This is a genomic window from Arthrobacter sp. Soil761, from assembly GCF_001428325.1.
Classification (GTDB): domain Bacteria; phylum Actinomycetota; class Actinomycetes; order Actinomycetales; family Micrococcaceae; genus Arthrobacter.
Window position 1 is genome coordinate 112445 of the sequence record NZ_LMSF01000002.1, and the last position, 54842, is coordinate 167286.

59 protein-coding genes and 1 tRNA gene (2 of these 60 running past the window's edge) are annotated in these 54842 nt (G+C 67.0%); 24 read left to right on the forward strand and 36 right to left on the reverse strand.

Translation table 11 applies throughout. The features are described 5' to 3' along the window. The 7 genes from ureC to ASG79_RS02950 all read right to left on the reverse strand — a co-directional run. Positions 1-261: the beginning of an urease subunit alpha gene (gene ureC, locus ASG79_RS02920; protein ID WP_056388333.1), read on the reverse strand. Its footprint begins 1470 nt before the window's first position; only the first 261 of its 1731 coding nucleotides appear in the window; the start codon lies at positions 259-261; its stop codon lies off the left edge, out of view. Beyond that, on the reverse strand, positions 258-596 hold the full coding sequence (locus tag ASG79_RS02925; RefSeq protein WP_018770907.1) for an urease subunit beta: 339 nt from the start codon (positions 594-596) through the stop codon (positions 258-260). Before ASG79_RS02925 ends, ureC begins: the two co-directional genes overlap by 4 nt. 11 nt (positions 597-607) lie before the next feature. After that, a complete protein-coding gene (locus tag ASG79_RS02930; RefSeq protein ID WP_026266013.1) occupies positions 608-910 on the reverse strand; it encodes an urease subunit gamma in 303 nt (100 codons plus the stop codon). 115 nt (positions 911-1025) lie between these two features. Next, the gene (locus tag ASG79_RS02935; RefSeq protein WP_056388334.1) at positions 1026-1577 is read right to left on the reverse strand and encodes a cysteine hydrolase family protein; all 552 of its coding nucleotides are present in this window, start codon (positions 1575-1577) and stop codon (positions 1026-1028) included. Positions 1578-1655: 78 nt separating this feature from the next. Then, positions 1656-2660, reverse strand: coding sequence for a LacI family DNA-binding transcriptional regulator (locus ASG79_RS02940; RefSeq protein ID WP_018770910.1), 1005 nt, complete (start codon positions 2658-2660; stop codon positions 1656-1658). Next, the gene (locus ASG79_RS02945) at positions 2660-3247 is read right to left on the reverse strand and encodes an HhH-GPD-type base excision DNA repair protein (RefSeq protein WP_056388335.1); all 588 of its coding nucleotides are present in this window, start codon (positions 3245-3247) and stop codon (positions 2660-2662) included. The genes ASG79_RS02940 and ASG79_RS02945 overlap by 1 nt, the downstream gene beginning before the upstream one ends. Before the next feature lie 62 nt (positions 3248-3309). Further along, a complete protein-coding gene (locus ASG79_RS02950; RefSeq protein ID WP_018770912.1) occupies positions 3310-4836 on the reverse strand; it encodes an alpha-N-arabinofuranosidase in 1527 nt (508 codons plus the stop codon). 453 nt (positions 4837-5289) lie between these two features. On the opposite strand from ASG79_RS02950, the gene ASG79_RS02955 reads away from it, so the two are divergent. After that, entirely contained in the window at positions 5290-6090 is an 801-nt protein-coding gene (locus ASG79_RS02955; protein ID WP_018770913.1) for an ANTAR domain-containing protein, read from the forward strand. A gap of 5 nt (positions 6091-6095) precedes the next feature. Here the strand turns inward: ASG79_RS02955 and ASG79_RS02960 are convergent, their stop codons facing one another. The 5 genes from ASG79_RS02960 to ASG79_RS02980 form a co-directional block, all read right to left on the reverse strand. Continuing rightward, positions 6096-6869, reverse strand: a complete 774-nt coding sequence (locus ASG79_RS02960) for an anti-sigma factor (RefSeq protein ID WP_056388337.1) — start codon at positions 6867-6869, stop codon at positions 6096-6098. Further along, positions 6856-7434 carry an RNA polymerase sigma factor gene (locus ASG79_RS02965; protein WP_018770915.1) on the reverse strand — a complete coding sequence of 193 codons (579 nt, stop codon included), beginning with the start codon at positions 7432-7434 and terminating at the stop codon, positions 6856-6858. Before ASG79_RS02965 ends, ASG79_RS02960 begins: the two co-directional genes overlap by 14 nt. A gap of 67 nt (positions 7435-7501) precedes the next feature. Beyond that, positions 7502-8257, reverse strand: a complete 756-nt coding sequence (locus ASG79_RS23970) for a class F sortase (RefSeq protein ID WP_156400151.1) — start codon at positions 8255-8257, stop codon at positions 7502-7504. Between the two features lie 111 nt (positions 8258-8368). After that, positions 8369-9205 (reverse strand): DUF4397 domain-containing protein, encoded by an 837-nt coding sequence (locus tag ASG79_RS02975; protein ID WP_056388339.1) that lies wholly within the window; start codon positions 9203-9205, stop codon positions 8369-8371. A 119-nt stretch (positions 9206-9324) separates the two neighbouring features. Further along, on the reverse strand, positions 9325-10344 hold the full coding sequence (locus ASG79_RS02980) for a LacI family DNA-binding transcriptional regulator (RefSeq protein WP_018770918.1): 1020 nt from the start codon (positions 10342-10344) through the stop codon (positions 9325-9327). A gap of 133 nt (positions 10345-10477) precedes the next feature. On the opposite strand from ASG79_RS02980, the gene ASG79_RS02985 reads away from it, so the two are divergent. From ASG79_RS02985 to ASG79_RS02995, 3 genes are all read left to right on the forward strand, one after another. Continuing rightward, positions 10478-10819 carry a YciI family protein gene (locus ASG79_RS02985; protein WP_056388341.1) on the forward strand — a complete coding sequence of 114 codons (342 nt, stop codon included), beginning with the start codon at positions 10478-10480 and terminating at the stop codon, positions 10817-10819. Between the two features lie 21 nt (positions 10820-10840). Further along, complete coding sequence (locus ASG79_RS02990; RefSeq protein WP_056388343.1) at positions 10841-11458, forward strand: M23 family metallopeptidase; 618 nt, start codon at positions 10841-10843, stop codon at positions 11456-11458. A 129-nt stretch (positions 11459-11587) separates the two neighbouring features. After that, positions 11588-11974, forward strand: a complete 387-nt coding sequence (locus ASG79_RS02995) for a VOC family protein (protein WP_018770921.1) — start codon at positions 11588-11590, stop codon at positions 11972-11974. Between the two features lie 109 nt (positions 11975-12083). Here the strand turns inward: ASG79_RS02995 and ASG79_RS03000 are convergent. Continuing rightward, positions 12084-12156, reverse strand: a tRNA-Lys gene (locus ASG79_RS03000). A gap of 210 nt (positions 12157-12366) precedes the next feature. On the opposite strand from ASG79_RS03000, the gene ASG79_RS03005 reads away from it, so the two are divergent. The 4 genes from ASG79_RS03005 (at position 12367) to ASG79_RS03020 (ending at position 15635) form a co-directional block, all read left to right on the forward strand. Beyond that, on the forward strand, positions 12367-13026 hold the full coding sequence (locus tag ASG79_RS03005; protein ID WP_018770922.1) for a hypothetical protein: 660 nt from the start codon (positions 12367-12369) through the stop codon (positions 13024-13026). A gap of 361 nt (positions 13027-13387) precedes the next feature. Further along, the gene (locus ASG79_RS03010; protein WP_018770923.1) at positions 13388-14005 is read left to right on the forward strand and encodes a DUF47 domain-containing protein; all 618 of its coding nucleotides are present in this window, start codon (positions 13388-13390) and stop codon (positions 14003-14005) included. Between the two features lies 1 nt (position 14006). After that, complete coding sequence (locus ASG79_RS03015) at positions 14007-15017, forward strand: inorganic phosphate transporter (protein ID WP_018770924.1); 1011 nt, start codon at positions 14007-14009, stop codon at positions 15015-15017. A 210-nt stretch (positions 15018-15227) separates the two neighbouring features. Then, positions 15228-15635: a hypothetical protein gene (locus tag ASG79_RS03020; RefSeq protein ID WP_056388345.1), complete on the forward strand. Its 408-nt coding sequence runs from the start codon at positions 15228-15230 to the stop codon at positions 15633-15635. 27 nt (positions 15636-15662) lie between these two features. Here the strand turns inward: ASG79_RS03020 and ASG79_RS03025 are convergent, their stop codons facing one another. The 5 genes from ASG79_RS03025 to pstS all read right to left on the reverse strand — a co-directional run bounded on the left by ASG79_RS03025 (position 15663) and on the right by pstS (position 20297). Continuing rightward, positions 15663-16082, reverse strand: coding sequence for a hypothetical protein (locus ASG79_RS03025; RefSeq protein WP_056388347.1), 420 nt, complete (start codon positions 16080-16082; stop codon positions 15663-15665). Positions 16083-16174: 92 nt separating this feature from the next. Further along, positions 16175-16954, reverse strand: coding sequence for a phosphate ABC transporter ATP-binding protein PstB (gene pstB / locus ASG79_RS03030; RefSeq protein ID WP_018770927.1), 780 nt, complete (start codon positions 16952-16954; stop codon positions 16175-16177). A gap of 72 nt (positions 16955-17026) precedes the next feature. Continuing rightward, positions 17027-18139 carry a phosphate ABC transporter permease PstA gene (gene pstA, locus ASG79_RS03035; RefSeq protein WP_056388348.1) on the reverse strand — a complete coding sequence of 371 codons (1113 nt, stop codon included), beginning with the start codon at positions 18137-18139 and terminating at the stop codon, positions 17027-17029. Next, positions 18140-19072: a phosphate ABC transporter permease subunit PstC gene (gene pstC / locus ASG79_RS03040; protein ID WP_018770929.1), complete on the reverse strand. Its 933-nt coding sequence runs from the start codon at positions 19070-19072 to the stop codon at positions 18140-18142. It lies immediately after the preceding gene. Positions 19073-19175: 103 nt separating this feature from the next. Then, positions 19176-20297 (reverse strand): phosphate ABC transporter substrate-binding protein PstS, encoded by a 1122-nt coding sequence (pstS, locus tag ASG79_RS03045; protein ID WP_018770930.1) that lies wholly within the window; start codon positions 20295-20297, stop codon positions 19176-19178. A gap of 250 nt (positions 20298-20547) precedes the next feature. Between pstS and ASG79_RS03050 the strand changes: the two genes are divergently transcribed. From ASG79_RS03050 to ASG79_RS03060, 3 genes are all read left to right on the forward strand, one after another. Further along, a complete protein-coding gene (locus ASG79_RS03050; protein WP_056388351.1) occupies positions 20548-21675 on the forward strand; it encodes an FUSC family protein in 1128 nt (375 codons plus the stop codon). Between the two features lie 66 nt (positions 21676-21741). Then, positions 21742-23115 carry a DNA repair protein RadA gene (gene radA / locus ASG79_RS03055; protein WP_056388353.1) on the forward strand — a complete coding sequence of 458 codons (1374 nt, stop codon included), beginning with the start codon at positions 21742-21744 and terminating at the stop codon, positions 23113-23115. Positions 23116-23237: 122 nt separating this feature from the next. Next, the gene (locus ASG79_RS03060; RefSeq protein WP_056388355.1) at positions 23238-24926 is read left to right on the forward strand and encodes a sensor histidine kinase; all 1689 of its coding nucleotides are present in this window, start codon (positions 23238-23240) and stop codon (positions 24924-24926) included. Between the two features lie 67 nt (positions 24927-24993). Here the strand turns inward: ASG79_RS03060 and ASG79_RS03065 are convergent, their stop codons facing one another. Beyond that, a complete protein-coding gene (locus tag ASG79_RS03065) occupies positions 24994-25233 on the reverse strand; it encodes a hypothetical protein (protein WP_056388356.1) in 240 nt (79 codons plus the stop codon). A gap of 135 nt (positions 25234-25368) precedes the next feature. On the opposite strand from ASG79_RS03065, the gene ASG79_RS03070 reads away from it, so the two are divergent. Further along, positions 25369-25857, forward strand: coding sequence for an NUDIX domain-containing protein (locus ASG79_RS03070; RefSeq protein WP_018770935.1), 489 nt, complete (start codon positions 25369-25371; stop codon positions 25855-25857). 12 nt (positions 25858-25869) lie between these two features. Here ASG79_RS03070 and ASG79_RS03075 read toward each other — a convergent pair whose 3' ends face one another. Genes ASG79_RS03075 through ASG79_RS03090 form a run of 4 tightly spaced genes read right to left on the reverse strand, consistent with a single transcriptional unit; the run spans position 25870 to position 29413 of the window. Further along, positions 25870-26271 carry a universal stress protein gene (locus ASG79_RS03075; protein ID WP_018770936.1) on the reverse strand — a complete coding sequence of 134 codons (402 nt, stop codon included), beginning with the start codon at positions 26269-26271 and terminating at the stop codon, positions 25870-25872. Continuing rightward, positions 26268-27812: a tripartite tricarboxylate transporter permease gene (locus tag ASG79_RS03080; RefSeq protein WP_018770937.1), complete on the reverse strand. Its 1545-nt coding sequence runs from the start codon at positions 27810-27812 to the stop codon at positions 26268-26270. The genes ASG79_RS03075 and ASG79_RS03080 overlap by 4 nt, the downstream gene beginning before the upstream one ends. Positions 27813-27821: 9 nt before the next feature. After that, the gene (locus tag ASG79_RS03085) at positions 27822-28397 is read right to left on the reverse strand and encodes a tripartite tricarboxylate transporter TctB family protein (protein WP_056388358.1); all 576 of its coding nucleotides are present in this window, start codon (positions 28395-28397) and stop codon (positions 27822-27824) included. Between the two features lie 5 nt (positions 28398-28402). Continuing rightward, the gene (locus tag ASG79_RS03090; RefSeq protein WP_056388360.1) at positions 28403-29413 is read right to left on the reverse strand and encodes a tripartite tricarboxylate transporter substrate binding protein; all 1011 of its coding nucleotides are present in this window, start codon (positions 29411-29413) and stop codon (positions 28403-28405) included. 150 nt (positions 29414-29563) lie between these two features. Between ASG79_RS03090 and ASG79_RS03095 the strand changes: the two genes are divergently transcribed. From ASG79_RS03095 to ASG79_RS03115, 5 genes are all read left to right on the forward strand, one after another. Continuing rightward, complete coding sequence (locus tag ASG79_RS03095; RefSeq protein ID WP_056388362.1) at positions 29564-30448, forward strand: LysR family transcriptional regulator; 885 nt, start codon at positions 29564-29566, stop codon at positions 30446-30448. Positions 30449-30590: 142 nt separating this feature from the next. Beyond that, positions 30591-31505 (forward strand): 5-dehydro-4-deoxyglucarate dehydratase, encoded by a 915-nt coding sequence (kdgD, locus tag ASG79_RS03100; RefSeq protein ID WP_056388364.1) that lies wholly within the window; start codon positions 30591-30593, stop codon positions 31503-31505. Positions 31506-31533: 28 nt separating this feature from the next. After that, positions 31534-33138 (forward strand): aldehyde dehydrogenase (NADP(+)), encoded by a 1605-nt coding sequence (locus ASG79_RS03105; protein ID WP_056388366.1) that lies wholly within the window; start codon positions 31534-31536, stop codon positions 33136-33138. Continuing rightward, a complete protein-coding gene (locus ASG79_RS03110) occupies positions 33135-34463 on the forward strand; it encodes an enolase C-terminal domain-like protein (protein ID WP_056388368.1) in 1329 nt (442 codons plus the stop codon). Before ASG79_RS03105 ends, ASG79_RS03110 begins: the two co-directional genes overlap by 4 nt. Before the next feature lie 104 nt (positions 34464-34567). Further along, positions 34568-35920 carry an MFS transporter gene (locus ASG79_RS03115; protein ID WP_056388370.1) on the forward strand — a complete coding sequence of 451 codons (1353 nt, stop codon included), beginning with the start codon at positions 34568-34570 and terminating at the stop codon, positions 35918-35920. Here the strand turns inward: ASG79_RS03115 and ASG79_RS03120 are convergent. Together ASG79_RS03120 and ASG79_RS03125 are read right to left on the reverse strand one after the other, a co-directional pair. Next, positions 35917-37146, reverse strand: a complete 1230-nt coding sequence (locus tag ASG79_RS03120; protein ID WP_018770945.1) for a beta-ketoacyl-[acyl-carrier-protein] synthase family protein — start codon at positions 37144-37146, stop codon at positions 35917-35919. The genes ASG79_RS03115 and ASG79_RS03120 overlap by 4 nt on opposite strands. 6 nt (positions 37147-37152) lie before the next feature. Then, complete coding sequence (locus ASG79_RS03125) at positions 37153-38766, reverse strand: peptide chain release factor 3 (RefSeq protein ID WP_056388372.1); 1614 nt, start codon at positions 38764-38766, stop codon at positions 37153-37155. 195 nt (positions 38767-38961) lie between these two features. Between ASG79_RS03125 and ASG79_RS03130 the strand changes: the two genes are divergently transcribed. The 3 genes from ASG79_RS03130 to disA all read left to right on the forward strand — a co-directional run bounded on the left by ASG79_RS03130 (position 38962) and on the right by disA (position 41153). Further along, positions 38962-39204 carry a hypothetical protein gene (locus ASG79_RS03130; protein WP_056388374.1) on the forward strand — a complete coding sequence of 81 codons (243 nt, stop codon included), beginning with the start codon at positions 38962-38964 and terminating at the stop codon, positions 39202-39204. A 75-nt stretch (positions 39205-39279) separates the two neighbouring features. Further along, positions 39280-39780, forward strand: coding sequence for a 2'-5' RNA ligase family protein (locus tag ASG79_RS03135; protein WP_018770948.1), 501 nt, complete (start codon positions 39280-39282; stop codon positions 39778-39780). Between the two features lie 296 nt (positions 39781-40076). After that, on the forward strand, positions 40077-41153 hold the full coding sequence (gene disA, locus ASG79_RS03140; RefSeq protein ID WP_018770949.1) for a DNA integrity scanning diadenylate cyclase DisA: 1077 nt from the start codon (positions 40077-40079) through the stop codon (positions 41151-41153). 49 nt (positions 41154-41202) lie between these two features. Here disA and ASG79_RS03145 read toward each other — a convergent pair whose 3' ends face one another. Beyond that, on the reverse strand, positions 41203-41907 hold the full coding sequence (locus ASG79_RS03145) for a hypothetical protein (protein ID WP_056388599.1): 705 nt from the start codon (positions 41905-41907) through the stop codon (positions 41203-41205). A gap of 177 nt (positions 41908-42084) precedes the next feature. Here ASG79_RS03145 and ASG79_RS03150 point away from each other — a divergent pair, with 177 nt between their 5' ends. The 3 genes from ASG79_RS03150 (at position 42085) to ASG79_RS03160 (ending at position 44089) form a co-directional block, all read left to right on the forward strand. Further along, positions 42085-43011, forward strand: a complete 927-nt coding sequence (locus ASG79_RS03150) for an A/G-specific adenine glycosylase (RefSeq protein ID WP_056388601.1) — start codon at positions 42085-42087, stop codon at positions 43009-43011. A 66-nt stretch (positions 43012-43077) separates the two neighbouring features. After that, positions 43078-43509 (forward strand): DUF3592 domain-containing protein, encoded by a 432-nt coding sequence (locus ASG79_RS03155; RefSeq protein ID WP_056388376.1) that lies wholly within the window; start codon positions 43078-43080, stop codon positions 43507-43509. 79 nt (positions 43510-43588) lie between these two features. Continuing rightward, the gene (locus tag ASG79_RS03160) at positions 43589-44089 is read left to right on the forward strand and encodes a hypothetical protein (protein ID WP_056388378.1); all 501 of its coding nucleotides are present in this window, start codon (positions 43589-43591) and stop codon (positions 44087-44089) included. Positions 44090-44109: 20 nt separating this feature from the next. Here the strand turns inward: ASG79_RS03160 and ASG79_RS23790 are convergent, their stop codons facing one another. From ASG79_RS23790 to ASG79_RS03190, 7 genes are all read right to left on the reverse strand, one after another. Next, a complete protein-coding gene (locus ASG79_RS23790) occupies positions 44110-44283 on the reverse strand; it encodes a hypothetical protein (RefSeq protein WP_018770954.1) in 174 nt (57 codons plus the stop codon). Between the two features lie 36 nt (positions 44284-44319). Beyond that, positions 44320-45069 carry an HPr family phosphocarrier protein gene (locus ASG79_RS03165; protein WP_056388380.1) on the reverse strand — a complete coding sequence of 250 codons (750 nt, stop codon included), beginning with the start codon at positions 45067-45069 and terminating at the stop codon, positions 44320-44322. Beyond that, complete coding sequence (gene dhaL, locus ASG79_RS03170; RefSeq protein ID WP_026266016.1) at positions 45066-45698, reverse strand: dihydroxyacetone kinase subunit DhaL; 633 nt, start codon at positions 45696-45698, stop codon at positions 45066-45068. Before dhaL ends, ASG79_RS03165 begins: the two co-directional genes overlap by 4 nt. 2 nt (positions 45699-45700) lie before the next feature. Then, the gene (dhaK, locus tag ASG79_RS03175) at positions 45701-46702 is read right to left on the reverse strand and encodes a dihydroxyacetone kinase subunit DhaK (RefSeq protein ID WP_056388382.1); all 1002 of its coding nucleotides are present in this window, start codon (positions 46700-46702) and stop codon (positions 45701-45703) included. Between the two features lie 270 nt (positions 46703-46972). Then, entirely contained in the window at positions 46973-47482 is a 510-nt protein-coding gene (locus ASG79_RS03180; protein WP_018770958.1) for an amino-acid N-acetyltransferase, read from the reverse strand. 169 nt (positions 47483-47651) lie between these two features. Continuing rightward, the gene (locus ASG79_RS03185) at positions 47652-49775 is read right to left on the reverse strand and encodes a prolyl oligopeptidase family serine peptidase (protein WP_056388384.1); all 2124 of its coding nucleotides are present in this window, start codon (positions 49773-49775) and stop codon (positions 47652-47654) included. Between the two features lie 370 nt (positions 49776-50145). Beyond that, positions 50146-52638, reverse strand: a complete 2493-nt coding sequence (locus tag ASG79_RS03190) for an ATP-dependent Clp protease ATP-binding subunit (protein ID WP_026266017.1) — start codon at positions 52636-52638, stop codon at positions 50146-50148. A gap of 272 nt (positions 52639-52910) precedes the next feature. On the opposite strand from ASG79_RS03190, the gene ASG79_RS03195 reads away from it, so the two are divergent. Next, a complete protein-coding gene (locus ASG79_RS03195; protein ID WP_235509716.1) occupies positions 52911-53603 on the forward strand; it encodes a hypothetical protein in 693 nt (230 codons plus the stop codon). Positions 53604-53620: 17 nt separating this feature from the next. Here the strand turns inward: ASG79_RS03195 and ASG79_RS03200 are convergent, their stop codons facing one another. From ASG79_RS03200 to lysS, 3 genes are all read right to left on the reverse strand, one after another. Beyond that, complete coding sequence (locus ASG79_RS03200; RefSeq protein WP_018770962.1) at positions 53621-53953, reverse strand: histone-like nucleoid-structuring protein Lsr2; 333 nt, start codon at positions 53951-53953, stop codon at positions 53621-53623. Positions 53954-54081: 128 nt separating this feature from the next. Next, positions 54082-54258: a hypothetical protein gene (locus ASG79_RS23795; RefSeq protein ID WP_018770963.1), complete on the reverse strand. Its 177-nt coding sequence runs from the start codon at positions 54256-54258 to the stop codon at positions 54082-54084. Positions 54259-54260: 2 nt separating this feature from the next. Next, positions 54261-54842, reverse strand: the 3' portion of a protein-coding gene (lysS, locus tag ASG79_RS03205; RefSeq protein ID WP_056388386.1) for a lysine--tRNA ligase. Its footprint extends 957 nt past the window's final position; only the last 582 of its 1539 coding nucleotides appear in the window; the start codon falls outside the window, past its right edge — the gene reads right to left on this strand; its stop codon occupies positions 54261-54263.

A 54842-nucleotide genomic window follows, 5' to 3' on the forward strand; every position in this document is an offset into this window, starting at 1 on the left:
CGCTTTGTAGATGCCGGTGTAGTCCAGGACCACCGCGTTGGTGATGACGGTGTCGGGAATGTCCTCGTCGCGGGTGGCCTGGCCGTTCTGGCCCATGCCGTCGCGGATTACCTTGCCGCCACCGAACACTACTTCCTCACCGTAGACGGTGAGGTCCTGTTCGATCTCGAGGAACAGGTCGGTGTCCGCCAGGCGGATCCTGTCACCGGCGGTGGGCCCGTACAGGTCCGCATACTGCCGGCGCGGGATCTCGAAGCTCACTGGACGTCCCCTTCCTGGCGGGTGCCGCCGTCGAGCTTTCCGTTGACCGCGTTGCTGAGCCCGAACACCTCGCGGCGCCCGGCCAGTTCGATCAGCCGCACGCTCCGGGAGTCGCCCGGCTCAAACCGCGCAGCCGTTCCCGCAGGAATGTCCAGGCGCCGGCCGTAGGCGGCGTCCCGGTCGAAGGACAAGGCAGCGTTGGCCTCAGCGAAGTGGAAGTGGGAACCCACCTGGACGGGCCGGTCGCCGGTGTTGGTCACGGCCACCTCGATCGCGTCCCTGCCCGCGTTCGCGGTCACGGGCTCCGGCCGGAGAACGTACTCGCCTGGGATCATTGCGGCTCTCCTTAGCGGATGGGGTTGTGGACGGTGACGAGCTTGGTGCCGTCGGGGAAGGTGGCCTCGATCTGCACGTCGTGGATCATTTCCGGCACGCCCTCCATGACGTCCTCGCGGCTGAGGAGGGTGGTGCCGTAGCTCATGAGATCGGCAACGGTCCTGCCGTCCCTGGCGCCCTCGATCAGTTCATAGCTGATGATGGCCACGGCCTCCGGGTAATTAAGTTTCAGGCCGCGGGACTGCCGGCGCCGGGCCAGGTCCGCGGCCACCACGATCATGAGCTTTTCTTGCTCACGCGGCATCAGATGCATGGATTTCCCTTCGACGGCCAACGGCGTGGGCTCCAGCGTAGACCCGGCACGTTTCCGCCAGGTTTCAGCAGCATCAGGCCGGTCTATCCGGAGCCTGTTTGCTGACCGGTGGGGCCTACTTGCTGAGCCCGGAAAGGATCTCCCCGCTGGACTGGACGGGCTGGCGGTAGGTAGCGGAAAGGATGCGGAGCATGTCGGCGGCGTCCTGGTCGGCTTCGGAGGCCATGGCGTCCCTGGCATACGTCACGCGGATGTTGTGCGCGAATGCATCGGCGGCGGTCTGGGCAATGCAGTTGTGGGTTGAGACGCCCGCGAGCACCACCTGGTCGGCTCCCCAGTTCCGCAGCCGGGCCAGCAGGTTGGTGCCCACGAAGGCGCTGTCGCGGGTCTTGTTCAGCTGGGGCAGGTCTTCGGTGATGAGCCCCGGCACGGACTGGGCCTGTTCACTGCCGCGGAAGATGAACCCCTGGTCGTCGTCGAGCATGCTGAGGGTCCAGGTGGATTTGTCCCGCTCGTGTTCGGTGCCCACCAGCAGCGCCTTGTGGCCGGCGGCCTTGAACCCTTCCAGCAGCCGGTTGCACTTGCTGACCACCCGTTCCCGCTGGGCTGCCAGTTCGGGGGTTTCGAAGAAAGCGTTCTGCATGTCGATGACCAGGAGGGCAATCATGGCGGCACCTTTCCGTCTCTTGAACCGGTGGCATAGGAGTACCCGCTTGCGGAGCAGGCGAAACCTGGCCGCCCGGAACTACGGCGCGGACTCGCGGATCTTTAGTTCGAACCCGGCCTCCACGTGCACGCCCGCCCCGGATGTCTCGCGCCCGGCGATCCGGTCCAGCAGCAGGCCGATGGACCGTTCCGCGATCTCGTCCATGCCCGGCGAGACGGTGGTCAGGGACGGGGACGCGAACCGGGCTTCGTCGATGTCGTCAAAGCCTGCCACGGCCACGTCCTGGGGCACCTTAACCCCGCGGATCAGGAGTTCGTGCAATGCGCCGAGTGCCAGCACGTCGTTCAGCCCGAAGACGGCGTCGAACTCCACGCCGGATGCCAGGAGGCCGGCCACGGCGGCGGCGCCGGTGTCGCGGCGCCACTCCGCAGGCACCACCAGGGCAGGGTCGAACGCGATGCCGGCTGCCTCCAGCGCCTTCCGGTATCCGTTCAGGCGCAGGCCCCCGCTGCCGGAGGTCTCCCCGGCGTTCGCCCCGATCACGGCAATGCGGCGGCGGCCGCCGGCCAGCAGGTGCGCCGTGAGCGCCGCCGCGGCTTCCCCGTTCTTCATCGTGACCAGGTCGAAGCGGGGATCCATGATGTGCTCGCCGAGCATCACCAGCGGCTTGCTGCCGGCACGCGCGGAAATGGCCTCCGCGTCAACCATCAGCGGCGTGAACAGCAGGCCGTCGGTGAGCTGCCGGAACGTCCCCTGCAGGGCGCCCAGTTCAGCGGCCGCTTCCGCGTCGGACTGCTCCACCAGCACCCGGTAACCCCGGCGGGAAGCGGCCTTCATCAGCCTGGACGCCAGCTCGGCGTAGTACGGGGCGGAGAGGTCGGACAGGACCAGCCCCAGCATGGAAGTCTTGCCGGACCGGAGGCTGCGCGCCGTGAGGTTGGCTTCGTAGCCCAGCTCCGCAATGGCATCCTGCACCCGCTGCTTGGTGGCCGGACGGATGAATTCGTAGTCGTTCAGGACGTTGGAAACGGTCTTGAGGGAAACGCCCGCCGCCCGTGCGACGTCGTTCATGGTGACTGCCATTAACGTTCTTTTCCTGCTTTCGCCGCTGCTTTGGCGGCCTGCTTGCTGGCGCGCACTCTTGCCAGGGATTCCGGGTCCACGATGTCTGCCACTGACAGGTAGCTGCCGTCCTCACCATAGTGTCCCGCGGCTTCACGCCATCCCGGCGCATTCAGGCCGCGCTGCTTGCCCAGGAGGGCCAGGAAGATTTTCGCCTTCTGCTCGCCGAATCCGGGCAGGGCCTTGAGGCGGCGCAGCACCTCGGCCCCGTCCGGTGACCCTTTGGTCCAGATGGCCGCGGCGTCCCCGTCCCACTCGCTCTGGACGGCCTCGGCCAACGCCTGCACCCGGGCGGCCATGGAACCGGGGAAGCGGTGTACGGCGGGCCGTTCCTTGAACATCTCCACAAACGCCTGGGGGTCCTGCGCGGCGATGGCCTCCGGCTTAAGCGACCCGATCCGGCTGCGGATCTTCTCGGGCCCGGCAAAGGCCGATTCCATCGTCACCTGCTGGTCCAGCAGCATGCCGGTCAGCAGGGCGAAGTCGTCCTCGCTCAACAACTTGTCCGCGGCGGGATCGCCCGTGATGTGCAGTTCCATGCCGTCCATCCTCCCACCTGCGGCCCGCCGTCGTCATAAGGGCGCCCCTGCCCTCCCGCCCCCGGGGGGGGTCAGCTGTCCACGGACAGCCGGATCATGGACCAGGACACGGCGGGGAGTTCGGCGGTGAGCCTCCCGCCGTCCACCTTCACGGTGCCGTTTTCCGATGGCAGGACGGAGGTGGAATCGTCGGCGCTGGCCTGCCAGTACGGGTCCTTGTTGGCGTAGGTCACCGCCTCCAGCAACCGGACATCGCCCAGCCCGGCCACGGCTGCGTCAAGCGTCAGTGCCTGGCCGGCGGACCGGTTGACGGCGAACACCACGGCTTCGCCCTTGTCCGCGTCATACGTGGCGACGGCGGACAGGGCGGCGACGTCAGTTGTCGTGCCGCCGCTGACCAGTGGGGATTCGACGGCGAGTTGCAGGACGGTGCCGGAGGCGTGCCGTGAGGTCAGGGCGAAGGGGTGGAAGGTGGTCTGCTTCCAGGCGCGGCCGCCCGGCTCGGTCATGATGGGGGCGATGACGTTCACCAGCTGCGCCAGGCTGGCGGAGTGGACGCGGTCCGTGTTGCGGAGCAGCGTGACCAGCAGGTCCCCCACGACGACGGCGTCCGCCACCGTGTAGGTGTCCTCCAGCAGGACGGGGGCCACGGGCCAGTCCTTGCCGGTGGGCACCTTGGACTCGTCGCGGCTCATGTGCCAGACGTTCCACTCGTCGAAGGAGATGTTCACCTGCTTGGAGGATTTCTTGACCGACTTCACATGGTCGATGTGGCTGACGAGGTCGCGGATGAAGGCCTCCATCTTGTGTCCCGCGGCGAGGTGTTCCTGCAGGTCGCCGAAGTCCTCGAAGTACTGGTGCGCCGAGATCAGGTCCACCAGCTCGTAGGTCTCCGTCAAAACCACGCGTTCCCACTCACCGAAAGTCGGCATGGTGGGCCCTGAACTGCCGCAGGCCACCAACTCCACGTCCGGCTGCATCATGCGCATGGCACGGGCAGTGTCGGCGGCCAGGCGGCCGTATTCCAGCGCGTTCTTGTGGCCGATCTGCCAGGGGCCATCCATTTCGTTGCCCAGGCACCACATCCTGATGCCATAGCCGTCCCGGGCACCGTTCGCCTGGCGCTGGCCGGCCAGCGCCGTGCCGGCGTCGATGTTGCAGTACTCCAGGAGGTCCAGCGCCTCCTGGACCCCGCGGGTGCCCAGGTTCACCGCCATCATGGGTTCAACGCCGGCCTTGGCGGACCACGTGGCGAACTCGTCCACGCCCACCGTGTTGGGATCGGTGGAGTGCCAGGCCAGGTCCAGGCGCACGGGCCGCTGGTCAACCGGGCCCACCCCGTCCTCCCAGCGGTAGCCGGACACAAAGTTGCCGCCGGGGTAGCGGACGGTGGATACCCCCAGTTCGCGGGTGAGCGCGAGGACGTCCCTCCGGAACCCGTCGTCGTCGGCATCCGGGTGGTCAGGTTCAAAGATGCCGGTGTAGACGCACCGGCCTAGGTGCTCAACAAAGGCACCGAACGTACGACGGCGGACCGGCCCCACGGTGAACGACGGGTCGACGGTGATTTTTGCTGCGGCGGGTTCTGGCTGGGTCACGAAGGCATCCTCGGCTTAGTTTTTACAACGTTATAGAAACTATTGTTGGGGGGCCCGCCTCGGGAGTCAAGTGCTCCGTTGACCGGGCGGCAGCGCGGCCACACCCCTGGGCCGCCAAGCGACCCGCTTCCCACCTGCGGCAACACGCCTGAGGGGTTCCGCAGGGCGCGCCCAAGTACTCCCTAATCGGAAAAACAGGTACTGGTTACGCATCCACTGGGGGCTGGACGGCCATTAGGTTTTTCACAGAGACAAGACCTGTTCTGCTTTCCGGTACTTGGCTCACTAGGGGGTGTGAGACTGGCAATGCATGCACGACAGGTAAACCCAGGCTTCCCGGTTCATAGGACCCGGGTACTAAGCGGGGCCGGCGACGAGGAGTCCTTTGAGACCAAGGGCTCTCCCCCAGCCGTCGCCGGCCCTCTTTCCGCAGCGAACACCCGCAGGACGCGCGTGCCCCATCCGGAGCCGCGCGGCCGTGAACGCGGTGCACCCCGGAACCCCGCCCTCGTGCTGGACCTGGTCAACGACGCCCAGACCCTCTCCGATTCCCTTAGGCTGCTGGTGGCCGCCTCGGCTGACCATGTGGCCGCCACCGCCGGGATTGACGTGGGCTGCGGCCTGGTGCTGCACCAGGCCAAGCGGACTCCTGCCATAACGGGCACCACCGGTGAAGTAGTGCGGATGCTGGACTGGGAACGGGAAATGGACGAGGGGCCGGTAACTGACGTCATGTCAGGCGGGCACCCCGTCGCGGTGCTCCAGCGGAACGGGGATTTCCGGTGGCAGCACTATTCGTCGCAGTTGCAGTTATCTGGGTTCGGCAGTGCCCTTGCCGTACGGCTCCGCCTGGAAGCGGACCCCGCGGAAGATGACCAAACGATCGGCAGCAGTGGCCCCGGCAGGACCGCCGCCGCACTTGCCTTCTTCGCGCACGACTCGAAGGCTTTCCCGCTGCAGGCCATCGCCGAGGCACGCACCTTTGCCGCCCTGGCAGCCAAGAGCCTGCAGATGGCCATCAACCTGCACTCCGCCCGCTCGCTGGCCACCGACCTCCGTTCGGCCCTGGACAGCCGCACCTCCATCAACGTTGCCTGCGGCGTGATCATGGCCCAGAACAGGTGCTCGTACCAGGAGGCCTTCTCCATCCTTGCCAAGGCTTCCAGCCACCGGAACATCAAGCTGCGCAAGGTGGCGGAGGAACTGCTGGAGCGGTTGCCGGAAGGTGCCCCGCACTCACACTTCGGCGGCTGACCGCGTCAGGATGACAGGGTGCCCCTGGCGATGCTCACGCTGGAGTGCGCAGGATTGCCGTCCATCGGTTCGTCGGAAACATCCACCACCGGGTACTGGGAGAGGTCCAGGCCGGTGGGCACCTGGAACGTTCCGGATGTGGAGTTCATGACGCCCAGGCTGACCAGCCGGGAAAGGTCCGGCGCAATCAGCCACACCTCCTGGTAACCCTTGGCTTCATCCTTGTCCAGGCTGATTTCCAGGTTGCGGGAACCGTCGGGCGCCGTCACCACCTTGGCCGATCCTGCGGCGGAGTGCTGCGCCAGCGGCGCCAGCTGGGCAGAGGCCAGCTGCTGGGGCTGGGGCGGACGGGTCAAGGTCAACACCGCACCAACCACCACCAGGACGGCTGCGGCTGCAGCTGCCACCCACGTACCGGGGCGCTGCCACCAGGCACCTTTGGTCCGCCGGCGGACAGGGATGACGTTCGACGGCGGCGCGTCCGCAGGTGCGGCCGCCGGACCCGCGCTGTTTCCCTTGGCGGCGTCCGCCGCCAGCGGATCCTCCCGCACGGACCCCGAAAGGCCCAGTTCCCGGTGGATTCCAGCCCATACCTGTGGCCCGGGCACGGCCAGGCGACTGGTGTCCGGTGCGGTCTTCACCGCGTCCACCGTGCGGCGCAGGGCGGCAAAATCGGCGGCGCACTCGGGGCAGGCAGCCAGGTGCTCCCGGGCACCCGGGTCCTCCCAGCCGTCGTAAAGTGCCAGGAGGCTCAACTGTTCCGGATCAAGATGCGGCATGGTCTACCTCCAATCTGCTTCGCAGGTGCGACAGGCTCCTGCGGATGTGGCTCTTGACCGTACCAAGGGGAAGGCCCAGTTTGCGTGAAATCTGCTCGTGGGTCAGGTCCTCGTAAAAGGCGAGCTTCATGATGGACCCCTGGGGCTCGCCCAGCCTCTCCAGTTCGCCGTCCAGGAGCAGCCTGTCCGCCAGCATTTCCGCCGCCTCTGTTCCCGTTCCGGCGTCTTCTCCCATACCGGCTCCGGCCGCGGCGAAGGCCTTGCGTGCTTCCCGGGCTGCCGCCGAATGGGCATCGGTGATGGCGTTCCGGGTGATTCCCACGATCCACGCCGGCAGCCTGGCCACTTGCGGGTTGAAGGTACTCCGCGAACGCCAGGCCCGGATGAAGACCTCCTGGGTCACGTCGTCCGCCGCTGCCCTGTCCGGCAGGGAACGCAAGGCAAGGGTGTGCACCAGGGGCGCGAACTCACGGTAGGCCGCTGCCAGGGCGTGCTCATCCCCGGCCAGGAAGGAGTCGGTCAGTGCGTCATCCCATCCGCGGAAAGCGTGCCCGGGAAGCGTCACAGGCAACTCCTTCCCGGCGTCGGCGCACGAGTTACATGGCTGGCCACCGGTGATGCAAAAACCAGGTTCATGCAGGAACTGCGGTGACAATGACATTGTCGCTGTAGTCCATCCGCTCGTCCAGCCATCGGCCGCCGCAGGTGACCAGCTTGAGTTCGTGTGGGCCGGACCGGCGGAACAGGGCGCCGCCGTCGAACTTGTCCTTTGCCATCAGTTCCACTCCCACCACCCGGTAGGCGAGCGGCGCGGCCCCATCCCTGCCCACGCGGATGAGGATTCCCGGCGAGAGGGACTTCAATGCCGAGAACGGTGCCCGGTCGGACGTGGTGTCGATATGGCCGGCGATGACGGCGGTTCCCTCGGCGGCTCCCGGGGCCGGACCGAATTTGTACCAGGCCGCCCGGTCGAAGGCGTCAGGGATTTCCATCGCTCCGCCGCCGGAAACTCCCCCGGGCACCACCGGCATGTCGATGGCAGTGCCCGCCACGGTCAGTGATGTTGGTGCCGGCACCACCGCCGCGGCGGTTGGAGCCGCGGGCCGGACCGGGATGGCCCCGGTGGGAGGTACAGCGGAGCCGGCAGGGGCCGGCGCCCCCGGCGAGGGCGCCGGCTCGTGAGAGCCGGTTGCCGCGGCAACCGTGGAGGGGGCCGCCTGCCCGGCAGAACCGGTGGGACCCGCAGAACCAGTGTGACCGGGGGAACCAGTGGGACGGGCAGGACCGCAGCCGGACAAAACCAACGCGGCAGCCACCATCGCTGCCGCCGCGCCGCCTGCCGGATGGCGACGGCGGTACCCGGGTGCCGGCGTCGTGCCTGCCATCATGCCTGCCGCCTCCCTTCCATGTATGCCGGCCATTGGCGGGGCCGGCGCAGGGGCCCGTCCGTAGCCGGCCGGGCCCCTGCGGTGTGGTCCTTCAGCGGGCGTCTGGCCCGGTTACAGTTCCGCCCGCCGTGCGCGGACCGCGCGGGCTGCGCCCACCGCCCCCGCGAGGAGGGCCAGCGCTGCCAGGCCAAACCCGGCGGTGGCAACGGCAGGGCCCGCTCCACCGGCATCCGCGGACCCGTCAAGGGCACCCGGCACAGAGGCCGGTGCGGAATGCAGGCCCTCGATGGTCTGGACTGCAAGCTTCAGGTTCTGGTCGGCCAGGCTGCCCCAGGCGTAGACGATGGTGTGGGTACCTTCAGCCACCGCCACGTCGGCCGGGCCGATCACCGGGGTGGTGGTGCCTGCGGCAGCCACCGCGGCCGGGACGGTGCCGGGATCCAGGGTCAGGGTCTTTTCGTTCGGGTTGGCCAGGTTGGTGACAACGGCGGTGCCGCCTGCCAGGACATCGACGGCGGGGGCTGCGGCTGCGTGCCGGACCGTCAGTTTGCCCTTCCCGGCGGGAATTTGGGACACGTCGTTGGTGAACAGGCTGGCGGTGGGCTTGCCATCGGCGCCGAGGTGGGCTGCGGCCGTGTAGTTTCCGTTGGCGGCAAGGGTGACGCTCACCGGACCAATGGCCGGCGCGGAGGCGTTGGCGGCATCGGCTGCCGTGATGGCGATTTCGTAGGTGCCGGCCGGAAGGGCCAGTGGCCCTGCAAGGGTTCCGGGGGCAAAGTCATCCAGGGTGCGGTCACCGTTGACCCAAACGTCCACGGTCAGTCCGGGAACGCCATGCAGCACGGACAGCTGGGCATCCCCGTCTGCTGCGTGGGCGGGACCGGCCAGAGCGATTGCGGCTGCAATGGCTGCTGCACCGGCACCTGCGGTGAAGATTTTGTTGCGCATGTCCATCTCCTTGAAGGGCCCGGCTGACGGGCGTTTTTTGCTGACACTCCTACTACCGGCGCAGCCCCGGATTTGGATGCAGAATCATGGAGATTTTTTTGGCACTTGGTGCCGTCCGCCTAGGCGCGCGCTGGAGCGGCGGTGCTGGCACGCAGGACCAGCTCCGGCGGGACCACAGTGGAACTCACCGCGGCACCCGACTCGATTTCCTTCAGCATGATGTCCATGCAGCGGCGTCCCAGCTCCTCGAAGTCCTGGCGGACGGTGGTCAGCGGCGGCGTGAAGTACCCCGCCTCCGGCTGGTCGTCGAAGCCCACCACGGAGACGTCGTCGGGCACCCTGACCCCCGCCTCGGTGAACGCGCGCAGCAGGCCCAGGGCCATCTGGTCGTTTCCAACGAAGATGGCCGTGGCCCTGAGCCCGGAGGCCAGCTTGCGGCCGATCGCGTAACCGCTGCCCGCGCTCCAGTCCCCCTCAACCAGCAGGGAATCGTCCAGGCCGGCATCCCGGAGGGCAGCACGCCACCCCTCAGCGCGCTCAGCGCCGTCCGTCCAGTCAGGCGGGCCGGCGATGTGCCCGATCTGCCGGTGCCCCTCACTGATGAGATGTTCGACGGCGAGCCTGGCGCCTGCACGCTGGTCCACCATCGCACCGCTGACGGAAGCGCTGCCGGCCGAGCCCACTGCCACCACGGGCACGGGAAGATTCATCTGCTCCAGCACTGCGAGGGTGTCCGAGTGCGGCACCAGCACGGCGATCCCGTCCACGGCCTGGTCCATGAAGTGGCCCACGGCGTTGGAGATGGCATCCCGGCTGATTTCCCGCAGGGCCGCGATACTGACAAAGTAACCGGCGTTGCGGGCGGCATGTTCAACCCCCAGCAGGGTGTTGGCCGGGCCGTACTGCGAAAGCTCGCTTGCCAGCACGCCAATGGTCTGCGAGCGCCGGGTGACCAGGCTCCGGGCCGCGGTGTTGCGCCGGTACCCCAGTTCGGCAATGGCGGCCTCCACCTTTTCCCGGGTCGCCTTGCTGACGTTGGGATGGTTGTTCACCACCCGGGAGACGGTCTGGTGGGAGACCCCCGCCACCTTGGCCACGTCTTCCAGGCGCGGCATCCGGCCCTTGCTGGTATTTGCCATGAGCCTATTGTGCCTGTTGCAGCCCCCGCGGCGGCGTCCCCGGGCGCCGGCACAGCGCGCCTGAATCCTTGCGCGGCAGCGGAGCGATGGGAAGGATGAAGCTGATCGACTTGCCAACGAAGGAGCCGTGAGAATGACCAAATACCTGATCTCGTTTCCCAGCGGCGCCATGGACATCCCGGATGGTGGCCTGCAGGCCGTAGCGGACGCCGCGCATGCCGTGGTCCAGGAGGCGAAGGACGCCGGCGTCTGGGTGTTCGGCGGCGGCATCGACGAGAGCGTTCCGCCCGTGATGGTCGACGGCGACGGTACGGTGAGCGAAGGCACCTACCCCCAGACGGCGCAGATCGAAGGCGGCTACACAGTGCTGGAACTGCCCGGCTACGAAGCCGCACTGCACTGGGCCGCGAAGATCGCCGCGGCCTGCCGCTGCGCACAGGAAGTGCGCGCCTTCCAGTACGATCCCGCCAGCTGACCCATCAAGCCCCGCCAAACCATGCCTGCGGCGACCCCTGCGGACCTGGAGTATCCGTTCACCGGTCCCTGGCTGGTGCAGAATTCTCCAGCCAACCGGATCCCCAGCCACGGGACACGGCTTTTCGCCACGAGCCACGCCATCGACTTCACCCCGCTGGACCGGAACGGGCGGTCTGCGCCGGTCACCCTGGCGTCGCTGTTCCGGCCCGAGCCGCCGGAGCAGTTCGTGGGGTTTGGCAGGGCTGTGACAGCCCCAGCCTCCGGTATTGTCCTCGCCGCCCATGACGGGGAGCCGGACCATGCCGCCTTCCGCGGCTTTCCATCCATTCGTTACGCCGCTTCGCAGGCCAGGCGGGTGCGGGAGGGATGGCCGGGCCTTGCAGGCAACCACGTGATCATCGGGAGCGGCGCGGTGTTCATCGCCCTGTGCCACCTGCAGCGCGGGAGCGTCCGCGTCCGGCCCGGCCAGCCGGTTGAGTGCGGGGAGATGGTAGGCCGCTGCGGCAACTCCGGCAACAGCACGGAACCGCATCTGCATGTGCAGGCCATGGATTCCGCCGATCCAGCCCGGGCTTCCGGCGTTCCCCTCTCGTTCCGCGGCGGACTGCCGCGCAACGGGAACATCGTGCATGCCTGAGGCGGGGGTTACCAAGGGCCGGAGCAATGGATGGGACCGGTCAGGGCCCGGCGGTGTGGGATCCCTTGCCCGCACACCTGCTTTCCGAGCAGGATTGACGCATCGAACGGTTGGGAAAAGGCGGGGGTCATGCGCTTGGTTCAGGTCGCTCAACACGCCAGTGATCTGCAGCGGGCAGCGGAGTTTTACAGCGCCTTGCTTTCGGCAAGATACACGGCCGTGTTCGATCCGCCCGGGCTGCTGTTCTTCGACCTTGACGGCGTACGGCTGTTGCTGGAGCAGGGCGCGCCGAGTTCGCTTCTCTATCTTGGCGTTCCCGATGTGAAGCGCACTGTGGAGCAACTCAAGGGCCGGGGAGTGGAAATAGTGGCCGAACCGCGGGTGATCTTCAGCCACGACGACGGCCTGCTGGGGCCCGCCGGCACGGAGGAGTGGATGGCATTCATCCGGGACAGCGAGGGAAACACCCTGGGGCTGGTCAGCCAGATTCCCCCGGCATCGCCATCCCGGCCGTGAGGCACCCAAACGCTTGCAGGCCGGCCCGCGGACGCCCGCGCAATAGTTGGCCACGGCCCTGAAACCACCGGCAGGCCAGAGGCTGGATGCCTCTGGCCTGCGTAAACGGTGGGCCCTGTGGGGCTCGAACCCACGACCCACGGATTAAAAGTCCGATGCTCTACCAACTGAGCTAAAGGCCCCTGCCGGCCAGCCAAACACGCTGTGTCTGCCCATCCGGCCCAATCCATTTCTGGACGTTAATACTCTAACCCATGGTTCCGGCGGCTTCGCACATGGCCCAGGCGCCGTCGTCGGACGCTTTCATCCCCCTTTTGACGCCTCTTCCCGCAGGTGAAGCCGGGCGCCGCAGACGCTCGATTTCCGCCGCGGCACAGGAGTAGCGTGGGGGCATGAGCGAGCAAGCAGGAACCAGTCCTTACGGCGGCAGCAACCGGCACCACAAGCCCAAGCCTTTCGCCCCGATGGATTTCGAGCCCTTCGCCGGCGGGGCCGATCCCGCCCGCGTCTCGGAGGCCGCCCACCTCGCCGCGCAGGCCCTGGTCCGCCACGGCCGGGACAGCGATGATCCGGTGGTCACCGAACGCCTCGTGAAGCTTGCCGACGAACAGGGCCTGGAGGCCATCGCCGAGATGTGGGCCGAGAGCCCGGCCCGCTCCCTTCCCGGCGCCCTATGGCGGCTTTACGCGCTGCGCGCTGCCACGGTCCAGGATCCGGAACGCATCTCGGTGTATTTCCGCGCGGGCCGGGACACCGCGCAGGTCTCCAACGTGGTGGCCGGCGCGGCTGAACCACCCGGCGCGGAGGAAATGCGCACCATGGCCGACGCAATCCTTTCCGGCGCGTTCGACGGCGATTTCGACGTCGCGCTGGAACGGTCCGCCGCCTTCTGCCGGGTAGTGGCGCTGGGCCAGGCCACCCTTGCCGACGGCGCCGAACACGCCAACGAGGCACACGCCAGCAAGCTGACCCGCAACTCCCACCAGTTGGTCAAGACCGCCGAGGACCTGGAGCACGCCGCCAACGCGTGGCGCCTGGGCGAACTGGACTGAGTGGCCGCCGGGACCGGGTAACCGGCCGTACAGGGCTGGTTGCTCGAGCCTGCCCGGCACCCCCCGGCGCTTATTTCCGGGACGAACAAGGGCGCCGCTGTCAAGATTGACTTGGGCCGGGTGAAGTAGAAGACTGAAACCGGTGCCGAGCCGCGAAACCCCCGGGCTTCAACAATTAGCCGCCTAGAGCGGCCTACCGCCGAGAGGCGTATCCGGTTCGGCACCATTTTTCTGCCCTCTTCAGGGTGGACAATTCAGAGGTGCTCTTTCGGGCCGGTAGAGTAGGCGACAGTTGCGCGCCGGAGTCAAGTCACACGGCAGCGACCCCCGCCTTGATAAGTCCCCGGAGACCGGTAAACACGTGAAGCTGCGCCTTTTCCCCCAGGAGCCCGCAGGGCTGAACCTGCTCTCGCAGATGGCACAACAGATCGTGCTGGCCACCGCCACCCTGGCCGAAATCCTTGGCGTACCCGCGGACGAGCACGGCAACCTCGTGGAGGACATGCACAACCTCGAGGCCAAGTCCGCCGAACTGCATTTCGCCCTGCTGACCCACATGCGCACCAGCTTCGTGAACCCGCTCCCCCGCGAGGACATGTACGCCCTCTCCCGGTACCTCAACGAGGCCATGGAGAAAATGGATGCCGCCGCGGAACTGGTGGCGCTGTACAAGCTGGACCGCCTGCCCAAGCGCGCCGCGGACCAGCTGGAGATCATCAGCCGGCAGGCCGAGCTGACGGTCGACGCCATGTGCAGGCTCAACAACCTGGATGACCTTGAGGACTACTGGATCGAGATCCTGCGCCTGGCCAAGCGTGCCGAGCGGACCCACCGGGTTTGGGTGGCGGACATGATCGCGGACATGAAATGGGCGCAGTACTCGCGCAACCGGGACATCGCCAACCAGCTGGTGGAGGTCACCAAGGACATGCGGCGGGTGGCCACCCAGGTAGGCAGCATCATCGTCAAGGAATCCTGAGGTGGCGGCAGTCATCTTCGCGGCGGTGGTCCTGCTGGCGGCGGCGTTTGCCTTTCTCAACGGCTTCCGCGATGCGTCCACCTCAGTGGCCCTTGCCGTCCGGAACCGGGCCCTCACCCCCAGCGTGGGCGTGCTCCTTGCCGCGTTCTTCAACTTTGTCGGCGCCCTGGTGAGCGCCCTGCTTGCCGTCGCCGCCAGCCAGACCTGGATCCATCTTCCCGCCGGGGCCGACGGGCTCACCATCCTGGTGGCCGGCCTGGCCAGCGCCTGCGCCTGGGGGCTGCTGATGTGGCGGCGGGGCATCCCCGCGTCCTCCACCCACGCCCTTGTTGGTGGTCTTGCCGGCGCAGGCCTTGCCAGCCTTGCCATCGGCGGCCCGGGGGTTGCCGGGGTGGACCAGTCGCTGCTGTTCCAAGTGGTGCTGCCCCTGGTGCTGTCCCCGCTTGTGGCCTACAGCGGTTCCTTCCTGCTGGTGTATCCGGCCACGTGGGTGGCCCGGTACACGCAGCCCAATGTGGTGAACCAACGCTTTCGCAGGGGCCAGGCCGTTGCGGCCGGCGCGGTGGCCTTTGGCCACGGCCTGCAGGACGGCCAGCGCGTCAGCGCGGTACTGCTGCTGGCCCTCCTGGCGGCAGGCTATTCCGACGGCGGGATCCCCGTGTGGGTGGCAGGACTCTCCGCGGTAATGATGACCGCCGGGACGCTCTTCGGAGGTTGGCGGATCTCGCACACCATCGGCTACAAACTCACCAGGATCGACCCCCTGCGCGGATCGGTGGCCCAGACCTTCAGCGCACTGATGCTCTTTGTGGGCGCAATCGGGCTCCACTGGCCGCTCTCCACCACCCATACCGTCACCGCCGGGGCCCTGGGCGCCGGGGAGAACCAGAATTTTTCGGTAACGAACCGGAAGCTGGTGATCAGGATCCTGTGGCTCTGGGCCCTGACGCCCCTGGCCACCTGCGCCCTGGCCTTCGTGCTGGCCCTGGCCCTGTCCCCCGTTTCTGCCTAGTCCACCCCTGTCGAATCCACCCCCGGTGGGCCCTGGCAGCGGAGGGTGGAGCTCCCCTGTACAGGGGCACCCCCGTGACGTAGATTCGAAAAAAGCGCCCCGGGCCAAAGGTGCGGGGACCGGCGTCCGGGCCGCGTGCAGGGCCGCGGACGGGCAACCGCTGCAGCAACACGGCGGCTTGGATGCACAAAGCGGAAAAGAGCAGGCGTCATGTCTTCCCCGTATTTCCGGCGCCCCCTGCCACAGCCACGGCAACTTCAGTGCGAGGCCTGCGGAACCGGGCACCAGCTGACCATTCATGCCATCACGTCCATCGGCGCCGCCGGCGGGGACCTTGTCACGGTTTCCTACACCTGCAACGACTGCAACCTGTTCCAGGAACACAGTGCCTTCGCTGCCGACGTGGCGGCCGCCCTGAACCAGGTCCGCTGGATGGCGAAAGTGATCCTCTTCGGGGACGAGTACATCCACTGCGGCTGCCCCATGGAGGAAGCGGAACACGAGGTTGAGCGGCTCTGCTATCGCAGCAGCAACACGGGCAGTGGCCTCAACGCGGTGTCCCTGCCCACCCGGGTCCTGCGCTGCCATTGCGGATTCCAGCTGGAAGTTCCGGAATAAGCCCGCCCGGGCCCGGGCGGGCGCCGGTCAGAGCTGGATGGCGGCCGGGCCATCGGTTTCGGCCATCAGGACGGCCGCGAGCTCCTCGGCGGTCAGGTTCGCCGCGGTGCAGAGTTCGTGGTGTGCCACTCCGGCCGCGGAGGCGTTGCGGACCGCCTGGTGCAGGGACTGCAGGGCGTTGTCCAGTTCCCACTGCATGCTTTCGAGGTGGGAGCTGGTGCGCCACACCTCCGACAGGACATCGCCCTCTTCCTCAAGGCCGGCCGCAGCCAGCCCGAGGTGTGGTTGAAGCTCAGGGGCCAGGGGGCCGGCGGCAAGGGGTCCTGCCAGGTCGGCGGCTGCGGCAAAGCCCTCCACGGGCAGCACGGCATCCCGGGCCGGTGCGCCCGGCCCGGGGACGGACACCGTAAGCTGTGGGCCCAGGGCGTTGCTGGCCGTCTGCGTCATGGCGAAACTCCTTTAGCTGACTTACTACTAGATTCAAAAGTATCTAGATGAGCGTACTAAACCGGCCAGTAGATCGCCAACGCTGGAGTGCCCTATCCGAAGCGGCCGGACACGTAGTCCTCAGTGGCCTTCTGGACGGGGTTGCTGAAGATCGTGTGGGTGTCGCCGTATTCGATCAGCTTGCCCGGCTTGCCGGTGCCCGCGATGTTGAAGAACGCCGTCCGGTCGGAAACCCGCGCGGCCTGCTGCATGTTGTGGGTAACGATCACTACCGTGTACTGGTCCTTGAGCTCATTGATGAGGTCCTCAATGGCCAGCGTGGAAATGGGGTCCAGGGCGGAGCACGGCTCGTCCATAAGGATCACCTGCGGCTCCACGGCGATGGCGCGGGCAATGCAGAGCCGCTGCTGCTGGCCGCCCGAAAGGCCGGAACCGGGCTTCTCCAGCCGGTCCTTGACCTCGTTCCAGAGGTTGGCGCCCTTGAGCGAGCGCTCCACCAGGACGTCGGCCTCACCCTTGGAGATCTTCTTGTTGTTCAGCTTGACGCCGGCCAGCACATTGTCGCGGATGGACATGGTGGGGAACGGGTTGGGGCGCTGGAAGACCATGCCGATCTGGGAACGCACAGTGACGGGGTCCACGCCGGGGCCGTAGAGGTTGTCGCCGTCCAGCAGGACCTCACCCTCGACGCGCGCGCCGGGGATGACCTCGTGCATGCGGTTCAGGGTGCGGAGGAAGGTGGACTTTCCGCAGCCGGAGGGGCCAATGAACGCGGTGACGGACTTGGCCTCGATGTTGATGCTGACGTCCTCCACGGCAAGGAAATCGCCGTAGTACACGTTCAGGTCCTTGACGTCGATGCGCTTAGACATGGAGTTCCTTCACTTACTGGGTATGGATTGAAGTCTAGGATCCGCCGCGGTATGGCGGAAGGGAGGGCCTGGTTACCGGCCGGCTTTGGGGGCGAAGATCCTGGCGATCAGGCGGGCCACCAGGTTCAGGACCATCACCAGGATGATCAGCACCAGCGCCGCGCCCCAGGCCCGCTGCGAGGACGGGTCCGGGTTGGAGGGCGAGGTGGGGTTGAGGATCTGGGTGTAGATGAACGTGGGCAGCGAAGCCATCCAGCCGCCAAAGACGTTCGAGTTGATGCTGGTGGCAAAACCGGCGGTGACCAGGATGGGCGCCGTCTCGCCGATGACCCGGGCAATCGCCAGGGTGACGCCGGACGCGATGCCTGAAATCGCCGTCGGAATAACCACCTTGAGGATGGTGCGCCACTTGCGCACGCCCAGGGCGTAGGCGGCCTCGCGGAGTTCGTTGGGGACGATCTTGAGCATTTCCTCGCTGGAGCGGACCACCACGGGGATCATCAGCACCGACAGCGCGACGGCGGCCACCGCACCGGTCTTGGTGCCCGGGCCCACCACCACGAAGAAGAACGCGGCAGCGAACAGGCCCGCCACGATGGAGGGGATGCCGGTCATGACGTCCACGAAGAACGTGATGGCCCTGGCCAGGCGGCCGTCGTGGCCGTACTCCACCAGGTAGATGGCGGTGAGCAGCCCCACCGGAACGGAAATTACGGTGGCAAGCAAGGTGATCTGCACCGTGCCCAGGAGGGCGTGGTAGATGCCGCCCATCACCGGGCCGCCGCTTTCCACGGCCTTGTTGTCATAGGCGCCCGTGACGCCGTTCATGGAGGTGGTGAGGAACCCGGGGTCCATAAGACCCGGGATGCCGTTCACCAGCACCGTCCAGATCACCGAAACCAGGGGCAGGAGGGCCACCAGGAACGAGCCCACCACCAGGCAGGTGGCCAGCTTGTCCTTGGCCTTGCGGGACCCTTCCACCACTGCGCTCCAGGACACCAGGCCGATGGCGAACAGGATCGCGGAGACCAGTCCCCAGCCGAACGCATTGAAGCCGACCAGGGCCAGGATGGCGGCGCCAACAATCAGGGCCGCAGCCAGGACGGCGTAGGGGGCATACTTGGGCAGCTGGCCCTTGGTGAGCGCCGACCGCTTGCTGCGGACGGGGGTAAGCGTGGAGGTCATTTAGTTGGCTCCCGAGAATTCTTTGTGCCGGGTGATGACCCAGCGGGCGATCATGTTCACGGCCAGGGTGATGACGAACAGGACCAGGCCGGCGGCGATCAGCGTGCTGACCCTGATGCCGCTGGCTTCCGGGAAGTTCAGGGCGATCTCGGCAGCGATGGTTTGGTTGCCGGACTGGATCAGGCTGGCCGTCAAAGCGCCGGAGGACAGGACCAGGGCAACGGCCATGGTTTCGCCCAGCGCGCGGCCCAGGCCCAGCATGACGGCGCTGATGATGCCCGGCCTGCCGAAGGGCAGCACTGCCATCTTGATCATTTCCCAGCGGGTAGCGCCCAGGGCCAACGCGGCTTCTTCATGCAGCTTGGGGGTCTGCAGGAAAATCTCGCGCGACAGCGAGGTGATGATGGGCAGGACCATGACCGCCAGGACGATGCCTGCGGTGAGGATTGTCTTGCCGGTGGTGGAGGCCGGACCCTGGAAGATGGGAAGCCAGCCCATGTTGGCCGCCAGCCAGACGTACGCCGGAGAGATTTCCTTTGCCAGGAACGCTGCACCCCAGGCACCGTAGACCACGGACGGAATGGCGGCGAGCAGGTCAACCACATAGCCCAGTCCGGAGGCAAGGCGGCGCGGTGCGAAGTGTGAGATGAACAGCGCCACGCCAATGGCGATGGGGGTGGCGATGACCAGTGCGATGACGGCCGCGATGAGAGTGCCGATCACGATGGGCCAAATGTAGGCGAAAAAGCCCTGGCCGCCCTGGATCTTGTCGGCGGGCGCGGTCAGGGCGGGAACTGCCTGGACAACCAGGAACAGTGCGACGCCGAAGAGGACGGCAAGGATCAGGCACCCGGCTGCCAGCGTGGCGCCGGAAAAGACTTTATCCCCGGCGCGTCCGGCGCCTTGGGTACTTGTCAGGGGGGTGGCGGTCATTCGACGGCCCTTCGAGTCGTTGCTGGATTGGGAATGCAGGGTGCAAAGCCAAGTTCCCCGCACTGCCTTCCGGCAGGCGGGGAACCCGGTTTTGCAGCGATGGCTAGGACTTGGCCTTGATCGAGTCGATCGCCTTGACAGCCTTGGCTGCGAGGTCCGAGGACAGCGGAGCGGACTTGGCCGAGTCTGCTGCGGCCTTCTGGCCTTCAGCGGAAACTACGTAGTGCTCGAAGGCCTTGACCAGGTCCACGGTCTCCTGCTTGTCGTACGTGGTGCACAGGACGTGGAAGGACACCAGGACGATCGGGTAGGCGCCTTCGATGGTGGTCTTGCGGTCCAGCTTGATGGACAGGTCGTTGGCGGCGCGGCCTTCAACCGGCTTGCCGGCGTCCACTGCCTTGGCGGCAGCATCGGCGGAGATCTTGGTGAAGGACTCGCCCACCTTGATCTGGGCCACGCCCAGCTTGCCGCTCACGGCGGAGTCGTCGGCGTAGGTCACGGCACCGGGGGTGTCCGTCACGGTCTTGACCACGCCGGAGGTTCCCTTGGCGTTCTCACCCTGCAGGCTGGCAGGCCAGACGCCGGCGGCCTTGTCGGTCCAGACGTCGGACGCAGCGGCGGCCAGGTAGTCGGTGAAGTTCTGGGTGGTGCCCGAGTCGTCGGAGCGGTTCACCGGGGTGACCTTGAGGTCGGGCAGGGAGACGCCGGCGTTCAGGGCGGCGATGGCGGGGTCGTTCCACTTGGTGATCTGGCCGCGGAAGATCTTGGCCACGGTGGTGGCGTCAAGCTTCAGGTCCGTGACGCCGGGAACGTTGAAGGCCACAGCGATCGGGGAGATGTAGACCGGGACGTTGATGGCGCCGTCGGGGCCGCAGACGGACTTGGAGGAGGCGTATTCGTCATCCTTCAGGTACGCGTCGGAGCCGGCGAACTGGGCCGAGCCGTCCAGGATGGCTTTGCGGCCTGCTCCGGAGCCGTCCGGGGAGTACTGCACGGTGGCGCCGGAGTTGGCGGAGGCAAAGTTGGTCTTCCAGGCGTCCATGGCGGCGCCCTGGGCGGAGGAGCCGATGCCGGTCAGCGTGCCGGTGACCTTGGTGCCGCCGGCGGACTGGCTGCCGGCAGGAGCGGTGCCCGTGGCATTGTCTGAACCGCAGGCGCTGAGCGCGAGTGCGCCGGCTGCGATGACAGCGATAGCCGCGTGGCGGCCGAAGCGGAGTGCCTTCACTTAGATGTACCCCTTCCAGGGTTATTCAGGTGCGGGACAGGGCCGGAGAACCCTGCTGCGCGATGCGTACGGTGTGTACCTTTCAGTAAGTTATGGGCTGCAGGTAACGGGATGGGCTGTCCAAAGTGAACGGAGGATTAACGACGGCGGGATATTGGCTGACAAATGCCGGGTCACCATTGCGCGGATCACAGGTCCGGCCGTAGTGGCCTGCCCGGGTGCTCCACCGCCACTGAATAGACTTGAACCCATGGCAATCGAAGCAGGACTCTCGGCAACCCAACGGTTCCTGCGCAGCCGCGTCCGGACCGGCCTGATCCGGAGCCGCAACTCGTTCGTCCCTGCCATCCAGATGACCGTCTGCGCGGTGGGCGCCTACGCCTTCGCGGAATACGTCCTGGGCCACTCCGGCCCGCTGTTTGCCGCCACCTCCTCGCTGATCGCGCTCGGGTTTTCGCGGGAACCGCGGCTGCGGCGCGTGATGGAAGTGGGCCTGGGCTGCACCATCGGGATCGCCGTTGGCGACCTGCTCCTGCACTGGCTGGGCGGGGAAATCTGGGTGGCCGCCGTCGTTCTTCTCTTCTCCATCCTGCTGGCGCGGTTCCTTGACAGCGGGAACATCTTCACCACCCAACTGGCCCTGCAGTCGCTGCTGGTGGTGCTGCTTCCGGCGCCGTCGGGCGGACCGTTCACCCGGAGCATCGATGCGGTGGTGGGCGGCCTGTGCGCCCTGCTGGTGACCATCCTCATGCCCAAGGACCCACGGCGGGAACCACGCCGCGACGTCCAGAAACTGCTGCACGAACTGGCGGAAGTGCTGCGGGAATGCGCCTCCGCGCTGGCCAACAGCGACTCTACCCAAGCGTGGCATGCGCTGATCCGCGGCAGGAACTGCCAGCCCCTGGTCGATGCCATGCGGCAGTCGCTGCGGGCCTCCGGGGAAGTTGCCACGCTGGCGCCCGCCTACCGCCGGCACCGGGATGAACTGGACCGGCTCAAGCAGTCGCTGGACTTCATCGACCTGGCCCTGCGCAACAGCCGAGTCTTTGCGCGGCGGCTCACCAGCGCCATCAACCACGCCGCCCTCTCGGACGAGGCCACGGACAGCATCGCGGAGGTGCTGCAGGAGACCGCTGCCGCGATTGATGAGCTTTCGCTGGGCCTTGCGGAATCGCACGACGGCGTCCGCCGCGCCCATCTGCGTACGGCCCGGCGCGACCTGAGCGAAATCGCCCTTCGCCTGCACCCCAAACTCCTGGAGGTGCAGCGGATGGAGGGCGAAACGGTGGTGATGCTGTTCCGGCCACTGATGGTGGATCTGCTGGAGGCCACGGGGATGGACGCGGACGAGGCCAGGGACGTGCTGCCCGCACTGTAGGCGGGATGGGCCCGGGCCCAGCGCGGGGTGGGCCCGATGTCGGTGCCCGCCACTAGGGTTGGACGCATGGCAACAAAGACTTCCCGGGCCTCCAAGGCGCCCGCATACAAATGCGCCGAATGCGGCTGGACCACCGTGAAGTGGGTGGGCCGCTGCGGCGAGTGCCAGGCATGGGGCACGGTTGAGGAAACAGGCACGGCGGTGGCGCGGACCACCGCGGCCACAACAGTCGTGGAGCCGGCGCGGCGGATCGCGGACGTGGACGCCACCACCGCGGCGTTCCTGCCAACAGGGGTGGATGAACTGGACAGGGTGCTGGGCGGCGGACTGGTTCCCGGCGCCGTCATCCTGCTGGCGGGTGAGCCCGGGGTCGGCAAGTCCACCCTGCTGCTGGACGTTGCCGCCAAGTTCGCGCGGACAGCCCAGGACGTCCTGTATGTCACCGGCGAAGAGTCGGCCGCCCAGGTGAAGCTGCGGGCGGAGCGGATCGACGCCGTCGCCGAATCCCTCTACCTGTCCGCGGAGACGGACCTTGGGCAGGCGCTGGGGCAGGTGGAGAAGATCGAACCGCGGCTGCTGATCGTGGACTCGGTGCAGACGCTCAGCAGCGCGGACGTGGACGGCAGTGCCGGTGGCGTGTCCCAGGTCCGGGAAGTGGCGGCTTCCATCATTGCCGCAGCCAAGCGGCGGAACATGACCACCCTGCTGGTGGGCCACGTCACGAAGGACGGTTCCATTGCCGGACCGCGGCTGCTGGAACACCTGGTGGACGTGGTGTGCCAGTTCGAAGGTGAGCGGCACTCCCGGCTGCGGCTGCTCCGTGCCGTGAAGAACCGGTACGGGCCCACGGATGACGTGGGCTGCTTCGACCTGAATGAAAACGGCATCGAGGGCCTGGCCGATCCCAGCGGGCTGTTCGTCAGCCGCACCAAGGATCCGGTTTCCGGGACCTGCATCACCGTCACCATGGAGGGACGCCGCCCCCTGCTGGCGGAGGTGCAGTCGCTGCTGGCGGAAAGCCCCAACTCTCAGCCGCGGCGGGCCACCAGCGGGCTGGACAGTTCCCGGGTGTCCATGCTCCTGGCCGTGCTGCAGCAGCGCGCAGGGACCCAGCTGCACAAGGACGATTCGTACGTTGCCACCGTGGGCGGGGTGAAGCTCAGCGAACCGGCAACGGACCTTGCGGTGACCCTCGCCGTGGCGTCGGCCAAGGCCCGCAAGCCCCTGCCTGTCCGGCTGATCGCCTTCGGCGAGGTGGGGCTGGCAGGTGAAGTCCGGCCAGTACCAGGCATCAACCAGCGCATCCAGGAGGCGCACCGGCTGGGATTCACCCACGCCGTGGTCCCGGCCAGCCACACCGGCCCGGGCCCTGTGCCTGCAGGGTTTTCGGTCCGGGAAGTGGAACACCTCACGGAAGCGCTCAGCCTCCTGATCGGATAGCGGCAGGAGATTTCCGGCGCCCACCGAACGCCCTGCCTGGTTTCTGCAGGGCTTTCGGCGGGTACTGTTGGTGCAAAACCTTCTTGCAGACGGAGGCTTTTGGTTTCTGCGCTGGGGGAAGCATGGCAATCAAGGAACAGCAGGGCACCGCCGACCGTGCGGGCCGCGCACGCATGGCACCTGTGCAGCCGGTTGTGTCGGACCGGATTGACGGACTGCTCGAAGGCCTGAGCATCCGGAAGCGCGTGGCCGCAAGCCAGCTGCCGGTCACGGCCACGGTTGCACTCGTGGTGATCGCCACGGCAATCTTCAGCCCGGAGACGTTCGACGACAACCTGTTCGTGGCGGCGCTGCTCTTCCACCTGGCAATTGCCGCGGCGTGCTTTGCAATACCCTGGGGCCGGCTCCCTGCAGGTGCGTTCGCCGTCATCCCGCTGCTCGACTGCCTGGCCATCGGGTTCACCCGTGAGGCGGGAGGCCCGCCCTTCAACGTCCTCAGCATCATGCTGGTGTTCCCCGTCATCTGGCTCTCCGTCCACGACCGGCCGTACATGCCTGTCCTGGCCATGGCCGGGGCAGTCCTCAGTACCGTGGTTCCGTCTGTTGTCCAGGGCTCCCCGGTGCTGGGGGGATCGATGATCAGGACCCTGATCCTTCCCCTGGTCCTGTCAGTCATAGCGGTGACCGCGCATGTGATGGCCACAACCATCCGGCGCCAGCGGATCAAGCTCATGGAAAACGAACTGCACCTGGGCCGAACACTCGGTGAAAGCGTCCGCCGGCAGGCCCTGCTCGACGCAGTGCTCAGGGCGGTTGGCTTGGGCGTTTGGGTGGTGGACGCCAAAGGGAACACGGTGCTGGCAAACAGGGCAATGCACGCGGACCCTGCCCTTGCCGGCGTCATCAGCCCGGCAGGGGGCCAGGCACCCCTGATGTCCGCCGACCGCTCCACTCCAGTGCCGGCAAACCTGCTTCCCGCTGCCCGCGCCGCAGCGGGAGAAGCCTTCATTGACGAGCTGTACTGGGCCGGCCCGGCGGACCGGCAGCGCGCCTATTCCGTGAGCTCGCACGGGTTTCCTCCGGCGGGCGGGCAGGAAGGCGGCGCCGTCATCACGTTTGTGGACGTCACCAGCCTGATCGGTGCGCTGGCGGCCAAGGACAACTTCGTTGCCACGGTTTCGCACGAGCTGCGGACCCCCCTGACATCCATCCTCGGCTACCTGGAACTGGTCCTGGACGAACCCGGGCATGAGGACATCCGCGACGAGCTCCTGGTGGTGCGCCGGAATGCCGAACACCTGCTGGGACTCGTCAACGACCTCATTGCGGTCGCCTCGGAACGCGTGGACCTCGCGCTGGAGCAGGCGGACCTTGCCCGGCTGGTGGCCCGGGAGGTGGACGCAGCTTCGCCCACGGCTGCCGGCAACGGACTGCAGCTGGTGCTCGATGTGGAGCAGCCGCTTCATGCCAGGATGGATCCGGCACGGATCGGCCAGGTGATCCGGAACCTGCTTTCGAACGCCATCAAGTACTCCCCCAACGGCGGCCTGATAACCGCCCGGGCCTTCCGGACCCGGGAGGGCCTGGCCTGCTCCATCACGGACACCGGCTTGGGGATGACCGGGGAGGAGCAGGAGCAGGCCTTCAGCAAGTTCTTCCGTTCGGCCCGGTCGCGTGAAACCGCCATTCCCGGCGCCGGCCTGGGCCTGCCGGTGAGCAAGACCATTGTTGAGGGCCACGGCGGATCAATCAGCCTGGAGAGTGAACCCGGCCGGGGTACCAGGGCAACATTCATCCTGCCGGAATCCTGACCCGCCATCGCAGGGAGCTCCCGTTCTGCCCCTCAGGAGGAACCGCGCCGTCGGCAGGCGACGTGGGTCAGGAACCCGTGCCGGCCAGCCAGTTGGAAACGTCGCTGCGCAGCACGAGAAGGGGGCCCCCGGTGGCGCTCACGTTGCCGTTCACCACGTAATAGCCGCGGCCCGATCCGGCTCCCCCGGCGGCACGATCCAGGGCATCCACCAGATGCCGCGGCAGGTGGCCCTGCGGCCCAAGGCTGCGGAGTTCATCGACTTCTTCGGGCGTAAGCCGCCCCAAAACCTCGGCAATGTTGGCCATGAGTGGTCCCGTCCCTTTCGACCAGAGTGCCTGGCAGAGTGCCTGAAGGAATAACCTAAAGCAGGGCCGTGAACTCCACGTTAACGGCGGACGGCAACTTCCTTTCCTGTTCCCAGCGGCTTTCTTGGAGGATCAATGCCCATTCGAAGCGCCGGCATCCTGCTGTACCGGCAGGACCCGGCCATGCCCGCCGGCGCCCGGGAGGGCCTGCAGGTGTGGATCGCCCACATGGGCGGCCCGTTCTGGGCCCGCAAGGACGCGCATGCCTGGTCGATTCCGAAAGGCGAATACAGCGAGGGCGAAGACCCACGCGCTGCCGCGCTGCGCGAGTTCGCCGAGGAAATGGGCACCGCGGCCCCGGACGCCGAGTACCGGCTTCTGGGCGATTTCCGGCAACCGTCCGGAAAGCTCATCACGGTCTTCGCGGCCCAGGCCGACTTCGCCCCGGCCGTGATCAGCAGCAACACGTTTCCGCTGGAATGGCCCAAGGGGTCCGGCAGGATCCAGCATTACCCCGAAATCGACGACGCCCGCTGGTTCCCCGAGCAGGAGGCGCGGCTCAAGCTCGTGAAGGGCCAGCTGCCCATCCTTAGTGCCCTGGTCAGCGACGCCGCGCTGGCGTGAAGCCCCGACCCATTAAGAACGCACCCCTGCCTTCACGGCCAGCACCGGCCGGTCCGCCTGCATCAGGATCTGCTGGGCGTGGCTGCCGAGGATGAACTTGCCCACCTGGGTGCGGTGGCGGAGGCCGATCACGATCAGCGAAGCATCAACTTCCCTGGCCACGTCCAGGAACTCGTCCGCCAGGTCGTGCTCGTACGGCGGCTGGATGACGGTGGCATTGACTCCGGCGTCGGCCGCCTTTTTCGCGGCCTGGGCCAGGACGTCCTCCGGGGCCACGGACTTGTCCACCAGCGCCCCCTGGCGGGCGGAGTTCACGATGTACAGGTCCTTTTGCCGGAGCCGCGCTTCGGCGATCCCGGCGGCGAGGGCTGCCTCGCCGGCAGGCGTGGGGACGAACCCAACGATGATGCTCATACCTTCTCCTTGATGTTGTTGGTGCTGTCCGTGGCGGAGGCGACTGCCGCCGTCGTGCCCTTGCGCTTGGCCAGCATGCTGCGGAGGCCTGGCAGCACGGCCACCAGCACGAAGACCACCAGCAGTGTTGCCGAGATAGGGCGGGTGAAGAAGCCGGTGGCGTCGCCGCCGAAGACCAGCAGGGAGCGGCGCAGTGAGCTTTCCAGCAGCTCGCCGAGGACGAAGGCCAGAACCAGCGGACCGGGCTCGAAGCCGAACTTCTTCATCAGGTAGCCCACCACGCCGAAGAACACCACCAGGGTCACGTCGAACATGCTGTTGTTGATGGTGTAGGCCCCCAGCAGGGTGATCAGGGCGGTGACCGGCGCCAGGATGGCTGCCCGGACGCGGAGGATGCGGACGAAGATCCCCACCAGGGGCAGGCTCATGATCAGCAGCAGGATGTTGCCGATGTACATGGAGTTGACCACGCCCCAGAAGAGCTCCGGGTTCTGTTCCACCAGCTGCGGGCCAGGCGTCACACCCTGGATCAGCAGCGCGCCGAACATCAGCGCCATGGTGGCGTTGGCGGGAATGCCAAGGGTCAGCAGCGGGATGAACGACGACGTTGCCGCCGCGTTGTTCGCGGTTTCCGGGCCGGCCACGCCTTCCGGTGCGCCCTTGCCGAACCGCTCCGGCTGCTTGGCCCGTTTCTTCTCCATGGCATACGAGGCCATGGAAGCGATGGTGGCGCCGCCGCCGGGCAGAATGCCCAGGAAGAAGCCCAGGACCGAGCCGCGGGTAATGGCTCCCGATGCCTGCTTGAGGTCGGACCTGGAGGGCCAGACATTCGAGACCTTCGACGGCGCCTTGGCAGCCCGGTGCCGCTCCTCGAGGTTGTAGAGGATCTCGCCCAGTCCGAAGAGGCCCATGGCGATGGGCACGAAGTCGATCCCGTCCGCGAGCTGCAGGCTGCCGAAGGTGAAGCGGCTTTCGCCGGTAAAGATATCGCGGCCGACGGTAGCGAGCAGGAGTCCGACGGCGGCCGCGATGAGTGCCTTGGCCTTGGCGCCTCCGCTGATGGTTGCCACCAGCAGGATGCCCAGCAGCGCCAGCGCGGAGTACTCCGCGGGTCCGAAGTCGAGCGCGAAGCCCGCCACCACGGGAGCCAGGAAGGTCAGGCCGATAATCGAGGCGGTTCCGCCGATGAAGGACCCAATGGCCGCCAGGCCCAGGGCCGTGCCGGCCTTGCCCTGCCTGGCCATCTGGTACCCGTCGAAGACGGTGACCACGGAGGATGCCTCACCGGGAAGCCGGAGCAGGACGGACGTGATGGTGCCACCGTACTGGGCGCCGTAGAAGATGCCGGCGAGCATGATGATGGCGGTGACCGGCTCCACGCTGTAGGTCAGCGGAAGCAGGATGGCGATGGTGGCGGCCGGGCCCAGCCCGGGCAGCACGCCGATCAGCATGCCGATCACCACGCCAATCAGGCAGTAGAGAAGGTTCATTGGTTCCAGGACGACGGAAAAACCGTTGATCACAGGATTGAGGAAATCCACGGCGGTCTCCTAGAAGAGGTGGGGGATGGAAGTGCCCAGCGCCAGCACGAAGATCCCGTAGAAGGACGCGACGACGATGGCACTGATCACGAGGGTGGAACGCCAGGTCTCGCTGCCCAGGAACTTCATCCAGATGATGCACAGGATGAGGGCGGGAATCTCGAACCCGATCAACGGCATCAGCGCCACCATGGCGGCCAGCGTGGCCAGGCCAGTGAGGGGCGCGAAGGACATCCGGGTGAACTTCTCCGCGTCCCGGTTGTGCCGGCCCCACACCAGCTGGAAGATGGCCAGGGCCACCATCACGCAGCTGGTCAGGAAGGGCCACAGCCCCGGTTCGGGCTTCTCCGGAGTGCCAAGGCCCATGGAAACTGACAGCGCCAGGGCGGCGGTTCCGACGGCGAGCACCACCAGGGATGAGGCCGCGTTGGCGAGCGGGCCTGCAGCGGGAGGCTTTTCCTCCTCCCACTGCGCAGCCAGTTCTTCGGGGGTCAGGGCCTCGGGCAGGTCTTCCGGGCCGTCACAGCCCGGCGGAAGGGCGGAGCTGCCGCCCCGCCCGGCAGCCACTGCTGGAGTAGTCCCCATGGCCGTTACTTGTTCCCGTTGAGGCTGATGCCGTGCTTCTCCACCAGGGACTTGTACTTCGCGGCGTAGTCCTTCCACTGCGTTACCACTTCCTCGCCGGAGATCTCCTTGGGCGTCAGGAGGTTCTTCTTGTTGAACTCCTGGTAGGCGTCGGTCTTGAACGTGTCCTTGAATGCAGCGGCGAGCTTGTCCTTGACCTCCTGGGGAGTGCCCTTGGGAGCCGCGACCGCACGGTACTGTGCCACGGGAACGTCGTAGCCGGCTTCCTTGGCGGACGGAACGTCAGGCAGGAAGCTGTTGCGCCCTTCGGAGAAGACCAGCAGAGGGGTGACTTTTCCGGCCTGGATCTGTGCCATGGCTTCGCCCAGCTGGACAGTGGCCAGCTCCACCTGGTTGCCCAGGACGGCGGTCAGTGCCGGCTTACCACTGTCGAACGGCACATCGGTGCCCTGCACGTTGGCCTGCTTGAACAGGACGGTCTGGGCCAGCTGGCTGCCCGTGCCCACGCCGGTGGTCCCGAACGTGACGTTCCGGCCGGCGGCGGTGACGTCCTTGAAGCTCCTGAACCCGGAGCCCTGGCTGGCCACCAGCACGTAGTCGTCCTGCGAAAGTCCAGTGATGATGTCCAGGTCGTCGAGGTTCACTGCCTCGTCCTTGCTCACGGCAAGGGGGGTGATGGTGACCAGGGAGGCTGTGAGGAGTACCAGCTCCTGGCCGTCGGCCGTCTTGCCGGCAACTTCCTTGGTGGCGAGGGCGCCGTTGGCGCCCGGCTTGTTCACCACGGGCATCGGGGCTCCGAGGGTCTTGGCGGCGCCGTCTGCAAGCGCCCTGGCGATCAGGTCCGTGCTGCCGCCGGCGGCCTGTCCCACGGTCATTGTTACGGGCCCGGCCGGGTACTTGGACGGGTTGCCGGCTGCGGCTCCGCCGGCAACGTTGCCGCCGCAGGCTGTCAGTGCCAGCAGGGTGAAGGCCGACGCCGTTCCGAGAACGGCGCGGCGGGACGGGAAGTGCATCATTGGGACTCCTAGGTGCAAGCGCAGGTGCGGGCTGGGACGCCCGGTACATCTGTGAAGCGGGTCACCCCCGCCTCGCTGTGTTGAGTGTAGGGAGCAGTTATGATGCCTGTCTAAGCCCATATCTGCATCATTTGATACCCGGAAGGCATCATGTTCACTTTCGACCAACTGGCCGGATTCATCGCCGTAGCGGAGGAACTCCACTTCGGCAGGGCGGCAGAACGCCTGAATATGACGCAGCCGCCACTGAGCCGGCAAATCCAGAAACTCGAAAAGGCCGTGGGCGCCGAACTGCTGGAGCGGGACAACAGGAAAGTGGAGCTGACATCTGCCGGCCGGACGTTCCTGGACGAGGCCCGCCGGCTCATGGCACTCGCGGAGCGGGCACCTGTCACCGCACGCCGCATCGCTTCCGGCAAATCCGGCGTCCTGCGGATAGGCTTCACCGCGGCCAGCGGCTTCAGCATCCTGGGTCCGCTGCTGGAGGAACTCGCGGGCATCATCCCCGATGTGGACATCGAGCTGCAGGAACTGGTGACCGGAGACCAGTTGGCCGGGCTGCTGACGGGCGAACTGGACCTGGGGCTGGCACGGCCGCCGTTCGACCGGGAGACCTTTGACTCGCATCTCCTCTACCGCGAGTCCATGATGCTGGCCGTCCCCGAGGGGCACCCGCTGACGAAGCTGGAACGGAGCATTGCCGCGGACGATTTCAGCGATGAGCCCCTGATCATGCACTCGGCCACCCAGGCCCGCTACTTCTATGACCTGGTGGTGCGCATGCTCCCCATCCGCCACACCAACGTGGTGCACACGGTGAGCCAGATCCTCACCATGGTGTCGCTGGTGGCGGCCAAGCGCGGGCTGGCCTTCGTGCCCCACTCGGCCACCATGCTAGGTATCCGCGGCGTTGAATTCCTCCCGCTGGAGGGTGGCGACCACGAACAGGTGGAGCTGCATGCGCTGTGGAACCGGAGGGTCACCAATCCTGCGCTGTCGCGCCTCCTTCGGGACCTTGAGTTCGCCATGGAGTAACCGGCGCCCCTCCGGTCAGTAATGCAGCAAAGGTATCAACGCATATAAAAATGCACTTAGACAGGCATCGAGGGCGCTCCTACTGTGGGAACGGAATCATCAGCCTGCCGCCCGCGGCGCACACACCCGGAGGACCCACACCGTGGCAAAGTACACACCCCAGGAACTGGCGGACACGCTCAAGGAAGGCCTGCTGTCCTTTCCCGTGACCCCGTTCGATGCCCAGCTCCAGGTCGATGAGGAGAACTACCGCAAGCACCTGGCGTGGCAGGCGAGCTTTCCGGTGGCGGGCCTGTTCGCGGCCGGCGGCACCGGCGAAGGGTTCTCCCTGACTCCTGCCGAGTCGGAGCACGTGGTGCGGACAGCCGTCGAGGAGGTGGGCAGCCGCATCCCCGTCCTTGCCTCCGCCGGTGGCTCCACGGCGCAGGCCATCGAAAATGCGAAGGCTGCCGAGGCTGCCGGCGCAGAAGGCATCCTCCTCCTGCCCCCGTACCTCACGGAGGCAGACCAGGACGGGCTCGTGGAACACGTCAGCGCGGTCTGCCGGGCCACCTCCCTGGGCGTCATCATCTACAACCGGGCCAACGCCATCTACCGGGACACCACGGTGGCAACCCTCGCCGAGCGGCACCAGAACCTGATCGGCTTCAAGGACGGTGTGGGCGACCTGGAACACGATGCCCGCGTTTACGCCAAGCTCGGCGACCGCCTCTTCTACCTGGGCGGTCTCCCGACCGCCGAGACCTTCGCCCTTCCCCTCCTGCAGCTCGGCATGAGCACGTACTCCAGCGCCATGTACAACTTCGTCCCCCAGTTCGCACTGGACTTCTACCAGGACGTCCGCAACCAGGACCGGGCCGCGGTGAACAGGAAGCTCAACGACTTCGTCATCCCCTACCTGGACATCCGCGACCGCGTGAAGGGCTACTCTGTTTCCATCGTCAAGGCCGGCCTTGATGCCGTGGGCCGTCCCGCCGGCCCGGTGCGGCCGCCGCTGCAGAACCTCAACGATCAGGACTTCGCGGACCTCAAAGCCCTGATCGCCACCGTTTCCTAGCCGTCGCTGCAGACACAGGAGCCCCACCATGACCCTCAACGGACATTCACTCATCGCCGGCCGGCCCGTTACCGGCGAAGGCAAAACCACCAGCGGGTTCAACCCGGCCACCAACCAGGCCCTGGAGCCCGCCTACTCGCTGATCACGGAAGAACAGTTGAAAGCCGCCACGGCAGCGGCCGCCGAGGCCTTCCCGTCCTTCAGCACCCTTGACCCGGAAACCCACGCGTCCTTCCTCGAAGCGATCGCGGACAACATCGACGCCCTGGGCGAGGAACTGATCATCCGCGCCGGCCAGGAAACAGGGCTCCCGGCGGCGCGGCTCACCGGTGAGCGGGCCCGCACCACCGGCCAGCTGCGCCTCTTCGCGGACGTGGTGCGGCAAGGCGACTTCCGCGGCGTCCGCATCGACCCCGCCCTCCCGGACCGGACCCCGCTCCCCCGGGCTGACATCCGGCAGCGGCAGCTCCCCCTGGGTCCCGTCGCCGTGTTCGGCGCCAGCAACTTCCCGCTGGCGTTCTCGACGGCGGGCGGAGACACCGCCTCGGCCCTCGCCGCAGGCTGCCCGGTGGTCTTCAAGGCCCACAACGCCCATCCCGGCACCAGCGAACTGGTGGGCCAGGCGGTGACCCAGGCCGTCAAGGACGCAGGGCTGCACCCCGGCGTGTTCTCCCTGATCTACGGTCCCGGTTCCAGCATCGGCCAGGCCCTCGTGGCGGACCCCGCCATCAAGGCGGTCGGCTTCACCGGCTCCCAGGCTGCAGGCATCGCCCTGATGAAAACCGCGGCCGCCCGCCCCGAGCCGATTCCCGTGTACGCGGAGATGTCGTCACTGAACCCGGTCTTTGTCTTCGAGGGCGCCCTCGAGGGCGCCCTCGACGCCCTTGCACAGCAGTACGTCACCGCCGTCACCGGAAGTTCCGGCCAGCTCTGCACCTCCCCCGGACTCCTGTTCGCCCCCGAAGGCGAGGCAGGGGACAAACTCGCTGCCGCCGTCGGACGTGCCGTGTCCGCCTGCGCCGGTCAGACCATGCTCACCGAAGGCATTGCCAAGTCCTGGAACGCCGGGACGGAAAACCTTGGCGCGGCAGCCGGCGTCGAACTCATCGGCCAGGGCACTCCCGGCCCCACCGAGAACGCCCCGGCGCCCACCATCTTCGGCACGGGCGTCACCGAATTCACCAGCAACCACGTCCTGCATGAGGAAATCTTCGGCGCCGCGTCCCTGGTGATCCGCTACAGCTCCATCCAGGACCTCCTCCAGGCAGCCGGCCGGATGGAAGGCCAGCTCACCGCGTCCCTGCAGCTCACCGAACAGGACTATCCAACAGCGGCGCCGCTTATCCCCGTCCTGGAGCAAAAAGTGGGACGCATCATTGTCAACGGCTGGCCCACCGGCGTCGAAGTCGGCCACGCCATGGTCCACGGCGGCCCCTTCCCCGCCACCTCGGACTCGCGCACCACCTCCGTTGGAACCCTGGCGATCAACCGCTTCCTGCGTCCCGTGGCCTACCAGAACCTCCCCCAGGAACTGCTCCCGGCAGCCCTGCAGGACGCCAACCCCTGGCACCTCAACCGGCGCATCGACGGCGAAGTGGTTTCCGCCGCAGAGAAAGCAGAGAGCAACGTATGAGCAACCAGCCCACCATTGCCGCCATCGAAGTTGTACCGGTAGCCGGCTACGACAGCATGCTGATGAACCTCAGCGGCGCCCACGGCCCGTTCTTCACCCGCAATGTGGTGATCATTACCGACTCGGACGGCCGCACCGGCCTCGGTGAGGTTCCCGGCGGCGAAAAAATCCGCAGCACCATCCAGGAAGCCGGCGTCCTGATCAAGGGCAAGCCCGTGGCCCGGTACCGCTCCCTGCTGCGGGAAATCGCCGCGGGATTCGCGGACCGGGACGCCGGCGGGCGCGGGCTGCAGACGTTCGACCTGCGCACCACCGTCCACGCCGTCACCGCCGTCGAGTCCGCCCTGCTGGACCTGCACGGCCAGTTCCTCGGCGTTCCCGTCGCGGAACTGCTCGGCGACGGGCAGCAGCGGACGTCCGTGCCGATGCTCGGGTACCTGTTCTTCATCGGCGACCACACGCGAACCGACCTGCCGTACCTGGTGGAGGAGCCGCCGTCGGACCGCTGGGAAAAACTCCGGCGCCAGGAGGCCATGACTCCGGAAGCCGTCGTCGCGCTGGCCGAAGCCGCCCAGGAACGCTATGGCTTCTCCGACTTCAAGCTCAAGGGCGGCGTGCTGTCCGGCGACGACGAAGTGGACGTGGTCACGGCACTCGCCAAGCGGTTCCCGGAGGCCAGGGTCACGCTCGACCCGAACGGCGGCTGGCTGCTGGAGGAGGCAATCCGGCTGGGCAAGCGGATGCAGGGCGTGGTGGCGTATGCAGAGGACCCCTGCGGCGCCGAAGGTCGGTTCTCCGGCCGCGAAGTGATGGCCGAGTTCCGCCGGGCCACCGGACTGAAGACCGCCACCAACATGATCGCGACGGACTGGCGCGAAATGTCGCATGCCATCCGCAGCAACGCCGTGGACATCCCGCTGGCCGATCCGCACTTCTGGACCATGCACGGCTCGGTCCGGGTGGCCCAGCTGTGCAACGAGTTCGGCCTCACCTGGGGCTCGCACTCCAACAACCACTTCGACATCTCGCTGGCCATGTTCACCCACACCGGAGCCGCCGCCCCCGGTGGGATCACGGCACTGGACACGCACTGGATCTGGCAGGACGGACAGGGCCTCACCAAGGAGCCGCTGCAGATCAAGGGCGGCGCCATCGAAGTCCCGGCGGCTCCCGGCCTGGGGATCGAGCTGGACCAGGACGCGCTGGACAAGGCGCACCAGCTGTACCTTGAGCACGGCCTGGATGCCCGTGACGACAGCATCGGCATGCAGTACTACATCGACGGCTGGTCCTTCGACCCCAAGCGGCCGTGCCTGGTCAGGTAATGGGCCAGGCCACGACAGCAGGTAACGAAAGCCGGCAACCGCAAGTCCTGTAAGTTTCTCCAAGGCCCCCGCCTTGCCAACACCCCTCCCAAAGGAAACATTCAATGAAGTCTGTGGACAACGCCGTCCTGGACCTGGCATCTGCCACCAGGAAATTCTTCAAGCGCGTGCTCCCGGTCATGCTGGTCATGCTGGTCTGCAACCAGCTGAACCGCTCAAACATCGGCTACGCCCAGGACCACCTCCAGGCTGACGTGGGAATCGGCGCCGCCGCTTATGGTTTCGGTGCCGGCCTGTTCTTTATCGCCTATGCCATCTTTGAGCTCCCCAGCAACGTGATGATGGAAAAATACGGCGCCAAGGTCTGGCTGACCAGGATCATGGTCAGCTGGGGCATCGTCTCCTTCCTGATGGCGTTCGTGCAGAACGAGACCATGTTCTACGTCCTGCGGTTCCTCCTGGGCGCCGCAGAGGCCGGCTTCTTCCCGGCCGTCATCTTCTACTTCGCCCGCTGGGTTCCTGCCGGCCAGCGCGGGAAGGCGACGGCGGTCTTCATCGCCGGTTCCTCGGTTGCCGCGGCGATTTCCGGCCCCATCGCCGGCATGCTGCTGAGCCTCAACGGCGCCCTGGGAATGCGCGGCTGGCAGTGGCTCTTCGGGTTCGAAGGCATTCTGTCCGTCCTGGTGGGCGTCACTGTGTTCTTCCTGCTGGACGCGAAAATCGCCGACGCCAGGTGGCTCTCCCCCGCCGAAAAGGACGCGCTGTCCCAGGCCATCGATGCGGAGGACGCCGGGCACGCCAAGGCGGAGAGCGGAAAGGTCAACCGCTGGAAGATGCTGCTGAACCCGCAGATCCTGCTCCTGTGCGGCATCTACTTCGCCATCCAGCTGTCCATCTACGCCAACACCTTCTGGCTGCCAAGCATCATCAAGCGGATCCCCGGGACCACCGACCTCTCCGCAGGTTTCCTCTCCTCCATCCCCTGGGTCTGCGCCGTGTTCGCGATGTACTTCGCGGCGAAGTGGCAGGACAAGGCCAGGTCCAGGAAGCCCCTGCTGGTGGTCGCGCTCCTGGTGGCAGCCATCGGTACCTACGCGGCGGCCGTGGCCTCGCCCGGGCTGGCGCTGGTGTTCCTGGCCGTAGCGGCCATGGGGTTCAAGAGCGCCTCACCGCTGTTCTGGACCATCCCGCAGTCCGGACTGCACCCGCTGGTGCTGGCTCCGGCCATCGCCATCATCAACTCGCTGGGCAACCTGGGCGGGTTCGTGGCACCTTTCGGTTTCGGCATCATCAAGGAGCAGACCGGCAGCGTCATTCCGGGACTATTCGCCCTGGCTGCGGCTTCGGCGGCGGCAGCCGGCCTGGTCTACTTCCTGAAGGAACGCCGCAGCGGGGCTGAGGCGTCGCCCGAGACGCCGGAACTGCCCAACACGGCGCCGCTCCCCAGCAGGGCCTAACCCGCGGTAAGCACCAGCGCCACGCTGTGGCCGCCAAAACCGAAGGCATTCACCAGCCCGGCCGGGGCATAACCCGGCGGAAGCTGGTGGGTGCCTTCGGTGAGGACGTTAAGGTCCACTTCCGGGTCCAGCGCTTCCACGTTCAGCGTCCCGGGGACCTTCCCGGTCCGCAGCGCTTCGAGGACCACGACGGCGGCCAGGGAACCGGCGCCGCCCAGCAGGTGGCCGGTATGCCCCTTGGTGGAAGTGACCGGCACGTCAGCGCCGAAGACCGCGTTGATTGCCTGGCCCTCCAGCCGGTCCCCCACAGGGGTGGAGGTGGCGTGCGCGTGGACGAATCCGATATCAGCCGGCCGCATGCCCGCCGAGTCCAGCGCCTTCTGCATGACCCGCCGCTGCATGGCGGGGTCCGCGGCCACGATGTCGTTCGCGTCGGAGGTCACGGCTCCGCCTGCCACGGCACCAAGGACGGCGGCGCCGCGGGCACGGGCGTGCTCCTCGCTCTCCAGCACCACCACGCCGGCGCCCTCTGCCAGCACAAACCCGTCGCGGCCGCCGTCGAACGGGCGCGAGGCCAGCTTGGGGTCATCCGACCGGGTGGACAGGGCACGGATCTGGGAGAAGCCGGTGATCACAAGGTCGTTGACGGAGGCGTCCACGCCGCCGGCAATCACGACGTCGGCTGCACCGGAGCGGATCATCTCGGCTGCCTGGACAATCGCCTCAGCCCCGGAGGCGCAGGCGCTGACAGGCGTCCGGGCGCCGCCACGGGCGCCAAGGTCGATGGACACCCACGCGGCCGGACCGTTGACCATGAGGCGGGTGAGGGTATGCGGCGAAACCTTCCGGGGGCCCGATTCGGCCAGCACCCGGTCCTGCTCGATGGTGGAACCGAGCCCGCCGTAAGCGGAGCCGATCACCACGGCGAACCGCTCCGGATCCACCTCGGGGGCGCCGGCCTGCGCCCATGCCTCGCGCGCCGCGATCAGCGCCAACTGGCCGCACCGGTCCATCCGCTTCATCTCGCGGGTACTGAGGTGCTCCGAAAGGTCTGCGGTGACCTGCCCTGCGATTTTGACGGGCAACTGCCCTGCCCAGTCCTGCTCCAGCGGCCCGATCCCGGACCGGCCCTCAAGCAGGGCCTCCCAGGTTTCCTTGACGCTGGAACCCAGCGGGTTGATGGTGCCGGCGCCGGTGACCAGCGCGCGTGGTTGTACTGCCGTCATGGTTGGCTACTTTGCGGGGTTATGGGTGCCGATGGGCACGAGCGTCAGGTCGGGGTGGTTCTTCTCGATCCGCCGGAGCGCCCAGACGTCGTTGAACAGGGCGAGGTATTCGCCGTCGGACCGCAGCAGCACCTCCGCGCCCGGGACGTTTGCCAGCGCGGGCATGGCATCCGCAGTCGAAATCCTGGCCAGGGAGTAGGGCAGGCGTTCCAGGCGCATGGGTGCGCTGAAATCGTGCGCCATGCGGTCCTCCACCACTTCGAACTGCATGGGCCCGACGGCGGCAAGCACCGGCGCCTGGTCACCGCGGACGTCGGAGCGGAGCACCTGGATGACGCCCTCGTGTTCCAGCTGCTCAATGCCGCGGCGGAACTGCTTGAACTTGCTGGGGTCCTTGGACCGGGCCACCTGGAAGTGCTCGGGGGCAAACAGCGGGATGGCAGGGTATTCCACCGGGTTCTCAAGGAACAGGCTGTCGCCCACGCGCAGCGAGGACGCGTTGACCAGGCCCACCACGTCACCGGGGTAGGCCTCGTCAATGACTTCGCGTTCGCGGCCGAACACCTGCTGTGCGTACTTGGTGGCGAAGGACTTGCCGGTGCGGGTCTGGGTGACCACCATGCCGCGCTCGAAGACGCCCGAGCAGACGCGGATGAAGGCCACGTGGTCGCGGTGCGCCTTGTTCATGCCGGCCTGGACCTTGAAGACGAACCCGGAGAACGGGGATTCCACAGGACGGGGTTTTCCGTCCACGTCGGGGCGGGGCGCTGCCGGCGGGGCGAAGTCCACCAGCGCGTCCAGCAGTTCCTTGACGCCGAAGTTCAGCGCAGCGGAACTGAACAGGATGGGAGTTGCCCTGCCGGCGTGGAAGGCGTCGACGTCGAACTCCAGGTTGGACTCAATCACCAGTCCGGCCTCGTCCACCGCGTCTGACCAGTTGCTGCCCTGGTTTTCCGCCGCTTCCTCGGGAGTGAAGTACTCGGTGATGGCGATCTGCGCTCCGGCGTTGTTGCGCTGGAACCGGGCGAAGCGGTCGTTGCGGAGGTCCCAGACGCCGCGGAAGTCACCGGAGATGCCCACGGCCCAGGTCAGCGGCATGGGCTGCAGCCCGGTGCGCTCGGTGATCTCGTCCATCAATGCCAGGGCGTCCAGGCCCGGGCGGTCCCACTTGTTGATGACCGTGATGATGGGCAGGTTGCGCTGCTTGCAGACCTCGAAGAGTTTCATGGTCTGGGTTTCCAGGCCCTTGGCGGCGTCCACCAGCATCACGGCGCAGTCGACGGCGGCGAGCACGCGGTAGGTGTCCTCGGAGAAGTCGGCGTGGCCGGGGGTGTCCAGAAGGTTGATGACGGTGTCCCGGTAGGAGAACTGCAGGGCCGCGGAGCTGATGGAGATGCCGCGGTCCTTTTCCATCTGCATCCAGTCCGAGACTGTTTCCTTGCGGTTGGCCTTGCCACTGGAAGCGCCCGCGGTGCCGATCACCTTTGCGTGCAGCGCCAGCGCTTCGGTGAGCGTTGACTTGCCCGCGTCAGGGTGGGAGATGACAGCGAAGGTCCTGCGGCGGCCAGCCTCTTTGTGGATACCGGAGATCCGGGCGGGGGTCAGGACATCTTGGGACACGGTGCTACTTTCGCTGCGGTTGTGGCTGCCCAGGTGTCTTTCGGGTACTGCGCTGCGACTCGAGGGCGGGGAAGGTGATTGGCAAACGGCCAAAGTACAGTTTATCGCAGGGCTGCAAACCGGACGGGTTCCGCTTAACGCGGGCGAAACCGGACGTTCAAGGCGGCGAAATGCGGGGCAGTTAGCTTTGGGCGCATGATGCATGGCGCCACTTTCACCGGCAACCTTTTTTTCGACCCCCTGGCCACCAACCTGGGCGCCAACGCGGGTGCGGTCCTTGGCACCGCCGCGGCCCAGCCGCCGGGTTCGGCCCTTCCTACCGGCCCGTCCCGGAAACGGGGAGTGCAAACAGCGGCTGAACACAAAGCACTCCGTGCCGCTTCACTGTCGAAAGTCAGCCGGGATTTGGAGCGGATGCTCAGGGACCGGAAGCGCTGACGTCCCCGCGGCGGCAAAACCTGGCAGGCATGGGGGTGCCCGGCAACGGATACCCGGCAACGGCATGATGGGTTCATGCGCAGCATCGAGTTGGTCTTTGACGGCCCCACCGAATCCCTGGTCAGGGCTGACTGGGCGCGGCTCGCGGCCGCCGGCCTCCCCAGCCTGGCAGGGCATACCTCCCCCAGCAACAGCCCGCACATCACCCTTGCGGCAGGCACGGACCTGGTTGCCGCCCGGGAAGGTCCCTGGGAGGTGCTGCCCGTGGATGTCACCTTCTCCGGAGCGGTCGTCTTTCCCGCCGGCGCAGGAAAATATGTCCTTGCCCGCGCCGTGCTGCCGACTGCTCCCCTGCTGGACCTGCACGGAATCCTGCACCAGGGCCTGTCAGGGGCGCTGCCGCTGACGTGTCCGGGGGCCTGGACACCGCACGTCACCATCTCCCGGCGTATTCCCGGCCATCAACTCGGAACGGCGGTGGACCTGCTGGACCTGCGCCTCGAGGGCCGCTGCACGGGAGCGCGGCTCTGGGACAGCAGCACCAGAACAGTCACACCCCTGGGAGCCTCCGCCTGAGCAACCCGCTGAAAGGCAGAGCTAAGGCCGGGCAGGGTCAAAGCCGGGGCAGGGTTGAAAATGGCGGGGGTCCAAAGCGGCGAAAGTGGCTGCCCCGCAATGCCCCCAACCAGCGTTTTTGCCGCCGTTCCGGGCACCCCCTAATGGGGCACTTTGGGGCTTGCCCGTGCGGAAGTTGGGTTTCTTACCCCTATCATTGAGCTTGCGGGAATCAGTGCACTTTTTGATCCTGCCGGCAAACTGCGGACGCCGGCATTCCTGCGGGTGGCGGTCCGCACCTTTGAAGGGAAAAACCTATGGCGCGGAGCCCCGAAGAATCGCTGAGGGCCACTCTGGGCAGGGTTGCACCCGGAACGCCCCTCCGCGACGGCCTGGAACGGATCCTCCGCGGACGCACCGGCGCACTGATCGTCCTCGGCTCCGACCGCACCATCGATTCCATCTGCTCCGGCGGATTCGATATCGGTATCGAATTCTCGCCCACCCGGCTGCGCGAACTGGCCAAGATGGACGGCGCCATCATCTGCGACAAGGATGCCGGCAACATCCTGCGTGCCGCGGTCCAGCTGGTCCCGGACTCAAGCATCGAAACGCAGGAATCGGGCACCCGCCACCGCACGGCGGAACGGGTGGCCAAGCAGACCGGGGTCCCGGTCATATCCGTGAGCCAGTCCATGCAGATCATCGCCCTGTACGTCAACGGGTTGCGGCACGTCCTGGAGGGCTCGGAAAACGTCCTTGCCCGCGCCAACCAGGCCCTGGCCACCCTGGAGCGCTATGTTGCCCGCCTGGACCAGGTCACCAGTTCGCTCTCGGCCCTGGAAATCGAGGCAATGGTGACGGTGCGCGATGTGGCCGTGACCCTGCAGCGGCAGGAGATGGTGCGCCGCATCTCGGAGGAAATCTCGCAGTACGTCCTGGAACTTGGCGAAGACGGCCGGCTCCTCTCGCTCCAGCTCGACGAGCTCACCGTGGGCCGTGGACCGGGCAGCGACGTGATCATCCGCGACTACGCCAGCCCCAACGCCTCCGCGGAGGACATCGAAAAGGCCGTCAACGAACTGGTCAGCCTGGGCCCGACCGAGCTGATCGATCTCGGCAAGATCTCCGCGATCGTGGGGTTCGCGGGCGGCGAGGCAAACCTCGATGCCGTCGTCCAGCCCCGCGGATACCGGCTCCTGTCCGGCCTGAAGGCGGTTCCCAAGGCGGTAGCGGACCGGCTGGTGGACCATTTCGGTGGCCTGCAGTTCCTCATGGCGGCCACCATTGACGACCTCATGACCGTTGACGGCATCGGCGACCAGCGCGCCCGCACCGTGCGTGAGGGGCTCAGCCGGATGGCCGAAGCAAGCCTCCTGGACCGCTTCCTGTAACCCCAAGCCCCAACCCCACGGCCCGCTCCCACCATGCCGGCGGGATGCGTCAGTTCAGCTGGAAGACGGCCTTTGGACTGGCCCGCGAGCCAAGCTTGGCGGTGAAGATGTAGTAAGCGCCACCGCCGCCGGGTGCCGCCGCCACGGCCTTGCAGCCATCGGCACTGCGGGTCCGGTTCCATGGAAAGTTCGCGGTTTCGCTGGCGCCGGGCGCGATCACCTTCACCAGGTCCTCGCTGGACGCCTGGCAGTCCTTGGACGAGAAGATCCGGTCGGAACCGCTGGTCACCAGGAATTCCATTTGCGAGGTACCGATGTTGACCTCACAGGGGACGGTGCCGCCGTTGGTTACCTTCAGGGTGAGCATCGGGTTTTCCCCCGGCCCATAGGCGGGCTTGTCAGTGGACGCCGAAACAGTCACCAGGTTCTGGTTGCAGGAGGGGGCAGCGGAGGCAGTGGGCGACGGCGTGGCGGACGGGGTTGCCGAGGCGGACGCAGAGGGACTGGCGGCAGCAGACGGGGAAGCCTGGGAGGTGGCCGGATCGGCGGAAGACGGCTGCGTGGAGGACGCCTGCTGCGAACCGCCCTTGAAGGCACCGGCCAAGGCGAAACCACTGATCACGAGCGCAATCACCAGCAGGAGCGCGCCGCCAACAACCAGGCGGCGGCGGCGGTACACGGCGGCGCTGGGCTTCCGGACGCTGCTGGAACCGGATGCCGTGCCGCGTGCTGGTGAATCGCCTTGCCTGCCCATCCTCCTAGGCTAGGGAACGCCGCCGGATCTGCACTGCCACCACGCCGCCGCAGGCCCATCGCACTGGTCACACCCCTGTTTTTCAGCCCGCCCGAACCTATCCACTACAGTGTTGGCATCGACACTGAAACCTCCACCGCCGCCCGCTCCGCGGTCGCTCCCACCGGTCCTGCAGACCTGGAGTTGCTCCATCGCCGGATCAACTCCTGGTTCGCCGGAATCGCCCGGGACCTGCCCTGGCGCGAACCTGGCTGCTCGCCGTGGGGTGTGCTGGTCAGCGAGATCATGCTGCAGCAGACCCCCGTGGTCCGGGTCCTCCCGGTCTGGCACGAGTGGCTCAAGCGGTGGCCCACGCCGGCCGGCCTGGCCGGCGAACCGGCAGGTGAAGCGGTCCGTTCATGGGGCCGGCTGGGCTACCCCCGGCGTGCCCTTCGCCTGCACGCCGCAGCCACAGCAATCGTCGAGGACCACGGCGGCCATGTCCCCGGCACCTACACGGAACTGCTGGCCTTGCCCGGAGTGGGCAGCTACACGGCCGCCGCGGTGGCCGCCTTCGCATATGGCCGCCGCGAGACTGTGGTGGACACCAACATCCGGCGGGTGCACGCCCGCCTGGTGTCCGGCGTCGCGCTCCCCGCGCCTGCACTGACCGCTGCGGAGATGCGGTTGGCCGCCGCCCTGTTGCCGGACGACGACGAAACCTCCGTGCGCTGGAACGCTGCGGTCATGGAACTGGGGGCGCTGGTGTGCACGGCCCGGGCACCCAAGTGCGCTGCCTGCCCGGTGAAAGACTCCTGTGCGTGGCTCGCCGCGGGTGAGCCCCCGCCGTCGTACGTTCCCAAAGGCCAGGCGTGGCACGGCACTGACCGCCAGGTCCGCGGTGCGGTGCTGGCCGTGCTGCGGCTGGCGGAAACTCCCGTGCCGGCCGACATGTTCCAGCGCGAGCCCGCCGACCTTGGGTTCACCGCCGAGGGCATCGGCGTGCCCCTCGCCGCGCTGCACCGGCTCAACTCCGCCCCCGAGCAGCTGGAGCGGGCGCTGGCGGGACTGCTGGCGGACGGCCTCGCCGAGATCCACGACGGCGGCTACCGGCTCCCCGCCTGACCTGCTGGACCCTCAAGGGCCAGGCCGGGATGGCATACTTCTTGGTGACCGGAACCGGGGGGAGCCATGAAAACCATTCTGTACATCGTGTGGGCATTGTTCGTTGCCGCCGCGATATTTTCGCTGGTCCGTGCGGCCCGCAGGACCAAGCGCCAGGAACAGCAGATGGCGGCCTGGCCCAAGGTACAGGCGACCGTCACCGGCAGCACCACCGGCTGGACCAGCGGCGTGGGCGGCGCCAACCGGAACCTCCGCCACTACCCCACCTACCAGTTCACCGATCCGCAGGGCACCCTCTTCATGGGCAAGTCGGAGATCTCCGGGGTTGAGCAGCATGTGCCGGGAGCCCTCATCGAGGTGGCCTACAACCCGCAGAACCCCAACGAATCCCTGCAGGTTTCCGCGGAGCCGCGCACCGCCATGGGCTGCCTGATCGCGTTTTTCTCGGTCTTTGCCATCGCGCTGTTCTGGTTCATCGGCATCTTCCCGCTGGGTTAGGCCGTGGAGGCATAACAATGCTGCCTCCAATTGACGCCGATCCGGCCCTGCGCGGGCCCGCCCGACGTAGCCTGAAAGCATGCACAAGCCCGGACTGCTCCTGGCATTGACGACCGCGCTCATCTCCGCCCTTATCTCCGCCTGCGGGCCTGCCGGCAGCGCCTGCCCCGCGATCGCGCAGGCCACCGCCGTTTCCATCACCGTCAGCGCCGGCTACTCGCCGAAGGTGGCGGCGCTGCACGTCCGCGCCTGCCAGGACGGCACCTGCAAGGAGTCCGACGTCGAACTCCGCCCGGGCAGCACTTCCGTGGACGCGGGGTGCAGCCGCGAGGGCGCCTGTTCGGCCACTGCCTCGCCCGACGGCACCAAGACCGCTGTGCTGATGCTGGATACCCTGACCGAATCGCCCATGACGGTGACCGTGTCCGGTGCAGCGCCGGAGGGAACCGCACTGCCGGTACGCACCCTGGAATTCAGGCCGCAGGTGGCCTACCCCTTCGGTGAACAATGCGGCAAGGTCCTGTCTGCGTCCGTCGTCCTGGACGACGCCGGACTGCACCAGCAGCCTGCATCCCGGTAACTGGACCGGGCGGCACCGGACTAGAACAGCACGGGCTGGGTGAAGGTTTCGCCTTCGGCGGTTCCGGCCGCCGGACCGCCACCCACGGGCTGGGCGCTCCAATCGAAGCCGAGTTCGGCGAGCAGTTCCTCCACGGAGATTTGGCCGTCCAGCACTTCGATTTCCTGGGGGTTCTCTGCAAGCGGCCGTTCCATGCCATCGAGCTTATTCGCAGGAACCCGCCATCGGGCTTAGGGCTCGCCGAAGCCGGCCTGCACCAGGCCGCCGACGTACTCCACTGCCCGTTCCGCATCCGTCCCCCACGCTTCCACGTGCAGCACGGTGCCCTTGCCGGCGCCGAGGGTCATCAACCCCGTCATGGACGCGCCATCCACCCCGTTGATCGTGACCTCGGCATCCAGCGAGGCCAGGCCCCCTGCCACTTTCGCGGCCGGCCGGGCGTGCATCCCGGCCTGGTTCACAAGTTCAAAGTCGCCGGTGAAATCCGGTGCGGCGCTGCTGACAGGTCCCTGCCCCGCTCCCCCGGCCCGTGCGGGTTCGGGCCGGCGGGCCGGACCGCCTGCCGCTTCAGCCGCCGCCCGGACCGCCTGCACATCTGCTCCGCCCTGGGCGGCAACCGCAGCGGCCACCAGCCCTTCCACCAGCGGCGCGTCGGCGAGCAGGACGCCGGCGGCATCCTCCAGGAACTCCAGCGCCGCTTCGGCCGTCATCACCGCCGATCCAAGGTCCGTCAGGATTACCGTGCCGTTCCCGCCGGGCTGCACTCCGGGCTGTTCCGCGCCGGCCTCTTGTGCATTGCGCTGTTTATCGCCGGCCTGTTCAAGGGCTGCCAGCACCTTCTCCAGGCTGGTGCCGATCCTGCCGTCGTCGGTGCCGCCGGCGGGCAGGATCACCACGTCAGGAGCCATCTGGGCGGCAAGCTCCACGGCGCCGTCGGCGATCTTTTCGCTGTGGGACACCACCACGATGCTTACGGTCACGCAGCCGCCCCAACGGCCGCACGCAGGATCAGCGCACTGGACACAGCGCCGGGGTCCCGGTGGCCGGCGCTGCGTTCGCCAAGGTAGCTGGCCCGGCCTTTCCTTGCGATGAGGGGATCGGTGGCCACTGCCCCGGCCTCGGCGGCTTCCGCGGCTGCCACCAGGACGCCAAGGACGTCCGTGCCGTCGCCGTCAGCCGCGGCCCGGGCCGCATCAACTGCCGGCGTCCACGCATCCACCATGGTCTTGTCGCCGCTCTCCGCCTTCCCGCGCGCCACGATCCCGTCCCGGGCAGCCTCCAGGGCAGAGGCCAGCCCTGCCGGATCAATCTCGGGCGCGTCGCCGAAGGCGGTGGCGGCGCGAAGGAACGCGGTGCCGTAGAGGGGACCGGCAGCTCCGCCCACCTTGGACATCAGGGTCATGGCCGTCATCTTCAACGCCGCCCCGGGCGTCTCCGGCGTGGATTCGCCCAGCTTGGCCAGGACGGCCTGGAAGCCGCGGTCCATGTTCTCGCCGTGGTCCGAGTCCCCGATGGCACGGTCCAGTTCGATCAGTTCAACGCGGTGTTCAGCCATGGCCTGCGCGCACAGGGTCAGCCATTTCACGGCCCAGTTGGCGTCCAGGACCACGGTCACACGCCCCAGCGAAGGGCGGCGGTGTGCACGGGTGCATCCCACAGTTCCGTGAGCTCGTCGTCCAGCCGGAGGACCGAAACGGAGCAGCCCTGCATCTCCAGGGCCGTGATGTAGTTGCCCACCAGCGACCGTTCCACCGTGGCACCTGCTTCGGCGAGCACCTGCACGGCCCGCCGGTACACGATGTACAGTTCGCTCAGCGGTGTGCCGCCCATGCCGTTGACGAACAGCAGCACCCTGTCCCCCGAACTGATCTTCAAATCAGCCAGGACCGGTTCCAGCAGGCGGTTGGTGATGCTGTCCGCGTTTTCCATGGGGATGCGGTGCCTGCCCGGCTCGCCGTGGATGCCAATGCCGATCTCGATCTCATCCTCTGCGAGGTCGAAACTGGGCGTGCCCGCGTGGGGCACGGTGCACGCGGACAGGGCCACGCCCATGGTCCTGACATTGGCGTTGACCCGTTCGCCGATGGCAGCGACGGCGTCCAGGTCGTCCCCGCGCTCGGCGGCGGCTCCTGCGATCTTCTCCACCAGCACTGTGCCGCCCACCCCGCGGCGGCCGGCCGTGTACAGGGAGTCCTCCACGGCGACGTCGTCATTGACCAGGACGGTGCGGACGCTCACGCCCTCCGCCTCGGCCAGTTCGGCCGCCGTCTCAAAATTCAGGACGTCGCCGGTGTAGTTCTTGACGATGTGCACGACGCCGGCACCTGAGTCGACTGCCAGGGTGGCGGGAAGGATCTGGTCCGGCGTGGGTGAGGTGAACACCGCCCCCGGCACCGCGGCGTCGAGCATTCCCTTCCCCACGTAGCCGGCATGCAGCGGCTCGTGGCCGCTTCCGCCGCCGGAAACCAGCCCCACCTTGCCGGCCACCGGCGCGTCCTTGCGCGTGATGTAGATGGGGTCTTCGCTGACCGTCACCAGTCCGGCGTACGCCATGCCGAAGCCCTGGACAGCTTCCTGGACAACGGATTTTGGATCGTTGATGAGTTTCTTCACGGCGTTGCTCCTGGCTGTGCTCCTGAAGGGTGTGTTTTCCGACCCTACTACCGTCATCGCAGGTGGCGGTAGGTTCTTCCTGCCCGGGTTTGCCGCCCGCTTCCCGGAACCGCCGGCCCGGGACGCAGCAAAGGGACAGCCCCCAATGACTGTCCCTTTCCTGAGGCCCCCCACATACCGGCCTGCAGTAGTTTATCCATCAATTCGAGTAAAGCCAATACGGCAGTCCCCCGTGCTCCCGCGGTTGGCTTTGAAGGGTGCGGAACAGCGTTAGAGGGTGCGGATCATCCGGGTGTTGCCCAGGGTGTTGGGCTTGACCCGGGCCAGGTCCAGGAACTCCGCCACGCCTTCGTCATGGGAGCGCAGCAGCTCGGAGTACACTTCCGGGTCCACCGCCGACTGGTCCGCCATCACTTCGAAGCCGTGGCGCTTGAAGAAGTCCACTTCGAAGGTGAGGCAGAAGACCCGGGAGACACCAAGGGCACGGGCCTCCTCCAGCAGGCTTTCCACCAGGACGTGCCCCACCCCTTTGCCGCGCCATTCGCCCGAAGCCGCGAGGGTGCGGATTTCCGCAAGGTCCTCCCACATCACGTGCAGGGCGCCGCAGCCGATCATTTCGCCGTCGCTGGACTCGGCAATGCGGAACTCCTGGAGGCTCTCGTAGTACGCCACCGTCTCCTTTGCCATCAGGATGCGCTCCTCTGCCAGGGGCGCCACCAGCTTCTTGATGGCAGGGACGTCGCTGGTGCGTGCTGGGCGGATGTGGAAGGAGTCGGTCACAGAGCTATCCTACGAGGCGAAGGAGGCTGGGACATTTGCGTAGCTCGCATCAAAGCTGGGCCCACGCTGGTGAGGGTCCCCGGCCGAGCTTGCGAGGCAGGGGGCCAGCGGGGAGGAACGAGCAGCAAGCGGCAAATGCCCCAGCCTCCGAGCCGGAGTATCCAACAGCTTAGAGGCCGAGTTCTGCCGGCAGTTCGATGTCCTTGCCCAGGACGTTCCGTGCCAGGAACCACTCCACCACCTGGTACCAGACCTTGGCGTGCTGCGGCTGGAGGACCCAGTGGTTTTCGTCCGGGAAGTACAGGAACCGGTGCGGGGTCTGCCCGTCCTGGTCCGCCGCGAGCCGGGACTTGGACAGCAGCTCGTACCAAAGCCGCAGGCCCTCGCCGATGGGCACCCTGTAGTCCTTGTCCCCATGGATCACCAGCATGGGCGTGCCGATGTTCTCCGCATGCAGGTGCGGCGAGTTCTCGAGTGCCATCTCCTCGGTCATTTCCTTCAGCCAGTACTGGGAGGCGTCCGTGGTGGGCCCGAACTGGTCCAGGGCCCACAGGCTGGCATGGGTGACAACTGCCTTGAACCGGTCCGTGTTGCCTGCAACCCAGTTGGCCATGTACCCGCCAAAGGAGCCGCCCATCGCCGCGGTCCGGGACTCATCGACATCGGGCCGTTCCACCGCCGCATCGGTCACGGCCATCAGGTCGGTGAAGGGCGCCTTCCCCCATGAGCCCCAGCCCCGCTGGATGTACGACTGCCCGTATCCCGTGGACAAAGCGGGATCCGGCAGCAGCACCGCATATCCCCGGGCAGCCAGAAGCCACGGGTTCCAGCGCCACGTCCAGGCGTTCCAGGATCCCAGCGGACCGCCGTGGATCCACAGGAGCAGCGGCGCCGGCTCACTTGCGGAGGCGCCCTCCGGCAGGGCCAGGTAGGCAGGCACCCGGGACCCATCGGCCGCGGTGGCCGCGATGCGTTCCAGCCGCCCCGGGAGGCTGGGACGTTCCGCAGGAGCCGGGAGGCGGGTTGTTTCCCCTGTGGCCAGGTCGATCCGGACGGCTTCGGCCGGAAATTCGTAGGAGCTGCGCAGGGCATACGCGCTCCGCCCCTCTGGAGAAATGACGACGTCGGAATATGCCGCGGCGTCCTGCGTCACCCGGGTGACGCCAACCTCAGCGGCAGCCGACGGAATGCTGACCCGGAAAACCGGCGACGCGCCGTCGTCGTCCGCTGTGACCAGGAGGGCAGAGCCATCGGGGAGCCACGCTGCAGGCTTGGGCCAACGGTCCCAGTCGTGGGCCAGGGGCTGCAGGCCCGCGGCGTTCCCGGCGGCCCCGCCGGAGACGTCCAGGAGGTGCATCTTGATGTCGGGGGCCTGCTGCGGGGTGGAGTCGCTTTCGCTGACCACCACCAGGGTCCGGCCGTCAGGGCTGACCGGACCCGGGAAGTAGCTCATTCCCTCCTGGTCCAACAGCACCTTGAGCCCGCCGGATGCCACATCCACCGCCACCAGGACGGACCTGCTGTCCGCCTTGGCCAGTGGTTTGGTGTAACTGCTGTAGATGGTCTTGCCGTCAGGGCTGACCACGGTCTCCGCTTCCCGCAGCCGGGGCCCGGCGTCCGGCGTCAGGTTACGCAGGACCAGCGGGGCGGTGGCGTCAACCGTTGCCGGTTTGCCCGGCGCCTTGTCCTCCCCCGCTTCCACCGCAAAGATCCGCGGCTGGCCCGGCCCCAGGTCCGCGTCCCAGTAGCGGACCGGATATTCAGAGTGCAGGATGGCAGAGACTTTCCGGTCCTTGCGCGTCTTGCGCCGGTCGGCGTCGTCTTCCTCGTCCATGGACCCTGCAAGGACCTCGGCCGTCACGAACGCCGCGTCCGCGCCCCTGGCCGTCAGCACTTTGCTGATGCCGCCGGGCCGGCTGAGGGCCACCCTGGCTTCCCCGCCGTCCGCCGGAAGCACCCACAGGGCGTTCACCGGTTCCTCGTCGGGGCTGTCCGGGTCGGGACGCGCGGACGTGAAGTAGACGTCGCCGTTGGCCGAGAAAGCGGCACCGGCTTCGCCCTTGGCACTGCGTGTAATTCGCCGCGCATGCTTCTGCCCGGCCGGGTCCAGCTCCCACAGTGCAGTGGCGAACTCGGTGCCTTTGCCGTTCAGGGTGCTGACGGTGGTGACCAGCCGCGAGCCGTCCGGGCTCAGGGCCAGGCCGCTTACCCGCGGGATGGACAGGTAGTGGTCGAGGTCGTGGAAAGGGGTCAGTGGTTGCTCATCCGGGATCGCCGGTTCCAAGTTAGCCATGCCCCCGATTCAACACGTTTTGTGTCCGCCATCACAGTCGACACACGGCACCCGGCTACGCGTGGGTGCTTCTCCGCGGCTGGGTCCGGCACCGGCCATCAGAGATTTCCCGGCGCCTGCTCCTTCGTCGCTTTGACGGCGCCTACATAAATCCCCGATGCCCGGCACCTCGTGCGCAGCATCGCAAACCCCCTGGAGGCACCGAGCGAGGGCACCGGGGTCATTTGTGTAGCTTGCGTCAAAGCGACGAAGGAGCAGCAAGCGGCAAATGGCGCCGGTGCCGGAGCGGAGGCAACCAGTGACGGGGTGGAGAGGGCAAAGCAAAAGCCCCGCCGCTCCTTGCGGAGTGGCGGGGCTTTGGCTGTGGAGACTAGACGCTCGGGGCGATCTCCGGGATGCGCGGCTTAGCGTTGCCGGCGAAGGTGAACTTCGCGTCGTCGCCTTCGCCTTCGACATCCACCACGACGATGTCGCCGGGGTGGATCTCGCCGAAGAGGATCTTCTCGGAGAGCTGGTCCTCGATCTCGCGCTGGATGGTGCGGCGCAGCGGCCGGGCACCCATGGCGGGATCGTAGCCGCGGGTTGCGAGGAGCACCTTTGCGGCCTTGGTGAGCTCGATGCCCATGTCCTTGTCCTTGAGGCGCTTCTCCAGGCGGGTGACGAACAGGTCCACGATCTCGATGATCTCGTCCTGGGTCAGCTGCGGGAACACCACGACGTCGTCAACACGGTTCAGGAACTCGGGACGGAAGTGCTGCTTGAGCTCCTCCGTCACACGGGCACGCATGCGGTTGTAGCCGGTCTGCGTGTCGGTGCCGGACTGGAAGCCGGTGGCAACGCTCTTGGAGATGTCCCGGGTACCCAGGTTGGTGGTCATGATGATCACGGTGTTCTTGAAGTCCACCACGCGGCCCTGGGAGTCGGTGAGGCGGCCGTCTTCCAGGATCTGCAGCAGCGAGTTGAAGAGGTCCGCGTGGGCCTTTTCCACTTCGTCGAACAGCACCACGGAGAACGGACGGCGGCGGACCTTCTCGGTCAGCTGGCCACCCTCTTCGTAGCCGACGTAGCCCGGAGGGGCACCGAAGAGCCGCGAGACGGTGTGCTTCTCGGAGTACTCGGACATGTCCAGGGTGATGAGGGCGTCCTCTTCACCGAACAGGAACTCCGCGAGTGCCTTTGCGAGCTCGGTCTTGCCGACGCCGGTGGGGCCGGCGAAGATGAACGAGCCACCGGGGCGCTTGGGGTCCTTGAGCCCTGCACGGGTACGGCGGATGGCCTGGGACAGTGCCTTGATGGCCTCGTCCTGGCCCACCACGCGCTTGTGCAGTTCGTCTTCCATCTTGAGCAGCCGCGAGGACTCTTCCTCGGTCAGCTTGAAGACGGGGATGCCGGTGGAGTTGGCCAGCACCTCGGCGATGAGATCCTCATCCACCTCGGAGATGTCGTCCATGCCGCCGGACTTCCAGTGGCGTTCCTTCTCCGCGCGCTCGGAAATCATCTTCTGTTCCTTGTCGCGGAGCGAAGCGGCGCCTTCGAAGTCCTGCGCGTCGATGGCGGATTCCTTCTCCATCTTCAGCTTGGCGATGCGCTCGTCCATGGCCTTGAGCTCCGGCGGAGCGGTCATGCGGCGGATGCGCAGCCGGGCGCCGGCTTCGTCGATCAGGTCGATCGCCTTGTCCGGCAGGAAGCGGTCCGAGATGTAGCGCTCGGCAAGGCTTGCAGCGGAGGCCAGGGCGCCGTCGGTGATGGTGACCCGGTGGTGCGCCTCGTAGCGGTCGCGCAGGCCCTTGAGGATCTCAATGGCGTGCGCCACGGAGGGTTCCTTGACCTGGATCGGCTGGAAGCGGCGCTCCAGGGCGGCATCCTTCTCGATGTGCTTGCGGTACTCATCCAGAGTGGTGGCGCCGATGGTCTGCAGCTCGCCGCGGGCCAGCATGGGCTTCAGGATCGAGGCTGCGTCGATGGCGCCTTCGGCGGCACCGGCACCCACCAGCGTGTGGATCTCATCGATGAACAGGATGATGTCGCCGCGCGTGCGGATCTCCTTGAGGACCTTCTTGAGGCGCTCTTCAAAGTCACCGCGGTAACGGGAACCTGCCACCAGGGAACCGAGGTCCAGGGTGTACAGCTGCTTGTCCCGGATGGTCTCCGGAACGTCGCCGCGGACAATCGCCTGGGCCAGGCCTTCGACGACGGCCGTCTTGCCGACGCCGGGCTCGCCGATGAGGACCGGGTTGTTCTTGGTGCGGCGGGAAAGGACCTGCATGACGCGTTCCATTTCCTGCTCGCGGCCGATGACGGGGTCCAGCTTGTTCTCGCGCGCAGCCTGGGTCAGGTTGCGGCCGAACTGGTCCAGGACCACGGAACCGGCGGGTGCGCCTTCGGGCTGTCCGCCGCCGACGCCTGCGCCGGTGGTTTCCTTGCCCTGGTAGCCGGAGAGGAGCTGGATGACCTGCTGGCGGACCCGGTTGAGGTCGGCGCCGAGCTTGACCAGCACCTGGGCGGCGACGCCTTCACCCTCGCGGATCAGGCCAAGCAGGATGTGCTCCGTGCCGATGTAGTTGTGGCCCAGCTGCAGGGCTTCGCGCAGCGAGAGCTCCAGCACCTTCTTGGCGCGGGGGGTGAAGGGGATGTGGCCGGAGGGGGCCTGCTGGCCCTGCCCGATGATCTCCTGCACCTGCTCGCGCACGCCGTCGAGCGAAATGCTCAAGGACTCAAGAGCTTTGGCGGCAACGCCCTCACCCTCATGGATCAGACCCAAGAGGATGTGTTCGGTACCGATGTAATTGTGGTTCAGCATGCGTGCCTCTTCTTGGGCAAGCACAACTACGCGACGGGCACGGTCCGTAAATCGCTCAAACATTTCGCCACACTCCTAGCTACGACGTACTTTGATGCTACGTGGCCGGTCCGAAGTTGTGGAGCGTGTTCGCCACAGGGGAAACATGGGACTTCCGGGAATATTGCCGCGCCCCCTTCCACGGACTTCGGCCGCCGGGCAGCAGCGGGCAAAGGAACCCTCCAAGAAGCCCTTGTCCCGCGCCGGGTGATGGGCCATTCTTGGCCCTAACGGCGGCCTTGGCCGCTCCAGCGGGAGCAACATGGGCAGCGTGAATCAGCGGGGAGGGCGGGAACATGTCGCAGGTGGACCTGGAACGCGTCAGGCGCCCGGCGGGGGTTGCCCTCGCGGCCGGCGCGGTTTGGCTGGCCGGCATCAGCCCGGTGCCGGGGGTCTACCTGGAGCCCGACGCTGCGCGGCGGCTGGACATGCTCCGGAAGGGGCAGCGCTGGTGGGTTGCGGGACAGCATGTGGCGGCGGCGGGGACGGCTGCCATGCCCGCGGCGTTTGCCCGGCTGGCCCTGGCCCTCCCGCCCGGAAGGAGCAGGGCACTCGCCGGCACAGCCGCCGTCGCACTTGCCGCCGGGGCGCCGTTATTTGTGTCCGAACTTGCAATGCGTGCCTCGGACCTGGAGCGTTTCGCGGCGCGCCGCTTCCCGGCGTGGCCGTTTCACGCCTATGCGTGGCTGCATGTGCTCGCGCTCGGGTCCCTGTCCGGCACCCTGGCAACCTTGCCGCACCGGAAAAGGAGGCGGCAGCGCTGGCCCTCGCCAGTGCCGGGTGTGGAGTGGTACTGGCGAAAACAGGCGATATTCCGCCTTTCGTGTTCTATGTCGCCGAGCAGTTTGCTGCCGGCAGCCTGCTGCGCCGTGAATCGCACAGCGGTGAATCCCCGGCTGCGGCGCGGGAGTAATTACGCCCGTACCGCTAAATACCTGCACCCAGCCAAAAAGCCCTGCCTCCCGAAGGTGGGAAGCAGGGCTTTTTAGTCAGGCCACGCGCGTACCTAGGAATTTGCCTTTTGGTAGGCTTCCTGGATTTCAGCCTGAATTCGGCCGCGGCTGTTAACGGTGTAGCCGTTATCCCGGGCCCATTGCCGGATTTGTGCCGAATCGTGGCTGCGGCCACCGGCCGGAGCCTTCGCCCGCTGGGCGGTGCGGCCTCCGGAAGCCTTGCGTGCAGCGTTGATGAACCTCTCCAGTGAAGACCGAAGTTCAGCGGCATTGGCTGCCGACAGGTCAATCTCATAGTTGACCCCATCGAGGCCGAACTTAACATTCTCGTCTGCGGATCCCCCATCCAGATCATCAACGAGGATGATGTTTACTTTCTGTGCCATTAAAGGTCTTCCTCTTGGGTTTTCAGAAAAGCAGGATGTTTCCCAAAAAAATTATGACTCTTATCTTGGCAACGCGTCAAAGCGCCTATTGGTTCCTTGGGGATAAAACCGGAAAGAAGGGGGTTTATCTATTTGGATTCGGGGCCCGGGCGGTCCGTAGGCTGCACCGGCAGGGAATCCGCCTCGGCCTGCGCACGGGCCTCCGCCTGGCGCTCGGCCTTGTCCGCGTTGAAGATTGCCTTCATGGCGAACCAGAACAGCAGGCCCACCACCAGGGAGGGCAGGATAACCGCTACGTATTCCATGATCAGTGCCCTTCGGGCTTCAGCAGGGGGAACAGGATGGTTTCGCGGATGCCGGCGCCTGTGAAGAGCATGACCAGCCGGTCGATGCCCAGGCCGATGCCGCCCATGGGAGGGGCGCCGTATTCCAGGGCGCGCAGGAAGTCTTCGTCCAGCTGCATTGCCTCCACGTCACCGGCGGCTGCGTGCAGGGACTGCTCGGTGAGCCGTTCGCGCTGGATGACGGGGTCGATCAGCTCGGAGAAGGCGGTGCCGCGCTCCATGCCGCCGATGATCAGGTCCCAGGCCTCGATCAGCCGGCCGTCCTCGCGGTGCGGTCGGGCCAGCGGCTGGGCGGAGGGCGGGTAGTCGTAGACGAAGGTGGGGTTCAGCAGGGTGGGCTCCACGATTTCGCCGAAGAGTTCCACCGCCAGCTTTTCGGCGTCCCACTTGGGGTCCGCCTTGACGTCGTGCTTTTCCGCGATCTCCCGAAGCACCTCAACGGGCGTCTCCGGCGTGATCTCCTGCCCCACGGCGTCGGAAAGTCCGGGGTAGACGGCCAGCCAGGCCCACTCGCCGTCGAGGTTGATCTCCCCCGCCTCGGTCTG

Excerpts from the sequence above, each read along its gene's own strand:
- ASG79_RS02925 (WP_018770907.1), bottom strand. The coding sequence starts at position 596 with ATGATCCCAGGCGAGTACGTTCTCCGGCCGGAGCCCGTGACCGCGAAC.
- ASG79_RS02930 (WP_026266013.1), bottom strand. The coding sequence starts at position 910 with ATGCATCTGATGCCGCGTGAGCAAGAAAAGCTCATGATCGTGGTGGCC.
- ASG79_RS02935 (WP_056388334.1), bottom strand. The coding sequence starts at position 1,577 with ATGATTGCCCTCCTGGTCATCGACATGCAGAACGCTTTCTTCGAAACC.
- ASG79_RS02940 (WP_018770910.1), bottom strand. The coding sequence starts at position 2,660 with ATGGCAGTCACCATGAACGACGTCGCACGGGCGGCGGGCGTTTCCCTC.
- ASG79_RS02945 (WP_056388335.1), bottom strand. The coding sequence starts at position 3,247 with ATGGACGGCATGGAACTGCACATCACGGGCGATCCCGCCGCGGACAAG.
- ASG79_RS02960 (WP_056388337.1), bottom strand. The coding sequence starts at position 6,869 with ATGCCGCATCTTGATCCGGAACAGTTGAGCCTCCTGGCACTTTACGAC.
- ASG79_RS23970 (WP_156400151.1), bottom strand. The coding sequence starts at position 8,257 with ATGATGGCAGGCACGACGCCGGCACCCGGGTACCGCCGTCGCCATCCG.
- ASG79_RS02975 (WP_056388339.1), bottom strand. The coding sequence starts at position 9,205 with ATGCGCAACAAAATCTTCACCGCAGGTGCCGGTGCAGCAGCCATTGCA.
- ASG79_RS02980 (WP_018770918.1), bottom strand. The coding sequence starts at position 10,344 with ATGGCAAATACCAGCAAGGGCCGGATGCCGCGCCTGGAAGACGTGGCC.
- ASG79_RS02985 (WP_056388341.1), top strand. The coding sequence starts at position 10,478 with ATGACCAAATACCTGATCTCGTTTCCCAGCGGCGCCATGGACATCCCG.
- ASG79_RS02990 (WP_056388343.1), top strand. The coding sequence starts at position 10,841 with ATGCCTGCGGCGACCCCTGCGGACCTGGAGTATCCGTTCACCGGTCCC.
- ASG79_RS02995 (WP_018770921.1), top strand. The coding sequence starts at position 11,588 with ATGCGCTTGGTTCAGGTCGCTCAACACGCCAGTGATCTGCAGCGGGCA.
- ASG79_RS03005 (WP_018770922.1), top strand. The coding sequence starts at position 12,367 with ATGAGCGAGCAAGCAGGAACCAGTCCTTACGGCGGCAGCAACCGGCAC.
- ASG79_RS03020 (WP_056388345.1), top strand. The coding sequence starts at position 15,228 with ATGTCTTCCCCGTATTTCCGGCGCCCCCTGCCACAGCCACGGCAACTT.
- ASG79_RS03025 (WP_056388347.1), bottom strand. The coding sequence starts at position 16,082 with ATGACGCAGACGGCCAGCAACGCCCTGGGCCCACAGCTTACGGTGTCC.
- pstB (WP_018770927.1), bottom strand. The coding sequence starts at position 16,954 with ATGTCTAAGCGCATCGACGTCAAGGACCTGAACGTGTACTACGGCGAT.
- pstA (WP_056388348.1), bottom strand. The coding sequence starts at position 18,139 with ATGACCTCCACGCTTACCCCCGTCCGCAGCAAGCGGTCGGCGCTCACC.
- pstC (WP_018770929.1), bottom strand. The coding sequence starts at position 19,072 with ATGACCGCCACCCCCCTGACAAGTACCCAAGGCGCCGGACGCGCCGGG.
- ASG79_RS03050 (WP_056388351.1), top strand. The coding sequence starts at position 20,548 with ATGGCAATCGAAGCAGGACTCTCGGCAACCCAACGGTTCCTGCGCAGC.
- radA (WP_056388353.1), top strand. The coding sequence starts at position 21,742 with ATGGCAACAAAGACTTCCCGGGCCTCCAAGGCGCCCGCATACAAATGC.
- ASG79_RS03060 (WP_056388355.1), top strand. The coding sequence starts at position 23,238 with ATGGCAATCAAGGAACAGCAGGGCACCGCCGACCGTGCGGGCCGCGCA.
- ASG79_RS03065 (WP_056388356.1), bottom strand. The coding sequence starts at position 25,233 with ATGGCCAACATTGCCGAGGTTTTGGGGCGGCTTACGCCCGAAGAAGTC.
- ASG79_RS03070 (WP_018770935.1), top strand. The coding sequence starts at position 25,369 with ATGCCCATTCGAAGCGCCGGCATCCTGCTGTACCGGCAGGACCCGGCC.
- ASG79_RS03075 (WP_018770936.1), bottom strand. The coding sequence starts at position 26,271 with ATGAGCATCATCGTTGGGTTCGTCCCCACGCCTGCCGGCGAGGCAGCC.
- ASG79_RS03085 (WP_056388358.1), bottom strand. The coding sequence starts at position 28,397 with ATGGGGACTACTCCAGCAGTGGCTGCCGGGCGGGGCGGCAGCTCCGCC.
- ASG79_RS03090 (WP_056388360.1), bottom strand. The coding sequence starts at position 29,413 with ATGATGCACTTCCCGTCCCGCCGCGCCGTTCTCGGAACGGCGTCGGCC.
- ASG79_RS03095 (WP_056388362.1), top strand. The coding sequence starts at position 29,564 with ATGTTCACTTTCGACCAACTGGCCGGATTCATCGCCGTAGCGGAGGAA.
- ASG79_RS03105 (WP_056388366.1), top strand. The coding sequence starts at position 31,534 with ATGACCCTCAACGGACATTCACTCATCGCCGGCCGGCCCGTTACCGGC.
- ASG79_RS03110 (WP_056388368.1), top strand. The coding sequence starts at position 33,135 with ATGAGCAACCAGCCCACCATTGCCGCCATCGAAGTTGTACCGGTAGCC.
- ASG79_RS03115 (WP_056388370.1), top strand. The coding sequence starts at position 34,568 with ATGAAGTCTGTGGACAACGCCGTCCTGGACCTGGCATCTGCCACCAGG.
- ASG79_RS03120 (WP_018770945.1), bottom strand. The coding sequence starts at position 37,146 with ATGACGGCAGTACAACCACGCGCGCTGGTCACCGGCGCCGGCACCATC.
- ASG79_RS03130 (WP_056388374.1), top strand. The coding sequence starts at position 38,962 with ATGATGCATGGCGCCACTTTCACCGGCAACCTTTTTTTCGACCCCCTG.
- ASG79_RS03135 (WP_018770948.1), top strand. The coding sequence starts at position 39,280 with ATGCGCAGCATCGAGTTGGTCTTTGACGGCCCCACCGAATCCCTGGTC.
- disA (WP_018770949.1), top strand. The coding sequence starts at position 40,077 with ATGGCGCGGAGCCCCGAAGAATCGCTGAGGGCCACTCTGGGCAGGGTT.
- ASG79_RS03145 (WP_056388599.1), bottom strand. The coding sequence starts at position 41,907 with ATGGGCAGGCAAGGCGATTCACCAGCACGCGGCACGGCATCCGGTTCC.
- ASG79_RS03155 (WP_056388376.1), top strand. The coding sequence starts at position 43,078 with ATGAAAACCATTCTGTACATCGTGTGGGCATTGTTCGTTGCCGCCGCG.
- ASG79_RS03160 (WP_056388378.1), top strand. The coding sequence starts at position 43,589 with ATGCACAAGCCCGGACTGCTCCTGGCATTGACGACCGCGCTCATCTCC.
- ASG79_RS23790 (WP_018770954.1), bottom strand. The coding sequence starts at position 44,283 with ATGGAACGGCCGCTTGCAGAGAACCCCCAGGAAATCGAAGTGCTGGAC.
- ASG79_RS03185 (WP_056388384.1), bottom strand. The coding sequence starts at position 49,775 with ATGGCTAACTTGGAACCGGCGATCCCGGATGAGCAACCACTGACCCCT.
- ASG79_RS03190 (WP_026266017.1), bottom strand. The coding sequence starts at position 52,638 with ATGTTTGAGCGATTTACGGACCGTGCCCGTCGCGTAGTTGTGCTTGCC.
- ASG79_RS03195 (WP_235509716.1), top strand. The coding sequence starts at position 52,911 with ATGTCGCAGGTGGACCTGGAACGCGTCAGGCGCCCGGCGGGGGTTGCC.
- ASG79_RS03200 (WP_018770962.1), bottom strand. The coding sequence starts at position 53,953 with ATGGCACAGAAAGTAAACATCATCCTCGTTGATGATCTGGATGGGGGA.
- ASG79_RS23795 (WP_018770963.1), bottom strand. The coding sequence starts at position 54,258 with ATGGAATACGTAGCGGTTATCCTGCCCTCCCTGGTGGTGGGCCTGCTG.